The 57671-nt window shown below is 42.4% G+C and carries 51 protein-coding genes (2 of these 51 running past the window's edge); 23 read left to right on the forward strand and 28 right to left on the reverse strand.

The annotated features are described in order from the left end of the window. Positions 1-132, forward strand: the final stretch of a protein-coding gene (locus tag CEX98_RS13925) for an EAL domain-containing response regulator (protein WP_099642662.1). It extends 1101 nt beyond the left edge of the window; the window shows 132 of its 1233 coding nt (coding positions 1102-1233); its start codon lies beyond the left edge, outside the window; its stop codon occupies positions 130-132. A gap of 234 nt (positions 133-366) precedes the next feature. On the opposite strand, the gene CEX98_RS13930 is transcribed toward CEX98_RS13925, so the two are convergent. Further along, entirely contained in the window at positions 367-861 is a 495-nt protein-coding gene (locus CEX98_RS13930; RefSeq protein WP_099642736.1) for a GNAT family N-acetyltransferase, read from the reverse strand. A 375-nt stretch (positions 862-1236) separates the two neighbouring features. Then, complete coding sequence (locus CEX98_RS13935; protein ID WP_099642663.1) at positions 1237-1770, reverse strand: dihydrofolate reductase family protein; 534 nt, start codon at positions 1768-1770, stop codon at positions 1237-1239. An 85-nt stretch (positions 1771-1855) separates the two neighbouring features. On the opposite strand from CEX98_RS13935, the gene CEX98_RS13940 reads away from it, so the two are divergent. Then, positions 1856-2413, forward strand: coding sequence for a TetR/AcrR family transcriptional regulator (locus CEX98_RS13940; protein WP_099642664.1), 558 nt, complete (start codon positions 1856-1858; stop codon positions 2411-2413). A 59-nt stretch (positions 2414-2472) separates the two neighbouring features. On the opposite strand, the gene CEX98_RS13945 is transcribed toward CEX98_RS13940, so the two are convergent. Beyond that, positions 2473-3267, reverse strand: a complete 795-nt coding sequence (locus CEX98_RS13945) for a helix-turn-helix domain-containing protein (RefSeq protein WP_242441704.1) — start codon at positions 3265-3267, stop codon at positions 2473-2475. 144 nt (positions 3268-3411) lie between these two features. Between CEX98_RS13945 and CEX98_RS13950 the strand changes: the two genes are divergently transcribed. Next, on the forward strand, positions 3412-3795 hold the full coding sequence (locus CEX98_RS13950) for a DUF3224 domain-containing protein (protein WP_099642666.1): 384 nt from the start codon (positions 3412-3414) through the stop codon (positions 3793-3795). 14 nt (positions 3796-3809) lie between these two features. Here the strand turns inward: CEX98_RS13950 and CEX98_RS13955 are convergent, their stop codons facing one another. From CEX98_RS13955 to CEX98_RS13970, 3 genes are all read right to left on the reverse strand, one after another. Further along, positions 3810-4427 carry an HAD family hydrolase gene (locus CEX98_RS13955; RefSeq protein ID WP_099642667.1) on the reverse strand — a complete coding sequence of 206 codons (618 nt, stop codon included), beginning with the start codon at positions 4425-4427 and terminating at the stop codon, positions 3810-3812. A 149-nt stretch (positions 4428-4576) separates the two neighbouring features. Beyond that, the gene (locus CEX98_RS13965; protein WP_099642669.1) at positions 4577-7078 is read right to left on the reverse strand and encodes an ABC transporter permease; all 2502 of its coding nucleotides are present in this window, start codon (positions 7076-7078) and stop codon (positions 4577-4579) included. After that, entirely contained in the window at positions 7068-7781 is a 714-nt protein-coding gene (locus CEX98_RS13970) for an ABC transporter ATP-binding protein (RefSeq protein WP_099642670.1), read from the reverse strand. The genes CEX98_RS13965 and CEX98_RS13970 overlap by 11 nt, the downstream gene beginning before the upstream one ends. Between CEX98_RS13970 and CEX98_RS13975 the strand changes: the two genes are divergently transcribed. Then, positions 7780-8400 carry an arylesterase gene (locus CEX98_RS13975; RefSeq protein WP_099642671.1) on the forward strand — a complete coding sequence of 207 codons (621 nt, stop codon included), beginning with the start codon at positions 7780-7782 and terminating at the stop codon, positions 8398-8400. The genes CEX98_RS13970 and CEX98_RS13975 overlap by 2 nt on opposite strands. 129 nt (positions 8401-8529) lie before the next feature. On the opposite strand, the gene CEX98_RS13980 is transcribed toward CEX98_RS13975, so the two are convergent. The 6 genes from CEX98_RS13980 to CEX98_RS14005 all read right to left on the reverse strand — a co-directional run bounded on the left by CEX98_RS13980 (position 8530) and on the right by CEX98_RS14005 (position 14954). Then, a complete protein-coding gene (locus tag CEX98_RS13980) occupies positions 8530-9270 on the reverse strand; it encodes a reprolysin-like metallopeptidase (RefSeq protein ID WP_099642672.1) in 741 nt (246 codons plus the stop codon). A 16-nt stretch (positions 9271-9286) separates the two neighbouring features. Then, positions 9287-9988: a hypothetical protein gene (locus CEX98_RS13985; RefSeq protein ID WP_099642673.1), complete on the reverse strand. Its 702-nt coding sequence runs from the start codon at positions 9986-9988 to the stop codon at positions 9287-9289. Between the two features lie 333 nt (positions 9989-10321). Further along, a complete protein-coding gene (locus tag CEX98_RS13990) occupies positions 10322-10915 on the reverse strand; it encodes a 1-acyl-sn-glycerol-3-phosphate acyltransferase (protein WP_099642674.1) in 594 nt (197 codons plus the stop codon). Positions 10916-11005: 90 nt separating this feature from the next. Next, on the reverse strand, positions 11006-11881 hold the full coding sequence (locus CEX98_RS13995; RefSeq protein WP_242441705.1) for a hypothetical protein: 876 nt from the start codon (positions 11879-11881) through the stop codon (positions 11006-11008). A gap of 161 nt (positions 11882-12042) precedes the next feature. Continuing rightward, on the reverse strand, positions 12043-12531 hold the full coding sequence (locus tag CEX98_RS14000; RefSeq protein ID WP_099642676.1) for a DUF6702 family protein: 489 nt from the start codon (positions 12529-12531) through the stop codon (positions 12043-12045). After that, positions 12531-14954 (reverse strand): M1 family metallopeptidase, encoded by a 2424-nt coding sequence (locus CEX98_RS14005; protein ID WP_099642677.1) that lies wholly within the window; start codon positions 14952-14954, stop codon positions 12531-12533. The genes CEX98_RS14000 and CEX98_RS14005 overlap by 1 nt, the downstream gene beginning before the upstream one ends. Positions 14955-15413: 459 nt before the next feature. Here CEX98_RS14005 and CEX98_RS14010 point away from each other — a divergent pair, with 459 nt between their 5' ends. The 4 genes from CEX98_RS14010 (at position 15414) to CEX98_RS14025 (ending at position 21268) form a co-directional block, all read left to right on the forward strand. After that, the gene (locus tag CEX98_RS14010; protein ID WP_099642678.1) at positions 15414-15653 is read left to right on the forward strand and encodes a hypothetical protein; all 240 of its coding nucleotides are present in this window, start codon (positions 15414-15416) and stop codon (positions 15651-15653) included. An 81-nt stretch (positions 15654-15734) separates the two neighbouring features. Continuing rightward, positions 15735-16934: an exonuclease SbcCD subunit D gene (locus tag CEX98_RS14015; RefSeq protein WP_099642679.1), complete on the forward strand. Its 1200-nt coding sequence runs from the start codon at positions 15735-15737 to the stop codon at positions 16932-16934. A 4-nt stretch (positions 16935-16938) separates the two neighbouring features. Continuing rightward, on the forward strand, positions 16939-20592 hold the full coding sequence (locus tag CEX98_RS14020; RefSeq protein ID WP_099642680.1) for an AAA family ATPase: 3654 nt from the start codon (positions 16939-16941) through the stop codon (positions 20590-20592). A 10-nt stretch (positions 20593-20602) separates the two neighbouring features. After that, positions 20603-21268 carry a class I SAM-dependent methyltransferase gene (locus CEX98_RS14025; RefSeq protein ID WP_099642681.1) on the forward strand — a complete coding sequence of 222 codons (666 nt, stop codon included), beginning with the start codon at positions 20603-20605 and terminating at the stop codon, positions 21266-21268. A 559-nt stretch (positions 21269-21827) separates the two neighbouring features. Here CEX98_RS14025 and CEX98_RS14030 read toward each other — a convergent pair. Continuing rightward, positions 21828-22370, reverse strand: a complete 543-nt coding sequence (locus CEX98_RS14030; protein ID WP_099642682.1) for a DUF6942 family protein — start codon at positions 22368-22370, stop codon at positions 21828-21830. Positions 22371-22524: 154 nt separating this feature from the next. Here CEX98_RS14030 and CEX98_RS14035 point away from each other — a divergent pair, with 154 nt between their 5' ends. The 4 genes from CEX98_RS14035 to CEX98_RS14050 all read left to right on the forward strand — a co-directional run bounded on the left by CEX98_RS14035 (position 22525) and on the right by CEX98_RS14050 (position 28273). Next, positions 22525-23058 carry a lipocalin family protein gene (locus tag CEX98_RS14035; RefSeq protein ID WP_099642683.1) on the forward strand — a complete coding sequence of 178 codons (534 nt, stop codon included), beginning with the start codon at positions 22525-22527 and terminating at the stop codon, positions 23056-23058. Between the two features lie 393 nt (positions 23059-23451). Continuing rightward, entirely contained in the window at positions 23452-25362 is a 1911-nt protein-coding gene (locus CEX98_RS14040; RefSeq protein WP_099642684.1) for an alkaline phosphatase PhoX, read from the forward strand. Positions 25363-25428: 66 nt separating this feature from the next. Then, entirely contained in the window at positions 25429-27087 is a 1659-nt protein-coding gene (locus CEX98_RS14045) for a hypothetical protein (protein WP_099642685.1), read from the forward strand. A 211-nt stretch (positions 27088-27298) separates the two neighbouring features. After that, complete coding sequence (locus tag CEX98_RS14050) at positions 27299-28273, forward strand: transposase (RefSeq protein WP_099642686.1); 975 nt, start codon at positions 27299-27301, stop codon at positions 28271-28273. 151 nt (positions 28274-28424) lie between these two features. On the opposite strand, the gene CEX98_RS14055 is transcribed toward CEX98_RS14050, so the two are convergent. The 4 genes from CEX98_RS14055 to CEX98_RS14070 all read right to left on the reverse strand — a co-directional run bounded on the left by CEX98_RS14055 (position 28425) and on the right by CEX98_RS14070 (position 32044). Next, positions 28425-28685 (reverse strand): hypothetical protein, encoded by a 261-nt coding sequence (locus CEX98_RS14055; RefSeq protein WP_099642687.1) that lies wholly within the window; start codon positions 28683-28685, stop codon positions 28425-28427. A gap of 1135 nt (positions 28686-29820) precedes the next feature. Continuing rightward, entirely contained in the window at positions 29821-30153 is a 333-nt protein-coding gene (locus CEX98_RS14060; protein WP_099642688.1) for a DUF3325 domain-containing protein, read from the reverse strand. Further along, positions 30153-31742: a PepSY-associated TM helix domain-containing protein gene (locus CEX98_RS14065; protein WP_099642689.1), complete on the reverse strand. Its 1590-nt coding sequence runs from the start codon at positions 31740-31742 to the stop codon at positions 30153-30155. Before CEX98_RS14065 ends, CEX98_RS14060 begins: the two co-directional genes overlap by 1 nt. Then, the gene (locus tag CEX98_RS14070) at positions 31739-32044 is read right to left on the reverse strand and encodes a hypothetical protein (protein WP_099642737.1); all 306 of its coding nucleotides are present in this window, start codon (positions 32042-32044) and stop codon (positions 31739-31741) included. The genes CEX98_RS14065 and CEX98_RS14070 overlap by 4 nt, the downstream gene beginning before the upstream one ends. A 190-nt stretch (positions 32045-32234) precedes the next feature. On the opposite strand from CEX98_RS14070, the gene CEX98_RS14075 reads away from it, so the two are divergent. Together CEX98_RS14075 and CEX98_RS14080 are read left to right on the forward strand one after the other, a co-directional pair. Continuing rightward, positions 32235-32801 (forward strand): uracil-DNA glycosylase family protein, encoded by a 567-nt coding sequence (locus CEX98_RS14075; protein WP_099642690.1) that lies wholly within the window; start codon positions 32235-32237, stop codon positions 32799-32801. A 199-nt stretch (positions 32802-33000) separates the two neighbouring features. Then, on the forward strand, positions 33001-33363 hold the full coding sequence (locus CEX98_RS14080) for a hypothetical protein (protein ID WP_099642691.1): 363 nt from the start codon (positions 33001-33003) through the stop codon (positions 33361-33363). Positions 33364-33414: 51 nt separating this feature from the next. Here CEX98_RS14080 and CEX98_RS14085 read toward each other — a convergent pair whose 3' ends face one another. Then, the gene (locus CEX98_RS14085; RefSeq protein ID WP_099642692.1) at positions 33415-34260 is read right to left on the reverse strand and encodes an SDR family oxidoreductase; all 846 of its coding nucleotides are present in this window, start codon (positions 34258-34260) and stop codon (positions 33415-33417) included. A 103-nt stretch (positions 34261-34363) separates the two neighbouring features. Here CEX98_RS14085 and CEX98_RS14090 point away from each other — a divergent pair, with 103 nt between their 5' ends. Together CEX98_RS14090 and CEX98_RS14095 are read left to right on the forward strand one after the other, a co-directional pair. Then, the gene (locus CEX98_RS14090; protein ID WP_099642693.1) at positions 34364-35260 is read left to right on the forward strand and encodes a LysR family transcriptional regulator; all 897 of its coding nucleotides are present in this window, start codon (positions 34364-34366) and stop codon (positions 35258-35260) included. Positions 35261-35399: 139 nt separating this feature from the next. Continuing rightward, positions 35400-35822 (forward strand): DoxX family protein, encoded by a 423-nt coding sequence (locus CEX98_RS14095; protein ID WP_099642694.1) that lies wholly within the window; start codon positions 35400-35402, stop codon positions 35820-35822. 56 nt (positions 35823-35878) lie between these two features. Here the strand turns inward: CEX98_RS14095 and CEX98_RS14100 are convergent, their stop codons facing one another. From CEX98_RS14100 to CEX98_RS14110, 3 genes are all read right to left on the reverse strand, one after another. Beyond that, complete coding sequence (locus CEX98_RS14100; RefSeq protein ID WP_099642695.1) at positions 35879-36604, reverse strand: ABC transporter permease; 726 nt, start codon at positions 36602-36604, stop codon at positions 35879-35881. Positions 36605-36608: 4 nt separating this feature from the next. Beyond that, positions 36609-37496 (reverse strand): ABC transporter ATP-binding protein, encoded by an 888-nt coding sequence (locus CEX98_RS14105; protein WP_099642696.1) that lies wholly within the window; start codon positions 37494-37496, stop codon positions 36609-36611. Between the two features lie 204 nt (positions 37497-37700). Next, positions 37701-38210 carry a DUF2141 domain-containing protein gene (locus CEX98_RS14110; protein ID WP_099642697.1) on the reverse strand — a complete coding sequence of 170 codons (510 nt, stop codon included), beginning with the start codon at positions 38208-38210 and terminating at the stop codon, positions 37701-37703. Between the two features lie 241 nt (positions 38211-38451). Between CEX98_RS14110 and CEX98_RS14115 the strand changes: the two genes are divergently transcribed. From CEX98_RS14115 to CEX98_RS14125, 3 genes are all read left to right on the forward strand, one after another. After that, complete coding sequence (locus tag CEX98_RS14115) at positions 38452-39279, forward strand: pirin family protein (RefSeq protein ID WP_099642698.1); 828 nt, start codon at positions 38452-38454, stop codon at positions 39277-39279. Between the two features lie 9 nt (positions 39280-39288). Continuing rightward, positions 39289-40272 (forward strand): glutathione S-transferase family protein, encoded by a 984-nt coding sequence (locus tag CEX98_RS14120; protein WP_099642699.1) that lies wholly within the window; start codon positions 39289-39291, stop codon positions 40270-40272. Between the two features lie 140 nt (positions 40273-40412). Beyond that, positions 40413-43811, forward strand: a complete 3399-nt coding sequence (locus tag CEX98_RS14125; RefSeq protein WP_099642700.1) for an ATP-binding protein — start codon at positions 40413-40415, stop codon at positions 43809-43811. A 112-nt stretch (positions 43812-43923) separates the two neighbouring features. Here the strand turns inward: CEX98_RS14125 and CEX98_RS14130 are convergent, their stop codons facing one another. Beyond that, a complete protein-coding gene (locus tag CEX98_RS14130) occupies positions 43924-44496 on the reverse strand; it encodes a DJ-1/PfpI family protein (RefSeq protein WP_099642701.1) in 573 nt (190 codons plus the stop codon). A 240-nt stretch (positions 44497-44736) separates the two neighbouring features. On the opposite strand from CEX98_RS14130, the gene CEX98_RS14135 reads away from it, so the two are divergent. Beyond that, complete coding sequence (locus tag CEX98_RS14135) at positions 44737-46902, forward strand: M3 family metallopeptidase (RefSeq protein ID WP_099642738.1); 2166 nt, start codon at positions 44737-44739, stop codon at positions 46900-46902. 169 nt (positions 46903-47071) lie between these two features. Here CEX98_RS14135 and CEX98_RS14140 read toward each other — a convergent pair whose 3' ends face one another. From CEX98_RS14140 to CEX98_RS14165, 6 genes are all read right to left on the reverse strand, one after another. After that, on the reverse strand, positions 47072-47758 hold the full coding sequence (locus CEX98_RS14140) for a LiaF domain-containing protein (RefSeq protein ID WP_099642702.1): 687 nt from the start codon (positions 47756-47758) through the stop codon (positions 47072-47074). Between the two features lie 727 nt (positions 47759-48485). Continuing rightward, positions 48486-49046 (reverse strand): manganese efflux pump MntP, encoded by a 561-nt coding sequence (locus tag CEX98_RS14145; protein ID WP_099642703.1) that lies wholly within the window; start codon positions 49044-49046, stop codon positions 48486-48488. A 221-nt stretch (positions 49047-49267) separates the two neighbouring features. Next, on the reverse strand, positions 49268-50005 hold the full coding sequence (locus CEX98_RS14150; RefSeq protein ID WP_099642704.1) for a nitrilase-related carbon-nitrogen hydrolase: 738 nt from the start codon (positions 50003-50005) through the stop codon (positions 49268-49270). A 4-nt stretch (positions 50006-50009) separates the two neighbouring features. Further along, positions 50010-50624 carry an alpha-ketoglutarate-dependent dioxygenase AlkB gene (locus CEX98_RS14155; RefSeq protein ID WP_099642705.1) on the reverse strand — a complete coding sequence of 205 codons (615 nt, stop codon included), beginning with the start codon at positions 50622-50624 and terminating at the stop codon, positions 50010-50012. A 68-nt stretch (positions 50625-50692) separates the two neighbouring features. Further along, the gene (locus CEX98_RS14160) at positions 50693-52000 is read right to left on the reverse strand and encodes a sensor histidine kinase (RefSeq protein ID WP_242441706.1); all 1308 of its coding nucleotides are present in this window, start codon (positions 51998-52000) and stop codon (positions 50693-50695) included. Continuing rightward, positions 51987-53360 carry a sigma-54-dependent transcriptional regulator gene (locus tag CEX98_RS14165; protein ID WP_099642707.1) on the reverse strand — a complete coding sequence of 458 codons (1374 nt, stop codon included), beginning with the start codon at positions 53358-53360 and terminating at the stop codon, positions 51987-51989. The genes CEX98_RS14160 and CEX98_RS14165 overlap by 14 nt, the downstream gene beginning before the upstream one ends. Before the next feature lie 175 nt (positions 53361-53535). Between CEX98_RS14165 and CEX98_RS14170 the strand changes: the two genes are divergently transcribed. The 3 genes in view from CEX98_RS14170 to CEX98_RS14180 are tightly spaced (at most 46 nt apart) and all read left to right on the forward strand, a layout consistent with a single transcriptional unit that may run on beyond the window. Next, complete coding sequence (locus CEX98_RS14170) at positions 53536-54783, forward strand: efflux RND transporter periplasmic adaptor subunit (RefSeq protein ID WP_099642708.1); 1248 nt, start codon at positions 53536-53538, stop codon at positions 54781-54783. Between the two features lie 46 nt (positions 54784-54829). Further along, complete coding sequence (locus CEX98_RS14175) at positions 54830-55519, forward strand: ABC transporter ATP-binding protein (protein ID WP_099642709.1); 690 nt, start codon at positions 54830-54832, stop codon at positions 55517-55519. Continuing rightward, on the forward strand, positions 55512-57671 hold the 5' portion of the coding sequence (locus CEX98_RS14180; protein ID WP_099642710.1) for an ABC transporter permease. Its footprint extends 267 nt past the window's final position; only the first 2160 of its 2427 coding nucleotides appear in the window; the start codon lies at positions 55512-55514; its stop codon lies beyond the right edge, outside the window. Before CEX98_RS14175 ends, CEX98_RS14180 begins: the two co-directional genes overlap by 8 nt.

Consider the following 57671-nt stretch of genomic DNA (forward strand, 5'->3'; position numbering starts at 1 on the left):
AATGGCTGTCATATAGGACAAGGATTCGCGATGGCGCCACCTATGGCTGCTGATGATCTTTTAACTTGGATTAAAAATGGTATGCATCCATTCAACAATGAGCTTGAAGGTAAAGTGCTAATACAAGCTTAAAACTGTAAAGCCCCTTGCCATTTTTTCTGAGGGGCTAATTAACCTGAACTTTGCTTAGCAATCTGTTCTCTAGCAGCTGTTATTCCTTATTACTGCGTTAGATTTGCCTGCAATAAGTTAGCGATTGACGCACAAATTTGTCTTGTATTAAGCAATAGCTTCTGGCTAGAGTGATACTAAGCTTTTGAGTTTAGATATTTTAATTGGTTAACTAAGCTCTTATCTCGAGCCTGGTTAATTATTTTTTAAAATCGCGAATAGGTGATTGTCGTAGAAAATACCTTGCTTAAAAATGGCTCGTTTTAAAACCGCTTCTTGTTCAAAGCCTGACTTTTGCAACAGCTTCATTGACGCCACATTGCCATCAAACACAGAAGCAAAAATCCGCTCAATTTTTGATTCAGAAAATACGACTTTGATCAGTTTTTGAATGGCAAAGTGTGCAACTCCCCTGCGCCAATGACTTTTTTCCAGCCAGTAACCTATTTCACCTGAGCGTTCATATTCAAACTCTCCGGGCGTAACACCAATACACCCAATCAGCAGATCTCCCTCACAAATTGCACGAATATAACCTAGTTTGCTCCCTTCATTAATCCACCAAAGAGCGTCTTGCTCTGTATAAGGCTGCGGGATTTTAGTCGACAGATATCTAGTAATGTCAGGGTCGTTCAGAATTGCTATGAGGCGAGCTTTATCACTGAGCTGAAATGACCGTAATGTATACAAGCTACTTTCCTTAATAATGGGGTTAAGTAAAAAACCTGAGCTTCGGATAATTAATGCCTTTCTAGCAGCCAGTTTTAGCGCTAACTGTGTTGAATTCACTTCCAGCTATTGGTGCGTAAATTCGCCTTGCCTACAAGGGGGTAGGTACCAGGGCGGTAGCAGAACGCGAGGGCGAGATTATCCCAAAACTTTCTGGCTGGATAAGAAAATAATTTTATGTGATTTTAAAAACAATGAGTTAACGCATGCCTTATCCAAACCTTAGGTTAAAAAGCTATCAATAACTTAGCACGCACTTTTGCTGCGTACAATACATCTTGTTTTGTGGTTAAGTTGGTGAAACGAAACGGTGTTTATATTTAGCACCCTAAGGTGTTACCTTTCACGTATATAATGATTTTTCACTACGTAGTCTAAGTACCTAATGGCATTTACGTGTTTAAATTTAAGCGGTGCGTTTAATTCAGTAAATAAAGGTACACCACCGCCAAGCAAGATTGGAATAGTAGTAATAATAAGCTCATCGATAAGGTCTTGTTGCAAAAAGCTCTGAATGGTTTTGCCGCCATCAATGTAAAGGTTTTGATAGCCAAGCTGAGCCAGTTGTTCGACGATGTCAGTGAGCTCACCTCGCACAAGCGATACTTTATCAGCAATACTTTTAGGCACCGTTTTCAAGGTGTTACTCAATACAAAAACGGGCTTCTTGTATGGCCATTCGCAATCAAACCCTTGGATGGTTTCAAAGGTATTGCGTCCCATAATGATAGCATCAATTCGTGCCATAAAGTCGGCAAACCCTAAATCTAGTCCTGCTGGGTTGGGGATCTCATGTAGCCAGTCAATACGATTATTTTTATCCGCGATAAAGCCGTCTAGACTTGCCCCGATATAGACAATGTTTGCCATGTTTTACTCCAATTGAACTGATGACCATTTCAAGATAAAATAAATTCTACTGTGTAGATTTATTTTATCTTAGCGAGCACAAAGAATGAGTGTCAAGGAAAAAAGGCGTGGCCGCCCTCTGGCTGATAGTGAAACATTGAGCCAAGCACGGATCATAACAGCGGCTAAATTACTGATGAAAGAAAGTAAAAAAGTTCCCAGTATCAGGGCTTTGGCTAGCAACCTTGATGTCGATGCGATGGCGATTTATCACTACTTTAAAAACAAACAGGCTTTGCTCGAAGCTTTGACCTGCTCTTTAGTTGATGAAATATATGAACCTAGCTGCGATGAACAGTGGCAAATAGAACTACAAAAGCTCAGTGCAAGTTATTTACAGCTACTCGACGACTATCCAGGGTTGTTAACTGTGCTGCTGTCAATAGAATCAGTAGGTCCAGCTCAAGTATTTCAAACTCGATTTGAAGAAGTGACTCAAACGCTTAAATTACAGGGACAGGCACAACAAGATGCGATTTGCTTACTCGTTGATTATTTACATGGCGTAGCACTTGCAATGGAGTGTAACCCAGATAGAGAAGCGTTAAATGTCTCGATGACAAGCGGTGCAATTGCACTAATTTGTAAAGCGATTGAGGCTTAAGTGTCATTGCGTTGTGGCGTTGTAAAGGGGCATTACAAAGTGTTTAGGCGAAGTAGCAGTTAGGGGCGCTTGAGATAACGGTTTGGAGTGGTGCCGATTATTTCTTTAAAATCTCTTATAAGGTGGGACTGATCGGTATAGTCCAACTGAGCAACAATGTCTGCCATTGTAATCGCATCAGATTCAAGCAGTGCAAGCGCTTGGTGCAGGCGATACTTTCGAATTAGCCATTTGGGACTAAAACCTATGTAGTGTTGGCAGAGCCTTTGTATTTTTCGTATTGGCATATCGCAGTGTTCGGCCAGTTGCTCAACCGTAAAAATATCGCTGTGATCTTGCAAAGTGTTGAGAATATCTTCAGCCATAGCTGCACCTGTGCTTAAGGGGAGTGCAAACGGCATTAAAAATTGTGATAGCACTGTTACCCGCTCTGCATCATCACTTGCCGTCGTTAATGAAGAAATCAGCGAACTTGACGGCACATCGCAAAGATGCTCCAAAGAAAAGGTTTTATCGACACATGCCAAAGGGGTGATATCAAATTGCTCTACTAGGGCACCTACCCTAAATTTAACCCCCAAGATCTGCCCTTTTCCATGCATTGTGTAATCGTATACTTTGCTTACAGGACCAATAATTTTTATTTCATCGGTACTTAGCAGTAAATGAAAGTTGGGATCTGGTAAGTTTCTTTGTGTATGGGCTTTATTATCCGGCAAACACCAGTCGACAAACCAAAATTGCTCAACAAGACCTTTTAACTCTGTGCATGGGAAATACCGTCTAAGTTGGTAGTTTGGAGCGCTTTGTTGTTGGTGGAGTACACCGTTGACTGGGCTAAGGTTAGATTTCATCGCTGCCTTGTTATGGATAGAGCTTATTGTTTGTTGTCGCGTTTTTACAATACCAATTTTAAATTGCGTGCTAGATTTAAAACAAGCTGCATGAAACTGCAGAGCAAGGTCAAACTCTTCTACTATAAAATTAAGGGAAATGCGATGCAACTAACAGGTGTGTACGAAATTATCAATTGGCAAGAAACCACAGAAAAACAATTTGATGATGGTGCTAAACTCTCCAAAGCTGTGGTTAATCTTGATTATATTGGTGATATTCAAGGTAGTAGTGAAGTGTACTACCAGCTTCATTATACAGAAGAAGGTGATGTTGAGTTTAATGGATTTGAAGCTGTCACAGGGCAGTTTTTGGGACAGCAAGGTAAAGTTGTGCTGATGCATGATGGACGCTTTAAACAAGGGAAAGCGATCAGTAACTTTACTGTAGTGCAAAGTGATGTCACATCAGTCACTGTGGGTGACAAGGGCTCATTTGAGTCCACTGAAGGAAAGAATGCGAACTATCAGATAGTGTCAGCGCAATAGTGCAAAACCCAGCGCTAGGCTAGGTATCGATATCTTCTAATGTCTAGCGTATGGAGTGCATCTACCAACTCAGCGAAATGGCTAATCACCACATCGGCCTGCTTTGCATAGTCAGGGATACCATTTGGTGCATATAAACATGACGGCATATTAGCATTACGTGCCGCCTCTATGTCGTATCGATAGTCGCCAACATACACGCACTGGTAAGGCGGCACTTGCCATGTTTGGGTTACTTGCAGTAATGCCGTTGGATCTGGCTTTGCTGGAGCGTCATCCCGAGTTAAAAGCATCGGGATCGGGAGTTCTGCTAGCTTGAGCTTTAAGCGAGCCGCCTTTGCGAAGTTCCTAGTGACGACCGCAAGCGGTATGCCCATTCTCGACAGCTGTGCAATCGAAGCTCGCACTCCTGGCAGCACTTCACAGTGTTGCGCATCGCATAGTTCATGCTGATGCACAATATTCATGGCCTCTTCACGCATGTACGGTGATGGTAATTCGGCAATAAAGCTAAGCAAATCTTGTCCAGCAGGACAGCCTATTTGTGCTCGGATAATCGAAAAGTCGAGTTCAGATGTCACTAAGGTGCCGTCTAAATCAAAAATGATGCCTTGAACCGGTATCCTATCCATTTTTATATCCTTTGGTTTCGCATGTGTACTGCGCAGCCCTAATTAAAGGTAGATACGTAATTCAGGTTTGTAAAGATCAAGTCGATGGAGTTTTGCTTTTGCAAGGTGAGAGGCTCACTACAAGTGCAGCGAGCCTAAGTTTACATACATTATGCGAGTTTTCGAAGCAATCCTTGGGTATTTTGCTTCATCGTATTTGCTACCATAAAGTAGCCTATAGTAGCGACGAATGTCGCGCCCGTTGCTGGTCCTAAAAGCCAAATATAAGGGTGTAATCGGCCATCGACATCGAATACTTGCATTTGGATCACCAACAGGGCAATGTCACTGACGACGGCTGCAACCAATCCAGCTAATGCGCCAAGTAATAAAAACTCATAGAGCGTAGCAAGTTTGATTAAGCGACCTTTAGCGCCCAGCGTACGTAAGATAACGATTTCTTGCATACGTTCAGCAAGGCTTGCCTGAACCTGTGAAATCAGTACCAAAGAGCCACTAATTAGCACAATACTCAATACAAAGCTTATTGCCAATGAGACCTGAGAAATCATCGACTGCGCCTGTTTGAGTCTACTTTGAATGTCAATCATGCTGATGGTGGGATAGTCTTTTAGGAACTGGCTGATCACTTTAGTGTCTGTCGCTTCAAGCTTAGCTGCAGTAAAATAAGTCACAGGAAATTGACCTGCAACCTTATCGTTAAAGATCATCACGAAGTTAGGCTTTAATGAGCCCCAGTTGACACTGCGTAAACTGGTTACTTTTGCCTCAATCGTTTGGCTATTGATTAAGAAGCTGAGTGTATCTCCCACTTCTATCCCTACTCGCTCAGCAAGCCCTTGCGACACTGAAACCTGAAGGTGATCTGAGTCGTCAAACCATTCACCCTTCACAATTTCATTGCCCTCAGGCAGCTCGTCAAGCCAGGTAAGATTAAGCTCTCGCCCTACCCCTTCTCTAGCATCTTCATCTTTTTCTTCACCTTCTTGCAACGAAACTCGTCGGGCAAACGCTTCACCATTGAGTGCATTTACACGCCCTAAAAAGACTGGGTAAAAGTGCTCATGAATAATACCCTGTTCATCAAGTTTACTTTGCATGGGCTGGATCTCTTGCTCAGCGATATTGATAAAAAAAGCATTGGGGGCATCTGGTGGCACTTGCATCTGCCAGTCAGAGATCATGTCGTTTTTTAATACCACCAAAAACAGCATCAGTTTTATCGCTAAAGCAAAGCTAATAAGTTGTACCGCGTTTGCATTTGCCCGTTTTTGCAGTGTAGCAATAGCAAGTGACCAACTAGAACCTGGGCTTAAGCCAAGTTTCCGGCCTGCTGAAAAGAACAGGCGTGAAATAACATAAAGCACCGCCATAAGCAGTAAGGTTGCCCCGAATAAAATCGCTGTGATCTTAATGTCGCGGCTGAATAACCACATCAATCCAAAAATGGTCAATACGGAGAATGACAGGTGGATCCGGCTAATGGCAAGCGTATCTCCTAAATTACGTCTTAGGACACGAAGGGGGGGAATATCAAACAAATCTAGCAGCGGCTTGAGTGAGAACATCATGGCACAGATCACGCCGACAGCGATACTGAGTAACCAAGGTCTAGCCCCTGCTTCCGGTAAGGTGGTATCCATAAAGGAAACCAAATAAGACGCGCCAACACTTTGCAAACCATATCCTATGGCTAACCCTACTATGACCGAAAAGCAGGTCACGAGTGAGAGGTGCAACAGATAAATGCGACGGATAGTTGTTCGGCTGCCACCCAAGGTTTTCATCATCGCCACAGGGTCATATTGACGTTCACAATAACGCTTGGCCGATACCGCCATTGCAACTGCTGCGAGCATAATGCCAAATAATCCCGCAAGGAGCAAAAAGCTTTCCGAGCGTGCCAAGTTTTCGCCCAGCGGTGATTGCCTATCCTTTATTCCTTGCCAAGACTGGTTGCTCTTTAATTGCGGCTTGAGCCATGTGTAGTATTCGCCCAACTGCTGCTCTGAACCGGAAAATAGTAATCGATAAAACACTCGGCTACCGGGCTGAATTGCTTTTGTGACGGGAATATCATCAAAGTTAATGAGTACGCGTTTATTTCCTGCAAGAGAGAAAAACGGTGCATCAGGCTCGTTCATAAGCACTTTACTTACGTTAAACTGCCCTGCCCCAATTTCAACTGTATCGCCCACTTTCAGGCCAAGTGAATAAAATAGCCCTTCACTAAGCCATACATTGCCTTTTTTGGGTGCGGCTTGTATCTGATAGCTCTCTCCTTCGAGGGTGTCCTTTAAGGTGAGTTGGCCCCTAAGTGGATAACTGTCTGTGACCGCTTTTAACGAGCCAAGGACCAATTCATCGTTGGCAAACAACATGGAATCAAAGTAAACCTGCTTGGCGGTGCTTAAGCCAAACTCTTGAGCCGTGGTCAGTAGCCTGTCATCGAAATCATGGTTACTTGAGAGCCTTCTATCGGCGGCAATAAAATCGGCGGATTTTTGTTCGATATTTAATCGGATACGTTCAGTGATGGAAGACAAGCTAAACACAGTCAGCACTGCAAGAGCAATTGCTGCTAAGATGATGGTAAGCTCGCCTCGCCTAAACTCTCTAGAGAATAAAGTGAGTGCTAACTTAAACCACATTTGCTGTTGCTCCTTGTTTGATTACTTCCAGTTTGCCAGCTTCAATATGAATAATGCGATCACATTGTTGAGCGAGCTGTTCATCATGGGTGACCAATACTAAGGTTGTGCCATTTTCTTTGTTTAGATCGAATAATAATCGCTCAATTAGGTGGCCATTTTTACTGTCTAGATTGGCCGAGGGTTCGTCGGCAAAGAGGATTTTTGGTTTGCCGATAAACGCTCTGGCTATGGCAACACGCTGCTGTTCTCCCCCTGAAAGCTGTGATGGATAATGCGTTAATCGGTGTGACAAGCCAACCTTTTCTAATAATTCTGTTGCTTGATTTTTAGCGCCTTTATCCCCAGCTAGTTCTGCAGGGAGCATAACATTTTCAAGTGCTGTCAAGCTTTGCACCAGCATAAATGATTGAAAGACAAAGCCGACCTTTTCAGCCCTTAGCTGAGCTCGAGCTTCTTCATTCATTTTTTGTAAAGACTCGCCATCTAAATGAACTTCGCCTTTCGAGGCGATATCTAGGCCAGCAAGCAGGCTAAGTAAGGTTGACTTACCAGAGCCTGACGCACCGACAATGGCGACAGACTCTCCTGACTTGACAGTGAAATCGATATCACTAAGGATAGTAAGGTTACCTTCGACGGTAGAGACCTGTTTAGTAAGGCCTTTTACTTGGATCATATTTAACTGAGAAAGCACTGACATGAAGTACTATTTCCTAAAGTTGTTGTTCATACTTGTTATTGTCATGGCGCCATTAAGCGCAAATGCCAAGCAAAAACTCATGATAGTTGGTGATAGCTTAAGCGCCGCTTATGGCCTGAAACAAGACGATGGTTGGGTTAAATTGTTACAAAATAAATACGAAACAGAACAAATTCCGATCGAAATTATCAATGTTAGCGTCAGCGGTCAAACTACAGGTAACGCTGTGGCAAAGATTGCGCAGCAATTAGAGCGCATTAAGCCTTCTCATGTGTTAATAGAGTTAGGCGGTAACGACGGGTTGCGAGGCTTCCCTATCAAAAGGCTAAAATCGAATCTAACGCAACTAGTTGAATCCAGCCAAAATTCAGGTGCTAAGGTTGCAGTTATGGAAATCCATATTCCACCTAATTTGGGTCCTCGTTACACCGGTATGTTTACCCAAAGCTATCAACAAGTCACAGCAAAAACAAATAGTTACCTCATGCCCTACTTTATGTTGGAAATTGCTAACAAGCCAGAATTAATGCAAGACGATAATCTACACCCTAACAAAGCCGCTCAGCCTCTGATCCGAGATTTTATGTATCAAGCAATCGATAAGTGGATAGAAAAGTAAATAGAGATTATACGTTGCTTGTCTTCGAGCACCTGGCTGCGCACAAAAGTAAAAAACCCGCACATAGTACGGGTTTGGGTGTGTTTTAGTTTGAAATTTGCAGGTATAACCTAGCTAAGTAAATCGTGATTACTTAAAGTTTGCGATGCTGGTTTTGGTCGCATTCACCGTTTTCCAAGCATATGATTGGCCTACGACACCGTAAGGTACGCCACTGACGTTCCAATTTGGATTTGCAAAGTAATCGTATTGCGTTGCATTACCAAATACATGTGGATAAGCCATGATACTTGCGAAGTTATCTTGTACGCCATGACCCATACCGTCTACGTATACACCACCGCGTGTGTCACCTTGTTTGCGCGAGTGCGCTAAACCTTGGTTATGGCCAAGTTCATGAACAAAAGTGGTCGCACCACAGTCGATACCTGTGATACTAAACATACGGTTACTCATGCTTGAATAAAGATTACCGTTAGTGCCTTGACCAACCCATGCTAAACCACATGTAATGTAGTTGCCATTACGCTCCCCTGTACCGAGTACCGCAACCATGTCTGCACGCCAAGTGTTGCGAAGATTAGCTACATAGTTGCTGTTTGTGACAGAGTCTAACCAAGCACTTGTTGGCGTGATATTATGGTTACCTAGGTTTTGGGTACCCGCAAGGCGCAACTGCAAGTCGATGCCATTTTGGCTGTAAACTTGGTTTGTAAATGCAATCAGTTGATTGATTTTTGTATTAATGTTTGATGTTGCAGCCGCTGATTGGTCAGTATAAAGAATACCAATATCAACGGTTACTGCAGATGCGCTTGCGGATAGAGCGAGTGCTGTTGCCAGCGATGCTACCTTTACAGTTGTTTTCATGTTATTTCCTTTCTTTTTAGTTAACGTTACTTTTGGGTTTAAAAATATCTTTCTGTACAGACACTGAGTTGTGTTGTGTTTCGTCGTGATTATCGTGCGGGTGTAGCTCTTCTTCTTGGTGCGAGCGGTATAAATCTCGCTTGGCCGCAATCCAACCGTACTGATCTTTAGATTCAAACACATAGTTGCCACTAGGTGCTGTGAGCTGACCATATACCGCATCTTTCCCCACAGTTAGTACCGTGGTGTGAAAACGCCCATCGGCGCCTGTGACTTTACCAAATACACTTTTATCGCCATTTTCAGCCAGTGATATCCCCGTCACTTCTGCAACGAAGGACTCTTGAGTTTGAGGGATAAGCAGCTCAAAATTGTCACCGCCCTCTAGGTTTCTCAGCGAAGTAAGATCAAACTCAATATAGGCTTCGTTACTTAAATCTTTTGGTAACACCTTAGCTGCTGTAAGCACAGCCTTAGCCTTATTTGATATTTTATTGACCGCATAAAAGTCATTATTGCCCGCGACCTTTGTTGTATTTGCACTTTGCTGAGGTGCTACTTCTATTTCCTCTTCAATAGAAATAGGCTTAGTGTCGATGTTAGGAGTATCTGTTGTTGTCTCGACTATGTGTGTTGAAGAAGGTGTTGTTTGCGGCATCATTTTCCAAAAGGCGATACCAATAAAACCGACCAGCAGAGCGACAATAAATAAGCGCATAGTTCACCATGAAGACGTTAAAAGTTGGTAAAATAATATTCATGGAGTTGTTTTTTTATCAACTTTTAATTTACCTTTGTTTTTCTAATCACTCGAGCATTATTAAATATCTGCATGATATGTATGCATAAATTTCATTAACAAATCTTTACAAAGTGAGGCGCTGTAATATGATAAAAGGTACGATTGTCAAACTTTTGTAACTTTATTGTGCTTTGTGGAAGTGTTTGATTAATTTGGCTTTATTTTGGAAGGTAATGAGAGGCTTAATGTTAAACTACGTATGTTCTTGATTTATAAATCTAACAATTTACCAAGGAATAGAAATTTTATTCATAGTCCAGAGGCTTGATCTGGGTATTTAGCCATCTGTTTTACAAAGTGAAGCTTAACTTGGTTTAGCAGCTTTTCAGGATCCGTCTTTGTGGTTTTTTCAATGGCGGGCATGACTACAAAGGTTTTTGTACGATAGTCTATGGCCATTGGTACGATAGGCACTTGGGCTGATTGTGCGATGTAAACAAACCCTTTTTTCCACTCAGGCGTGTATTTGCGAGTTCCTTCTGGCGCCAACCCTAAGATGAGCTTGTCACTATTAGCAAAAATATCGCGCACTTGTGCAACCATGCCATGGGGAGTATCGCGCCTAACAGGAATACCTCCCCACTTTTTTAACAGCCAGCTGAAAGGAGGTATAAAGATAGTATGTTTACCCAAAAAGCGAATTTCAACGTCGAGCGCAAGCTTTACTGCAATACCGATAATAAAATCCCAATTTGAGGTATGTGGTGCAACCGCAGCAATAAACTTGTCTGCGTTTGGGAAGTTTCCCTCAATTTTCCATCCCATCAGTTTGAGTATAGTTTTGCCTACCTTTTGTCCAATAGCACTCTTTGAGCGGGGAGTATTGGGGGGAAGTATGATCACAGTAATGCCCTTAACGATTGTTGTTATCAAGTTATGAAGGAGTGAGCTGGTATTTTAATAAAACCTTATTATGGTGCTTCAAGTCAATGATTAGTTTGGTGATATGCATTGATGGATTGGCTGCCACGTGTAATTTGGGTTAAATAAAATATCTCTCGTGTGGCCGCTCAGGTTGGGATTCTGCAGCTTTAATATCTGTCTTTCTTCAAATTTTGCTTTGGCAATCGCTTCTCTGGTAACTGGATGGCTAAAAAATAGTTTATCAAACGAACCATCCTCAATGGCCTTTTTTAATCCATAGGTTAAACGGGCCTTTAGGCGTTCGTTATCTTTATTGACGAAAAAGAACATTGCGGTGGGATAACAAAATGCAAACCTCGACTCTACCACTGCATTGTCAATGGTATGCAGTTCGGTCCAAGGTTCGTGTAACGCTCTTGGGAATAAGTCGAATCGCTTTTCTTCAAGCATTCTGGGCAGTGAGGTCGCGATACTTGTCACGACGCTAAAACCGTTTTTCTCGTATATTGCAGTGTCAGGCCAGTCAACTCCACTGCCAATGGTGAGGTTTACTAGCTGCGCTGGTGAGTCTATTGAAGCGAGCTTGTTGACCATATCTTTATGGATCAGTAATAAACGAGCTCCCATCATCCCCTTTAGTAGCGGTATGTAGACGGTTGCTAAACGCTTCTCTCTTTGAATTGATGTCATACTCCAATGGACATCAAGTAGCTCGCCTTGTTCTAAGATTTCAAGCGTTCGTCCTTGTGGTGTTTGATCGAAAGAATTTTCAACCAGTTGATAAGCACCATATTGGTCCCTGCTCTTGTTCAACGCGAGTCGGAGTAGCGCAATGTAATAGTCTTGTTTAGGATCCGAAAACTCTTTTGAAATATTATAACGGACTAAATCGCTTGCAAACACGGGAGTTGAAATGAATAAAATGAAGAGTAAAAATTTTATCATTGAGGTGATCATTCCTTTTCCTCATTTTATGTACTCAATCTGTGCCTTTGTTGTTGAGTAAAAGCTGAGTGTTATTGGTACTATTAAGGTCATAATCTAACTTTAGCTCAGCTTAGTGAACAAAAAAGGTGCCGAAGCACCTTTTTACTAAAATTCTTGTTTTAGAATGTAATGCTAAGCCAGTCGTCGCTGCCATCGAAGTGAAGAGATCTGACCTTTCCCTTACCCTCAAAGTTAACTAGGTTTACTTGGTCCTGCCACAAATCTCGAAGCGCCGTGTGGCGCATTGTGATCCCTGCTATCGGTGAGAACAGCGGGGTTTCTTGATAAACCCAAAAGAATTGACCATCAATTTCAGAGCCGACGAGGTGTAAAGGGAGCACTTTGCCTTCGTTTGTTTTCATCGCAAAGCGCCTATCGACATATTCTGCAAAACGCGCTCTGTCGGAGGCGTTATTAAATATATCAGCATTTTGGCTAAACAAGCTTTCTACCGCATGCTCGGTATCATGAAGGTAAAAACGATGCATGATTTCGATGTTGCCACTACGTTCGTTGAATAACACAGTGGTAACAGCCGCTTTAAGCTGGTGTGCCTGACAAAGCGGTGAAATTAGTACCAATAAAACGGCAAAGAGCCATACTTTCATTAGTTATCCTTGTTCTTTTCAAGTGGTTTCAGTTCAGCTTTCACATCTTGCATGATATCGCGGTACACTTTACCTTCTCGTGCTTTCTTTTTATAGAGCTCAAGGCGAGATTCTATAATGCGTCTTGGGTAGTGGTTGTTTTCGATATCGACATCGGCGGTTTCCCACCTAGGATCAACGGTCACAGATGCTAGTGGCTTATCTTTGTCAGTAATAATAAGCTTGCTGACGTTACGGGCATTGCGGCGCCAAATCTCGGCAGGGATTACGTGCTCTTCTTTGGAACCATCTTGGTAAGTGAGCTCAAGTAAGATTGGCATCACGAGTCCGCCAATATTGCTAAACTTAAGTACGTAATAGTTTTTGTCTTCTTTTACTGCCCGCTCAAGGGTACGCTTTTCCCAAGGCTTAAGCTCGGCTAAAAACTCTCGATACTCATTTCGTTCTTCATTAGTGACTGTGAATTGGTCGTTGTGATCGTAAAAGTCCGTTATGTCTTTGTTTTTATCAATCCAGAGAGCCCGTCCCTCTTCTTGATTACGCTTGACGAATAACGACATCGGCTTGCTCTTTTCAAACTCACGGAGACGACCAAAGTCGATATCGGGGTTTTTGGTGTCTAGCCTTAATTGGTAGATTTTATCGAGCGAGATGTCAACATGGTCTGTGGTGTAAAACCAGCCACGCCAAAACCAATCTAAATCGACACCAGACGCTTCTTCCATGGTCCTAAAAAAGTCAGCAGGTGTTGGGCGTTTATATTTCCAGCGCAGAGCATATTCTTTAAATGCAAAGTCGAATAGTTCACGACCTAAGATCACTTCACGCAGAATATTCAGGGCTGCTGCTGGTTTGGTATAGGCATTTGGGCCTAAGTGCAATACGCTGTCAGATTGTGTCATTATTGGGGATTGATCTTCGGACTTCATGTATGCGGTGATATCCCTTGGCTCTACTCCCCATGGAATCGTAGGGTCCCATTCACGGCCAGCGACACCATCTAAAAAGCTATTGAGGCCCTCATCCATCCATGTCCACTGGCGCTCGTCTGAATTGACAATCATCGGGAAGTAGATATGCCCTATTTCATGAATGACTACCCCAATTAAAAAGCGCTTTTCGGCTAGGGAGTATGTGCGTGTGCCATCATCTTGTAGTTTTGTGCGAGGACCGTTGAAGGTGATCATGGGATACTCCATGCCGCCTACGGGGCCATTCACTGATTGTGCGGTTGGGTATGGGTAATCAAAAGAGAAGCGGGAATAAACTTCCATAGTATGAATAACAGCTTCGGTGGAATATTTTTTCCATAGCTCTCCACCCTCTTTGGGGAAAAATGACATCGCCATTACCAGTGGCTGCTCGTCGCCGCCTTGCTGATAGCCTTTAGCATCCCACATGAACTTGCGTGAAGAAGCCCAAGCAAAGTCACGCACATTTTTGGCTTTAAAACGCCATGTTTTGGTGTCGTCGGTGCCTGCTTTTTCGTTTTCTAGTGCTTCTTCTTCGGTGACCACGAATACAGGACGTTGCGCTGTTTTAGCTTGCTCGAGCCTGTCTCGCTGAGTTTTGCTCAGCACTTGTGTTGGGTTGTCTAGTTCACCTGTTGCTGCAACGATATGATCGGCAGGCACTGTGATCTCAACATCGTAGTCGCCAAACTCTAAAGTGAACTCTCCACTGCCAAGAAATGCCTTGTTAGTCCAAGCTTCGTAATCGGTGTAAGCCGTTAGACGAGGAAACCATTGTGCGAGTAAAAAGATGTCGTTCCCGTCTTTCTCAAAGTGTTCATAGCCAGAACGTGCACCAACCGCATCCTCCTCAACGATATTAAAGGCAAAGTCCATACTAAACTGTACGTCTTTGCCTGGTTTTAGTGGCTGGTTTAGATCTATGCGCATCATTGTATCGACGATGGTCATTTTGAGCGGCTTACCACGACCATCTTTGATATGACTAATTACAAAACCAAGCTCAGTGTCATCCATAAATTGCTGACGCCTAAGTTGGTTTAGTGAAATTTTTGCATGTTTTGCAACTGGATTACTCTGTAATTCCTTCCCAAACGTTGCCGAACGCTCAGCTATCGAGTCGTTTTTAAAGATATTTTGGTCTAGTTGCAGCCATAAATATTTGAGCGTATGAGGTGAGTTGTTTTTATAGTGTATGGTCTGCGTAGCCGTTACCCTTTTGGCTTTTTCATCCAAGTTTACGTCAATATCATAATCCACTTTTTGTTGCCAATAGCGCTCTCCGGGTTCACCGGCTGCGCTGCGGTAGATATTTGGGGTAGGTAGGGTTTCGTCTAACTGGCGAAATTTATCTTCAAAGTTGCCTTTGGTTTGTGAAATGGCACTGGCGTTTGCAAGGTTGGATAAAGCAATAGCGACCAGTAGCGGTATGGCACGTGTTGATGTTGTCATTATAATATCCTGTTTTATCTTGCCAACGTGTTGACCGATAAAGCTTTTTAATTCAATTTGATACTGGGCGTAAACCCAAGCAGCCTGATTCTCCAGCTTTGGGATAAATAAAGCCTTCCGAGTGTCAATAAAATGACAAATAAAAATGTAGAAATCAAAGTTTTGAGATAAAGTAACAATTAATGCCTGTGACTGATTTTTGTCAATTTTGCATATTTTTTACACTTTTGTTTTTTATAGAGAAAATGACATATTCAGAAAAATTAATTTGTATGCCAAAAAGGTATTTTGCAGGGTTATTGTCTACATTTTATAAATAAATAAAGAAATCAAAATTAGTTGTTGATATTGACCTAACTTTGTCTTTAAAATCGCGCACTTTACAATCTCTGGGTAAAACTGGCGTTAGTTTTGCTCTGTACTAAATACCCGTTTAGCGAATCGAATGTGGTGGGCAGTATGGATTTCTACATACTAAAAAAACAAGAGAAGTTTGTTGCAATTCCTGCAGACGAACAAAACTGTAAAGATTATTTAGATGACGGCTATTTTTATATTGATAAAGTAGCTGCCTGTAACGAGAAGTCGGCGATTAAGCGTGTGCAAGATAAGCATAGTCGTGTTTTTAAGTTACCCGCTAAATTCTTTTTACTTGCATTACCAGTGATCATGTTTGCTTGGTGGCAATTAACCCATTAAGCGAGCAAAGCTTTAATATTCGCAAGACGAATATTGCTTGTCGATGTTATATTAGCGTTTCTTTAGGAAAAGGAACGCTAAATGAAGGTTTTACATACATCTGACTGGCACTTGGGGCAATCGTTTTACGAACATGATCGTAGCGAAGAACATCAACTTTTTTTGAATTGGCTAATAGATGTATTAGTCCAACAACAAATTGATGTATTACTCATCAGCGGAGATATTTTCCACACCGCTACGCCGCCTGCTAGCGCAGAGAAACAACTGTATACCTTTATTCAAAGCGCCTCATTCAAATGTCCTGACCTGCATATCGTGCTAATTGCAGGTAATCACGATTCTGCAAATAGAATAGAAACTGCCAAGCCACTCCTTACTTCATTTAACACTCATGTTATTGGTCGTTTTGATAAGTTAGCGCCTGAACAAGTAGTACTCGACTTGATGGTTGGCAAACAGCACATGCATGTTGTGGCGATGCCGTTTTTGCGCAGTGCTGATCTACCAAAGCCAGAGGACGATGCATTCGATTATCAAATTGGTGTGCAATTGGCTTATCAAAAAGCAAAAGAAACCATAAAAGAGGTACAGGGGCCAATCATTCTAATGGGTCACCTCCATGCTAAAGGAGGGAGTATTTCTGAAGACTCAGAGCGCAATCTCAATATTGGTGGTTTTGATGCCGTATCGGCCACAGTATTTGGTGAACAGTTTGATTATGTTGCTTTGGGTCATCTCCACAAAGCGCAGAGCGTCGCAAAGCAGACTGCAATTAGATACAGTGGTACGCCTTTGCCTATGTCGTTTTCAGAGCGTAACTATAAGCACCAAGTGCTTCTATGCGATTTTAATGAGCAAGGCCTAGTGGATGTAAAGCCCCTTTACGTCCCACGCTTTAAAGATGTGCTTTATATTCCTGAGTTAGGTGCTAAACGTCTGGCTGAGCTGTGTGAAGAAATCGCATCCCATGATTTTAGTCAGTTCGACAATGCGCCTTACATCCGTCTTAAATTATCCGCAGCAGAAACAAGCAGCCGTTTTCGTGTTGAGGTCGATGAGGCTTTGAAAGGAAAAAATGTTAAATTCTGCGGAATAGAGCGAGTATCTGAAGGCATTACTACGTGTGAAAATGTATTTGAGGATTTAGGCAAGGTAGAGTCATTGTCGCCCAACACGCTGTTAGATATTGCCTATCGAGAGATAGAGCCAGAGCAAGATACGGCCCCAGCTTCCCTACACGACAAACTAGCGGAAGTGATCGCGAGCATGGAGGAATAGAGCGATGAAACTCGAAAAAATAGTCATTTCAAACTTGGCGTCAATTGAAGCGGCTGAGGTTGATTTTACTGCGGCACCTCTGAAGGATACTGGACTCTATGCTATCACGGGTGATACCGGTGCAGGTAAAAGTACTTTGCTAGATGCTGTATGTCTGGCACTTTACGGAAAAACAGCGAGATTAAAGTCCGACGATAAAGAGAAGGTGGCGTTCAATGGTGACAATATCAAACTCAATGACCCTCGCAACTTGCTTCGCAGAGGATGTGTGTCAGCCAGTGCTACCGTGGTGTTCATTGCTCAGGATGGCAAACGTTATCAAGCCGTATGGTCTGTTGAGCGAGCGAGAAAAAGCCCTAAAGGCAACTTAAAGACCGCCTCCATTGAGTTATATAGCGTACCGGCGATGACTTTGGTCTGTGAAAAGAAAAAAGAGACTGAGCAGAAAATTGAGCAATTGGTTGGGCTTAACTTTGAGCAGTTCACTCGCGCGGTATTGCTTGCACAGCATGAGTTTTCTGCATTTTTAAAAGCGGGTGGGGATGAGCGAGCGCAGTTACTAGAGTGCCTTACTGGGACAGAAAAGTTTAGCAATATAGGCAAAGCGGTTTTTGAAGCGCACAAGCAAAAGAAACTGGAACTGCAATCTTTGCAAGATAGATTAGGTCAAATCGTGCTCTTGTCACCAGAGCAGCAAGCTGAACTCGAAACACAAAAATCGCAGCAGATTAATGCGAGAAACCAGTTACAAGATACAAGCACAAAATTGCAATCTCAGCTGCAGTGGTTAGCCGATGTTGAGTCAAGAAAGCAGAAAATCGCAGCGATAAAGCAAGACTTAGTTGTACTTGAAGAAAGGTTGAAAGATAAGGAAGCTGAACAACAACATGCTGAACAAGTATTAAAAGCGAATGAAGTGCGCGATAACCGAGAGCAGCATGAGTTTGCCAAGAGTCGCAAGGCACAGTTTATCCATGAGCTAAGTGCCCTGAAACAACAAGACTTTGAGTCTGATTTAGCTCGCTTGAATACACAAATACAAGAATTAGAACAGCAAGTTATTAAGCAGCAAAATGATTTTACTGCGTTAGAGCCGAGCTTTAATGCCGTTCGACTGCTGGACGAAAAACTAAGTCTGCATAAGGCACAAGAACAAGAAACCAAACCATATTTGGAAAAGCACACAGGCTTAGTTCAGCAACGTGAAGCTGAGCTCACCGAGCTGACAGCGAAGCAAGCCAAGGTGGATAATGAACTTAGACAACTGGATCAAGACTTAGCCAACCTTAACTCTGTAGCAAGTATAGCTAAACAGTGGGATGCGGTTCAGCCTCAATTTGATGATCTACAGCGGTATATGCAGCAGCTTGAGACACATACCACACAGCTAGATGCCTTACCGGCTAAGCAACAGCAACTCACTACAGAGCTTGTGCAACAACAAGGACAGGCACAACAATTAGATACGGTCTATCAAGCGGAAGCGAAAAAACTCGAGCAACTACAAAGCAGACTTGCACCATTAACAGAGCAAGATCTTAATCAGGAGGTGCAAAACTGGTCGTTGTGCGTTCAAGCTTACCGTAGCATTGAGGAGGGTGACGCCTTATTACACCAGCTGCGAGCACAGCAAACGCAGCATCATATAGGCTTAGAAAGATTAGAGTTACAGATCAAAGATACCAAACGGCAAGATGAATTGTCTAAACAGCGTCTGGCGCTAACCAGAGACAATCTAGAGCAAGTTCAATTGAGGGCAAGTGAGCGGATCAGCGACTTACGCTCGCAGTTGAGAGCTGGCCAAGAATGTATGGTATGCGGTTCAAAAGAACATCCTTATGGTGTTGAGCACATTGATGCTCACTGGGAGCAGTTATTGTCTGATTTCCGTTCACAATATCAAGCCGCTGAGCAGGCTCGTGAGCAGGTTTTACAGCGTTATAATCAGCAAGTTGGTGAAAAAGAGCGAGAGAATGCACTTTGGCAATCTGTCTCACAAGAAATAGCCCATTGCACCAAGCAACTCAATGACAATCATGAACGGCTAAACAGGATGCCTGAAACGTATCTGGTTGGGAGTGCAGAGCAAGCCGAATTAACACTCGAGCGTGTACAGTCACAGCTTGCGCAGCTATCTCAGTTAAGAAGCGAGATAGACGGCCAATGGCAAGTTGTGCAAGAGGCGCAGCAACATCTTGACCGAGCCAAACAAAAAGGACAGGCACTGCAGCAACAGCATCATGATTTGAATAATCACATTACTTTTTTACAAACCGAGCATAAGCAGCTAGCACAAGCGGTCAGTGCATTAAGGGACAGGCTAACTTTATTGGTTCCTGATACTACTTGGTGGCAACGCTTTGATGAGTCTGCAAGCTCTGCGTTTAAAGAACTGAAAGAGCGGGTACAGCATTGGTTAGCCGTGTCTGAGCGTCATGGTGCATTACAAACGAATAAAGCACAGTTGGAAAACCAACTACGTTTGGTGAGCCAACAAAAAGAAGATGAAATTTCGCGTGTAACCGAGCTTGAGCAGACACTAAAACAACATCATCACAGCATGGAGACTATAGAGCGTGAAAGGGCGGAATACCTACCTCAACAATATAAGAGGCTGGATGATTGGATTGCAGATCTGAAACAGCAAGCGCATTCTTGCAAAGAGCGGCTCGTTAACACTCAACAGCAACTCACTCAGACTGAGGCAAAGCGAGATAAAGCTTTGCATAGTATAACTCAACTAGAGAAGCAGATAGCAGAATATACCGAACGTCTTGCTCAGCTTGATGAGCGCTTTACTAGTTGGTTAAAGCAAAATGAGCTCACCAAGGAGCAAGTGCTGGCTCTATTGGGTGCGAGTGTTGAACAAGCCCATGAGCATCTAGAAAAATACAAACAAGCTCAACAGGAACATCAAAATACCAAGAGTCTGCAATTACATCAGCAACAGGAACTTGCACATTTGATGCAAAAGTTCCCAGATGGTATCGATAAAGAATCAGTTAAACAAGAGCTTAATACGACCAATCAAACGCTTGAACAAACGCAAAACCAGTTATTACAAATACAAAGTGCATTAGAGGTTGATGCGCAAAATAAGCTACAGTTTTCGCAGCAAGCTACAAAGTTAGCTCAATTACAGGAAGACTACGAGCACTGGCACTTATTAGATAAGCTGCTCGGTGACGCCACAGGTAAAAAGTTACGTAATTGGGCGCAAACGCAAACCTTAAAAATCTTATTACAGTATGCTAACCAGCAATTGCATACGCTATCAAGACGCTATGTACTTACAACAATTGAGCAGTCTTTAGAGATAGCGGTTATAGACAAAGACATGGCAGATGAACAGCGCAGTGTAAATACGCTTTCAGGAGGAGAGTCATTTTTAGTGTCACTCTCACTTGCGCTTGGACTTGCCGCGCTATCATCGAATAAAGTACAAATACAATCGCTGTTTATAGATGAAGGGTTTGGTACATTAGATCCCGATACTCTGGGTGTTGCCATTGATGCGCTGGATGCCTTGCAGTCACAAGGGCGTAAAGTCGGGGTGATCTCGCATGTGGCTCAGATGAGTGAGCGAATAGCTACGCGGATCCACGTTAATAAGCAACCCGGAGGTTATTCATCACTAAGTTTAGTCCCACAACCATAAGGAAATTTGGATGCCGACATTTACGGGCGAAGAAGCCCAAAACTATGACTTAAGAATCACTAAGCTAGTGCCTGGCTATGAGTTGCTTCATCAGCTCACAGGAGCACAATTACTTGCACTTTACCCAAAGCAAGCCTCCATTTTAGTAATAGGTGCAGGGACAGGTAAAGAGATTGTTGAACTGTCAAAGCTCAACCCTTCGTGGCAATTTATCGCCCAAGATGTATCTTCAGATATGTTAGAGATTGCAGATCAGAATTTTACTAAGTTGGGATTAAAAGAGCGCGTGCAAATCCACTATGGCGCTATTTCGCCTAAGGTTTATCAAGCTGATGCGGTGTTATGTTTACTCGTGATGCATTTTGTTAAGGATAATGGCGACAAGGCCAGCTTGTTTAAGCAAATGCATGAACAGCTAAAGCCCAATGGCAAGTTGTTTATTGCCGACTTAGAAAGACCTGCAACGGGTTTTGAGCGGGATGCTCAGCTGATAGCCTGTAAGCAGCTTGGCCTCTCAGAGGTTGGCGAACAGCGCATGCGAGTTAATTTGGAACACGAATTTTATCCAGTTGATAAGATTCGGTTGGCCGAACTCTTAAATACCGCAGGCTTCGATGTTGCAAAGCCCTTTTTTAAAGTGTTGGGCTTTTCGGGCTATGTTGTTAGCGTGAAATAGAACAAAATTTTACCAAGTCGTTATGCGCGGCTTGGTTTTCTCTCATTTGAGTCACACCGGTACTTATGCCGCTCCCTCTGGTTTAACCACGTTCAATAGTTTCAATTTTTCTTAACGCTTACCCAATTTGAAGGGTCTAATCAGACGTTAACTGCTTTAAAAATTTTCATTTAGAACAAATAAATAGACAAAATTTTTGTTTTGCTTACATGGACGTCGGTACCTTGGCGTGAGCAGGGGGCGGAAGCGGTGTTGTCGACAAAACTGCCTCGCTTCAAATAGATCACTTGATAATGTAAATAGGTACAGTGCCAATGGGTGCAAGAGGCAAAGGTCTTAGGGCTTGTCGAGTAATAAAGAAATCTATTCTTAATAGAATTGGATGGGCATGAGCTTGATTCGAAGTTAGTAAAATACTGATCTTATGGCTATAGCTTGGTAAAACTCTGATCTGGATTTGGGCTAATGATCCAATAGATCACTATTTTACTAAGTAAAAACATGATCTGTAAGTGTGCCTGTCCTTCTTATTTTTTGTTCTACTATAAATCTTAGAGATTTACCTTTGTGTGATGATGTTTACTAACTTATTGATTTTTATATTACTAAGCTGTCGATAGTCTAGAAATGGTGAAATAATAAGACGTAAGTGATAGTCAACGGCAAACTCGTCGTCTAACCACATTAGGTTGTTAGTAAAAATCTGATCTCTGAGTAATGATTTTGCGTAAGTACGCCCCGAAATTATATGCCAATCATATGTTTTTATTGAAAAATCAGGAGCTGAGAATAACAGCGCCTCTTGACTTGAGTGTTGCAGTAACTGGTTATCCCGATATGCCTGCCAAGTTGGGTAGTTAGTAATATCGTGATCTGTGAGCTTTGCAGTAAACAAAAATTTAGCGAATACATTAAAGATCTTACGCCAGCCATTACCACAGTGCTGGTTGATATGATCGATTTCTCCGGGGGCTAGCGGAGTGACTTGCGTTAGGTTCTGGTAAGGCTCTAGCTTTGGTGGGTGTTCGATGTAAAAAGCGACCCTGCCTGTTTTGGCTCCTAGGCCTTGAGTTAGTATTTTTTTGCTCTGTACTGTGATCATGGTACTTGGCTTTGAACTATAGATGCATAAATTGAGTAACTATACCACGATATCGTTCAGAAGATGAAAGTAACAAGCAAGTAAAAAACCATTGAAAATTAAACTAAAATAAAAGCATTTACGTATTAGACCCAATACAAATTGGAGAAATAATATGAAACTACGTCACTTTCTCGTTGGTGTATTTGCAAGTATAGCTGTTATGGCTTGTACCGGGCTGCCTAACGGAATTAAGCCGGTGAGTAATTTTAATGTAGAACGATACACTGGCACATGGTATGAAATTGCTCGGTTAGATCACGCTTTTGAGAGAGGCATGCAAAATGTCACCGCGACCTATAGTGAAAATAGTGATGGTTCAATTAAAGTTGTGAATAGAGGTTATGTGACAGATGATAGTCAATGGAAAGAAGCGATTGGTAAAGCTAAGTTTGTTGCAAATGATGAAATAGCGCATCTGAAAGTTTCATTTTTTGGTCCTTTTTATGGCAGTTATGTGGTGTTTGAGCTAGACGAAGATTATCAGTATGCCTTTGTGACTAGTTACAACCGAGACTATCTTTGGTTACTTTCACGAACGCCTCAAGTATCAAAAGGCATTATTAAGCGTTTTGTGACTACTGCAGAAGAATATGGATTCAACACCGATGAACTTATATTCATGAAACACGATCCGATTTCTGAGTAAATAATCTGGACTTCGAATAATTAGTGCTTTTTTAGCAGCCAGTTTTAGCGCTAACTGTGTTGAATTGACCTTCAATAGCCAGCTTATGGTGAATCAGTTCGTCTTACTTACAGTATGTAGCTATCTTAGCAAGAGCTGGGTGCGAAGCAGTGCTATCCCCACCCCCTGTGGTTAGATAAAGAAATAAAAAAAACAATGAAGTAGCTCATTCTTTATTCAGACCTCAGGTTAAAAAACGTAAACCCCCTTTACAACGATGTTCCTATTATAGTGTTTTGAATTTGTCTTATTCCTGTAGGAAAGGGTTAATAAATCAGTCAGTCAACTGTAACAGGAACACTTCACACTGTTGCACGCTTTACAAAAAACAATACTTAGGAACTGGAGTAACTCATGAAGCGTGTAGCATATTCTTTAATTGCAGCGGCAGTTGCAATGGCACTTACAGCCTGTGATGGCGATGATGGTGAACAAGGCCCAGCTGGTCCACAGGGTGAGCAAGGTACAGCAGGCCAAGATGGCACCAATGGAACGGATGGTGCAGACGGCTCTAACGGTACGGACGGACAAGATGGCAGCGATGGTCAAGACGGTGCAGACGGTCAAACAGGTCGCGATGGAAGTTACAGTGTACCCGGACTTGTTCGCATCGCGACAGTACCGGCCGGTGCAGAAGTAACAGGCTTGTTTTTGTCTGAAGGTGGTGATTTATTCTTTAATGTTCAGCACCCAAATGATGCCAACACAGAAACTGATAAATTTAATAAAAAACCTTTCAATACAGGTACTGTGGGTGTGTTAACAGGCGTTAACTTTAATAATCTTCCTGCTAATATCCCGAGTGCACCTATCCCTGCATCGACCATGGAGCAGCAAACGGTTATTTCTGCAATTGGTCAATATCAAATCTTAGGTCAAACTGGTGATACTTTTGCAAGCTTGGGTGAAAATGGACTAGCTGGCGGTCTTGGTGTGCACTACAGCATTTCAACGGGTGAAGAAATCATTAAAAATGATAACCCAGATTTCAACGGCTTCATTCCTGTGGATGCAGATACCGGTTACTTATTCACTAACTGGGAAGCATACCCTGGCGGCGTAAGTCGTTTGAAAATGAGCAAAGCGACAACGGGTAAATGGTCAATCGAAGAGGCAATGATGGTTGACTTTGATGGTGTTAAAGGCACCGCGGCAAACTGTTTTGGCTCAGTATCTCCTTGGGGCACGCCACTGACTTCAGAAGAATGGATTGTTTGGTCAGAAGTTGACTCAACACAAGATCCTGACTGGAATAACCCTGCTGAAACTGGTAATGACACAATGGAAGCGTTAACAGCACCAGATTTCCCTAATCCTTATCGTTACGGCTATATCGCTGAAATTCAAAATCCAACAACAGATACTCCAGATGTAGTTAAGCATTTCACTATTGGTCGTTATGAGCATGAAAACTCAGTCGTGATGCCAGACCGTCGCACGGTTTATTCATCACAAGATGATACTGGCGGTGTATTGTTTAAGTTTGTTGCTGATCAGCCTGAAGATCTGAGCGCTGGTACTTTATATGCAGCCAAACTAACTCAGGATGCTGGCCTGACTGATCCTGCCGTTACTGGGTTCGATGTATCTTGGGTTGAGTTAGGTAGCGGTAGTAATGCGCAGATAGAAACTTGGATTGCTGAGTATGACGGTATTAACGAGTCTGACTATGTGGCAGATCAGACAAGCTACCTATCTGTTGCCGACGTTAAAGCATGGGCTGAAGGAGCTGCAACGTATCCTACCATTGAGAATGGTGGTGGCAAGGTAACAGCTGGAAAGCCTATGGATAACCGCGCGATTTTCCTTGAGTCTCGTCAGGCTGCACGTCAAAAAGGCGCAACTGCGGAGTGGCGTAAACTGGAAGGGATCAGCATCAACCATAATCGCGTGCTAGAAGCGGTAACTGGTCAAGATGTCGTACCTGGCGAAGTGGTAGACAAAGCTTATATGTATATCGGTATCGCTGATTTAGATAACACGATGATTGATGATAAGGGTGACATTCAACTTTCTGCCCGTGTGAAAGATTGTGGTGGTGTATACCGAGCACATATCGATAACAGCTATAACCTCACTCGTATTGAGCCGGTTGTAATGGGTGGCACTTACCGCTCTTCACTAACTGGTGCAGAACGTTGTGACGTTAACCAGTTGTCACAGCCAGACAATGTTATTGTGATGGAAGATGGTCGTATCATCATCGGTGAAGATGGTTTCCAAGAAAACAACACGCTTTGGCTTTATGACCCTAAAGCAAAATAACTGAGTGTATTGCAGTGCATCTAATGATGCGCTGCATTTTTTTATCAAAATTTTGGAGTCATAAAAATGAAATACGTTAGCCTAACTCTAGTGGCATTAACGAGCGTAGCTTTGCTTGGTTGTAATGATGAACCAGCCACAGGGCTAACCAATACAGCATTTATTGCCACCGCACAAGCTGCAGCACCGTATAAGCGGGGAGATGACATTCCTGCTACCGCATTTATGCTGCATGATGAAGTGTATAACCCGGAATCGGTGATCCCGCCTCAGTGCTATACCAAAACGGATGGGGTAAACAACCCATGTTATGCCTGTCACCAATCTTATGATGAGAAAAGTCGACCTAATATAATGCGTGATGCGAATCTGCAAGGGGCTTATGAGTTTTCTGATCTTGGGTTTAAAAATCACTGGAAGAATCTGTTTAAAGATCGCTCAGAGCTTATCAAAGATATTTCAGATCAAGATATTACTAACTGGGTTAACCAAGATAACTACACACCATTTATCGAAAAATTAAAAAATAATCCTGATTGGAAAGGTGAGATCACACCTATTGAAAACTTAGCCTACCCTGAAAAGGCGTTTAACGAGCTAGGTATAGCTAACGATGGGAGTGGTTGGGTGGCATTCAATTACAAGCCTTTCCCTAGTACATTTTGGCCTACAAATGGTTCAACAGGGGATGTCATGATCCGTCTTGCTGACAATTTCAGAGAAAAGGGCGATACATATAATCAAGATGTCTATTTGGCGAATCTTAGCCTAGTTGAAATGGCTGTAAAGGGGCTTGACGAAATATCAACACCGATAATTTCCGAGCCACGAGTTGGTGTGGATTTAAATGGCGATGGTAAGCTCACAAACATTACCAATATAAAACGTAAAGTGCACTATGTTGGCGATGCGAACAAAGTAGAGCTTGCTCATCAGCTATATCCAGAGGATACAGAGTTTTTACATACTGTTCGTTATATTGGAGTTGATGAAAATGGACAGGTATTTAATGCACCACGAATGAAAGAAGTGCGGTATATGAAAAAGCACAACTTTAAATCTAAACAATCTCTAGGTGCAGCCTATTATCGCGAAGCAAAAGAAAAATCTTTTGAGAACTATCCTCAAACCCTCTACTTAGGAGATCAAGGGATAAACAATAACTTTGGTTGGACTATCAATGGTTATATTGAAGACAAATCTGGTGAACTGCGTCCACAGCATAAGCAAGAGCTTGCATTTTGTAATGGCTGTCATAAAACCATAGGAGCAACGTATGACCAAACATTTTCGTTTGCACGCAAGGTTGAAGGCGAGCTTGGGTGGGGTTATATCAACCTAAAGGAGATGCAAGATGTACCTAATAAAGGTGAAATACAGGGCGAGTTTTTAACCTATATGATGCGTGTTGGCGGCGGAGATGAGTTTAGACAGAACCAGGAAATGCTAATGCGTTGGTTTAATAAAGATGGCACGGTGAATACTGAAAAGGTTAAATCTGCGGAAAATTTGTATGAGTTGATCACCCCTTCAAAATCCCGCGCTCTTGCGCTAAATAAGGCATATTTAACCATAGTAAAGGAGCAAAGTTATCTGTTTGGCCGCGATGCTACTATCGTAAAAGCGCGCAATGTGCTGGAGCAAGTAGACGATTCACAGCAGCCATTAGAACCTCAACACCGCTATGTATGGGACATGCAGCTAGATTGGAGTACAGCGAAATAAAAACCTGAGAGAGGGGGTTTTCCCCCCTCAAAAAATACTGTGGACAGGCATACAACAAATACTGTGGACAGGCATACAACAAAGACCTTCAACAATACCGTGGACAGACACCTGTAGTTTCTTTTTTCACCCAGAATGTACTGGAAACTCCTGTAACTTCAGCTACGCTTTAGATTCTTTAATTAACATTTCAAAGTTCAAGGAGTGAACGATGGGATTGCCACGGAAGTGCCAAATCAGCTTGTCGGATACCCAATATTACCACTGTGTGTCACGTTGTGTACGCCGAGCGTTTTTGTGTGGAGAGGATGAAGTAACGGGTAAGTCTTACGAACATCGGCGTGGATGGGTCGAGGAGCGACTTCATCTTCTTGCTAAGTCGTTCTGTATTGATGTTTGTGCTTATGCGATCATGACAAATCACACCCATCTTGTGTTGTATGTCGATGATAATAAAGCACAAAGAATAAGTGATAAATCGGTGTTGACTCGCTGGTATACGCTATACAAAGGTTCTTCGTTGGGTCAGCGCTTCTTGCAAGGGGAAGTATTAAATAAAAGTGAGCAGATGATCTTACAAGAAGAAGTCGAAGAATATCGAAGTAGGCTTGCAAATATTAGCTGGTTTATGCGGGGGTTGAATGAGTTTATAGCTCGAAAAGCCAATAAAGAGGATGAGTGCACAGGGCACTTTTGGGAAGGGCGTTTCAAATCTCAAGCTCTGTTAGATGAATCAGCGCTGTTGGCATGCATGGTCTATGTCGACTTAAACCCCATCCGAGCAAAAATAGCTGATATCCCGGAAGGGTCGGAGCATACCAGCATCAAATTAAGGTGTCACGCTGCAAGAAAAGGAGAGCAACCAAAGTCTCTCATGCGATTTGTAGGTAATAGCAAAAAGAAGATGTCAAAAGGGATCGCATTTGAACTAAGCTCATATCTAGATTTAGTTGATGTAACTGGCAGGAGTATTCGTTCTGACAAGCCTGGGTATATAGATGGCAGCCAGCATCCCATTCTCGATAGGCTCAATATTTGTTCTCAAAATTGGTTGAAGCTTACGACTAAGTTCGAAGAGAGTTTTCATGGAGCTGTAGGTAAAGCAAATTCAATAATATGTTTCTGCGAACATCAAAACTTTAAACGACGAAGTAATATCTCAGCGAGCAAGCAGTTGTTTGCATAGTATTAAGTTTAGTTGAATTAGTGTAATTAGCTCATTCTTAAAAGTGCCAAGTGCCCGTTCCTTCTGCCACGAGCTACTAGAAGTTACGCATTACACATTCATAAAAATCAGTTAATTCAAAAGTAACCAAGCCTCTAGTTGAATCATTATGTTATTGGTCAAAAGGTAGTTTTGCATTCAGCTTGGCTTCTATCATTTTTTGAGTGCCTGTCCATTTAAAACCGTCCTTTAGAATGCCGCCCCTAGCTTGTATAGAACCGAACCTATTGTTTTTACGTTCAACTTTCGCTCTGTTTGGCTCGATAGTGAGTAAAATGAACACGAAAAAGACATTAACTATCTTAAGCCCGAGCGTTACAGCTAAACTTAATTGCGCTATCAATGCCTGTAATGTAATCAAGTGCCTGTCCATGGAAACTCCTTTTCATACAGGTAGTTTTAAGTAAAATAACTTACTATAGCACCTTTTAACTATTTTTCATGAGGTTACGGCTTTATTGTACTTCACAAAATAGGAGTCAGTAAGTTTGAAAGGCACTGTTTTGGGTAACTATATTTATTGCGGTGGCTGTCACTACATGGTTGCTTATAATCTAGAATAAAGCTCAATCACCTTCATTACAGGAGCCAAGTTCTTTGTCCTCGCAGGTGGTGCTACAACAGAACCTGATTAGTAGTGGGAGATTATGAAAACTGGCATAAACGTAGGCAAGTATTTATGGCCACTAAGTATCAATTATCTCAACAGGTGGCACTAACAGGGGAAAATCAATCCTTTCACAGAGCTGCCAGTATCAGTATCTAGATACTGGCAGCTCTGAATTATGTTAAATTCCTTGCCTTTGCTTTTTATTGACGTAATAACAGTATAGAGATGTATGGCAAAGTTGAGTGGACGATAAGAGAGCTGGAATCAAAAATATCCCAGCGAGAAATTGCCGAGCCCAATGAATTAACGAGTCATTTTTTACTTCAACATCAGAAGCTAGCGCTTTAAACAGATAGCCTGCGTTTTAGATTATTAATCTATTGATACAAAGCGCAAAACCAAAAGAGAACAACATAATCGAAATCCTAGCTAGCGCGATTAAATAGAAGTTTTGTTTCGAATAAGACCTGCGACCAGAAGAAGGCTGTGTTCCCGATAGTGTTTTGTGGGTGCAAAGCGGCTAGCCAGCTCGTATGGATTAGTCAGAGTTTGCCCGGAGATTAGGTTTCTCGGTTTTATTTAAGGAATGAAGAGCAGTTTTAAAGCCACTGAGATCAGGATTTGACTAACTGGTGTGTACTTAGGGAAATTAAGATCAGATTTTTACTAAGTAGAAGCTGAAAAGTAAGCTCTAGATCACTTTTTTACTAACATGTCTTGCAAACGAAGCTTCATAGATCATTATTTTACTAACTTTGCAGACGTTGAGTTGGTAAATTTGCGGTGTGTAGGGAAGTCGTTGCTGATATTTTATGCTAAATGTTGTAGTTTCAAAGAGTTAATTAAGCAATGTTAGTAAGATTGTGATCTAAGAAAGGCGCCATAAGCGGCGCCTTAGTTAAAATATGATCCAATAAAGCGTACTAAGCAATACACCGGTAATGACTAGGTAAAATAATGATCTAAAGCACTTAGGTTTAGTTGCAAAGATAGTAACAAGAAGCAATACCGCCAGGGTCATATAGCCGATAAACTCCAAGCTACCATAGGCACCTCGAGTTATAACTGCAAGTGCAAAGCTAATGGAGAGGCAAAGCCAACTAATAATGGTTAATTGGTTTGTCACGTTCCCTTTCGGACGTGCACCATATACTTCTTTAAAGTGATTGGGCTTTGCGACAGCAAAACCCATAAACGCTAACAAGCAAAGTAAAAATGTCAGCCATTCCATTAGGCATTTACCTCGTGTTTTGCTTGGCGACGTGGAATCGCTGGAGTTGTCGCCTTACCATTTGTTTGGAGTTTTTTAGCTTGAAGCATGAAACCCGCCGCGATACTAATAGCCAAGGCATCAAAACCAAACAATACCCACTGACCATTAAATAAATAGCTCACAAGATTGCCATCTGTAGTTAGCATGTTTACTAGTGGCAGTAAGCCCCATAATATAGCGTTTAGCCTTGCCGACTGTAGCCAAGCTAGTTTATCCGACTTACATAGAGCGCATACAATGACTACTCCCCAAGTGACGAAAAACGCTAAAACTTCTTTATCTGCGCGTCCTGCCAATTCAGTGGGCAGCATGCGATTAGCATGAAAAAATATCGCTGTTGCAGCGGGTAGCCCCATGATTGTACCTAGGTTCAAGGACTCCACCAATTTAAGTCCTATACTCGGTTTTTTATCACCCTTTAACTTCTGACGTAACCTCTTTGCCCACATGACAGCACCTGTGGCTATCATTACACAGCCAGCCAACCCTGCAATAAAGTATAGCCAGCGTAGGACTGGCGCTGCTAATCGCCCTGTATGTAGCGCTATCATGCCGCCAAACATATTCTCAGCTCCAGACAAATTTACATTGTGTGTCCTCAGTAATTCCCCTGTTTCAGCACTATACATCCAGCTTGGTGGATCGTCCTGTACAGCTCGTTGAGCATTAGCATAGAGCTTAATGGTTGCGTTAGTGTCTCCAGGGGAAGAAATGACAATACGGCGAAGCGGTGCGTTATGTGAGCTAGTAAAATAATGATCTAGTGCCTGTCCTAGAGCGAGTGCTTGCAGTGGCTGTCCTGTTTCAGGGAGCTTTGCTAGTAATGGGTAGCGTTCGCTTCTTAGCGTTTGTTTATCTTCATAGCGTTGCTCGCCAGGCTGTGGTAGTAGCATAAAAATGAGGGTTACTAAGCCTGTGTAAGTGATCATAATATGAAATGGTAAAGCAACCACTGAGGATACGTTATGTGCATCTAACCAGCTTCTTAGCCCTTTTCCATTTCTAAATTGGAATAAGTCTTTAAAAATACGTTTATGGATCACCACCCCAGAAATAAGCGCGATCAACATAAACAAAGTTGCAAAACAAACAATCCAGCGTGCTGTGATTGCATTCATATAATGCAAGTCAAAATGCAAGCGGTAGAAAAAGTTCCCGCCTTTCGTTTCCCTAAATTCGGGCAATGGCTCCAGTGTTATAGGGTTTAAATATTCTGCATGACGCTTTCCTCGTCGCTCTCCTTCAGCTGGTTTGTCTGAATACATAAGCAACAAGCTTGGGCGCCGCTCTGTCGGCATCTCTATTCGCCATGAATCAGCTTGAGGCGCTTGCAACTGAAATCGCTCTATACTTTTTGTGATTGTTTCGTTTTGTAAAGCACGATCGTAATGAGGAAGATTGTGGGTTGCTGGTTGAGCCCATAGGCTAATTTCGTGCCTAAAAAAGCTGGCGGTTCCCGCAAAAAAGATTAAAAACAGCAGCCAGCAAACGAGTAGGCCAACCCATGTATGAAGCCAGGTCATACTGCGAAAAAAAGAGTCTCTCACAGCGAGCCTCCAAAATGCGTCAATGCGCCATAAAGAATACAAAGTATTCCGATCATGCCAAGAAATACCTTTCTAAAAGATCGGCACCCAAACACCCAAATAAAAACAATGGCGTAAAATACGATGCCTGTGGTTAATGCATATAAAAGCGCATCAAGGCGCTTAAGTGGTAGAGTGAGAGCTAACAAAGATGAAGCTAAGGCCGTTACGTAGTAGCCACCAACGATAGCAATAAAAAAGCGCGCTAGCACTTCTGCTCTATATAAAGCAGCCTGTTTACTTGTGTTATCCCAACTAGGCATAGCAACCTTCATAAAGCGTTTAAGAGTAATAGATTATTATCCAATAATTTGCATATAAATGATAGTGATTCGTACTTGTTTTAAGTTGAGTGTAATGATTCTGGAGACTAAATATAAGCCTGTGTGGGTGTGATGTCAGTTGTGACATAATGTTGGGCGTAGCAATAAAGTAAAAGCGAAGCACATATAGATGGATATTTTTGAACAAGTAAGAAAGTGTCGGCTTTGTGAAGGGACTTTATCGATGGGGGCTAACCCTATCATTCAAGGAACTACGCAAGCTAAAATACTAATCATAGGACAGGCACCTGGTCTTAAAGCACATCAAAGCAATAAAGCGTTTAATGATCCGAGTGGCGATAGGCTACGAGCTTGGCTGTCTGTCAATCACGAACAGTTTTATAACCCAGATTTATTTGCTATCGTGCCAATGGCTTTTTGCTATCCAGGTAAAGGGAAGTCAGGTGACTTACCTCCACCTAAAATATGCGCACCCACTTGGCATAAACCAGTATTAAAAACGCTCAATCAGGTTTCTTTGACCTTACTTGTGGGTCAATACGCGCAAAAGTGCTATTTATCGCATTATTCAACCGTCACAGAAGCGGTGAAAGCTGCCGATTTCGCCAACCAAAACCCATTGCCTTTGCCTCACCCAAGTCCAAGGAATCAAATATGGTTAAAAAAACACAGTTGGTTTGAAACTTGTGCAGTACCGCAATTACAGGCTCGTGTTAAAGCTGCAATAGCGCACTGATATTCAGAGGAAAGAAGAAATATATAATACTTTATTCCTTCTTCTTGTTTGCTACCCAATCCAAACCTCTTAAAACTAGGGAATAAAGGTCATATTCACGATTATTTATCATCATTTAGTTGCGTAATTAAGTGTATTACCTCATACTTCAGCTTGTTTACATAACGAACACTTTTTAACATTTTCAAAGGACTTGATAATGATATACAAGACTACCGGTTGGGCTGCTGTGCTCCTCTCTTTAGTTGCATTTTATCCGAGTATGCAACCTGGTGCGTTTTCTGTAATTGGTTTTTACCTTTGCCTGTTTTCCCTCATTATTGCGGCATTTGCGAGTCATATGGACAAGCCGATTTACTTCCGTAGTGTAATAACTTTATCACTAATCAATATTTTATTAGTGAATGACGGAACTCGAGCTAGTTTATTGATGGGGCAAAGTGACTGGGTCTATATTGGTTCTATGTATGGCATTTTTTTGGTGGTTGTGAGCATATGTGGGTTTTTGGTAAGCCGTGATTTGCTGACTGCTACGTTAGAAAGTAAGCCTTTCAGCAAGTAGTTTTATATTAGTGCACAAGGCCTTGCTTGTGCACAAGCACTCCTACAAAAATCAACTTGTCGCCAATGTTTGCGCTATAGTTGTGGTGGGTCTTCCTATTAGCTGACTAAGTGCTTTACTGTTTGAGGCTAAGTGGCCTTTTTGTGCTTGAGTTTCAGCATCAACCAGTAATAGCGCAAAGTTTTCTGGCACACCGAGTGCCACAAGATATGCTAAATATTCGCGACTTGATACAAAATTGGGCTTTACCTCTGCTTGGGTGTGCGAAGACACGGCTTGTGCCAAGCTATCAATTGTAAAGGCTGTGTCGCCTGCGAGCTCATGAATACGATTTTCATGACCAGTCTCACTCAATACTGTTGCAGCCGCGAGAGCATAGTCTCTGCGTGAAGCACTGTTGATTCTTGCTTGTGGCGCGATAGAAGTAATCGCTTGCTTAGCGTTAAATACAGGCGCTAAATCCGTATAGTTTTCGTTATACCAGCCATTTCTCAATATGCTGTACGCTATACCACTTCTCTTTAAATATGCTTCTGTTTCTTTATGCTCTTTGGCGAGTTCAAGCGTCGAACTATCTGCATTTAAGATACTTGTATAGGCGATAAAGCTGACTTGATTTTCTTTTGCTGCATCGATCACCGCCTTGTGTTGCTGTGTGCGACTCCCTATTTGATTGCTCGATACTAGTAGCAGTTTTTGCACGCCTGCAAGCGCAGTTTTTAGTGTGTTTGGGTTGTTGTAATCCGCTTCCCTTACCTTCACACCAAGTTGAATTAGTGCCTGTCCTTTATCTTTATCTCTAACCAGAGCAACAATATTGGATGCTGGTATTTTTTGAGTTAGAAACTCAACGGTGAGTTGACCTAATTTACCGGTTGCGCCAGTGACTGCGATCATTATGTATTCCTCTTTAAAGACTTGAATGTATTGGTTGATGAGTATTATGCGCGGTAATTTTTGTTATCATAAGATGAGTAAATCAGTATGGTGAGTTCGGTAAATGAGTACAATCAATCTAAATGCACTGAAACTCTTAGCAATATTTGCGACCGTGGTGGATACGGGGAGTTTTTCGCAAGCTGCGCGTAAGCTAGCTACAAGTCGCTCTAGGGTGAGTGAACAGATCTCTCACTTGGAAGAAATGTTGGGTGTCCGTTTATTGCAGCGCAGTACTAGGCAGCTCACACTTACTCGTGAAGGGCGAGATATTCTGGCACAAGCTCATTCCTTGCATGCTATTTTAGATGATATTGAGGTGGTATTAGATAACAAAGATCCCCATGGGATGGTGTCAATCACCATGACGCACGACATTGCACATAAGTTTCTTTTGCCAAAACTTGCAGAGTTGACTGCTCGCTACCCGAAGATCCAGCTTAATATCATCGTTGACGATGACAAGCGCGATATTATCAATGATCAAATAGACTTGGCGCTTAGAGTTGGCTTTCCCAAAGACAGTTCGCTTGTTGCTCGGCAGCTGCATCAAGAGCGCTTTAAATTGTATGCCAGCCCTAGGTTGATCAACCAATATGGGTTACCTGCGGGTGAAGCCCAGTTAAATCAATTACCTTGGTTGTTACTCGAGCAAGCTAAGGTAACAGGCATGACTCAGCTTTATCGTGATGGTATAGCGGTAAACCTGGCACCTAATCAAGTACACTGGTGTAATTCTCCTATGCTGTTACAACAAATGGCTGTGGCGGGATTAGGGGTAGCACAATTACTGCCATCAACGGTAAAGCAAGAAGTAGGGCGAGGTGAGTTACAAATGATTTGTCCTACGCTAAGTAGCGAACAACTAGTCTTTTCTTTGGTTTATCCGTCGAGAAAACAAATCCCTCCAAGGACTAGAGCCGTTATAGACTTTTTACTTGAGGCTGAGTTATTTAATTAAATGAGCTATTGATTTTCTTAAAAATAGAATGGTTGGTGTTATTTTTACAAATTTAATTATTTCAAATCGAACGTATACTTTTCTCCAACGGCTCGCGAAGAGCTCCCTAATATCGATTGAATTTATAGAGGAAAGTATCATGAACTTAATTAACATCATCAAACCCAATAGCACACTAGCTTCACTAGCATCGCTATTTGGTCGAATTGGCTTATCAGCAATTTTCATTTTGGCAGCGATAAATAAAATTCAATTTTATGAGGGGAATGCCGCTTATATGACATCGAGTGGTTTGCCTGGAGAGTTGCTACCATTGGTGATCGCATTTGAGCTGATCGGTGGTCTATTTATTTTGGTTGGGGCATTCACTCAACTTACTGCAATAGCATTTGCAGGGTTTAGCGTTATCAGTGCACTGCTATTTCACTTTGAACTGGCCGATCAAATGCAGTTTTTAATGTTCTTTAAAAATATTGCAATGGCTGGTGGCTTTCTGGCGCTAGCCGCCGCAGGTGCTGGCCAATTCAGCATAGATAGCAAATTCATGGTAAATAAATCATAACAGTACAAATTAAAAAGCGGCGCACAGCGTATTGTCTGTGCGCTAGCGCGAAGCCATCAAGCTCTTTTGAACTTGGCTTTTGCTATCAAAAAGAGCAATAAGGTTTGTCCTGTTAACACAACAAGGTGCCAGTACAGCGGAAAACCCAAAGCACCGTCAATTATGGTCAGCGCTAATTGAGAGATATGAAAAGTAGGTAATAACCAAGCAAACCATTGCATCCCTTCTGGAAACACTGTGATAGGTAACCAAAGTCCAGACAACAGCGATAAGGGAAGATAAATTAAATTGACAACCGCAGGTGCAGCCTTTGCCGACACAGAAAGCCCCACAATTAAGCCAAGCATACACAAAGGAAAAGTACCGACCAGAGCCAGTATGACCACTAACACCCACTGTGCGAGGGTTAATGACACCCCTGAAAACAGCGCCAATAGGCTCATTAAGCATGCAACAAGTAATGAAAATGCTGTGGCACTCACGCATTTAGCAAGTAAGTATTGATAAGGGGAAACCGGCGACAGTTGCTTGAGTACAAGCCAGCCATTTTGTTTTTCCAGCGCAACATTCACGCCAAAGGAAAATAGCGCAGGACCAATCATGGCGAATATCAAGTAATTGATAAACATATAATTGTGAGAGTCGTGATGGCTAAAAACGATACCAAAAAAGAGATAAAACAAGCAGGGAAACAAAGTCGCAGGGATGACAAAACCTTTGCTTCTAAAGGTGCTAAGTAGCTCTGTTTTGCTTTCAAGAATAAAAGAGGTGGCATTGATCATAGTGTTAAGCCTTCTGTATGTTCATTGAAGCTAAATAAGCTTCTTCTAGATTCATTGGTGCGACATGGAGATTGCAAATGCTGAACTGGTTTAATAGACGTTGCAGGATCTGGTTAGGTTCGTCAGTCAAAATAGTGAATTCGCTTCCTTGCACTGTTAGGTCAACCAGAGGTAAAGCGTCGACTAAAGCGGCCACAGGCTGCGCACAACTAAAGCGGATTTTTGAACGTTGGAAGTTATTAGCAATTTCTGGAATGTCGTTTAACTTTTGGCATTGCCCCTCTTTGAGTATCAATAGCTCATCAGCTAATGCTTCTGCTTCATGAAGATAATGTGTGGTCAAAAGTACCGTCTTATTTTGTTGTTTTAGTCTTTTAATGGACAGCCACAATTGCTGTCTAGACTCCACATCCATACCAGCGCTAGGTTCATCTAAAAAAACAATATCTGGGTTTCCTACGAGTGCAATCGCCATAAACAAACGCTGTTTTTGTCCTCCAGACAAGGTATCAAATGTTTGCTCTAAACATGTTTCTAGTTGGCATATTGATATTAACTGCGCCAGTAAAATGGGGTCTTGGTGGTAGCTAGAAAATAACCTTAAAAACTCGATGACCTTGGTGTGTAATGGTAATCCTGCTAACTGCATCATAGCGCCGACTCGCTCGCGGCAATGAGCTGAGTCTGGGTTGTGTCCAAGTACAGAAATGTGGCCTGAGGTTGGCGTTAACCGGCCGAGCATTATATTGATTAAAGTGGTTTTTCCGGCACCATTTGGGCCTAAAATGGCATATACCTTACCTTGCTCAAGCGTTAGATTGAGTCGCTCAAGAATTGGCATATTATCGTTGTATGAAAAGCGAATATTGGTTAGCTCAATTGCATTGCTCACTGTATTTACTCCCGAGTTTTGACTATCGAGCAGTATGCAGTGCATCAACGAGAGAGGTGAGTGAGGGTTGTCAGGAAATGAAATGACAATTGTCAGACACAATACCAATCTAGTTAATTAAGAGAGCTATGTTTCGTCCTCAAATGAACCTGTTAGTTTAATAAGTCGCAATAACAGGTGCAGCGCTAACTGCACCATTGTATTTTACAATCCAGTCATTTTTGATAAGTGTGTAGAGAGGGCTAGCTGGATCTTAGTGTTAGGGGCTTTTACCGTAAACAATGCTTCTTCAAAATCTCCCTTTGAGAAGCTGTCGTGAATATTATTTGATAAGGCATAAGGTTCGCTGGGCATACCAGTAAATGGGAAAATCATCCGATCCATACCGCCGTCACCGTCTTCGTCATGAATAACGTGAATGGCGTATTGTCCAGCGGGTACATCTTCAAAAGTAACCGAAGTGACGGGTGTCTGTGGTGAAACAATGAGCTTGCGAAAAAAGTGTGCGTCAGGATCATTCACATTCTTATCGCTATGGTAGTCGGCACTATTGTCAAATAGCAATACTAGCATCTGACCATCAGTGTTGGTAACGTCGGTGATTTCAACGGTAAGGTTAGTTGGCGGACCTGCAACCGTATTCACACTGACTGGACTTGTTGAACTGCACGCTGCAAGTAATGTCAGCGCAAATAAAATAATTAGAGACCTCATCCTTTGCTCCTATCAAGCGTTAAACTATAGCCCCACAAGCTTGTCATATAATTGTGTGATTACTGTTAAAAATTGTTAGATCTAGATGCAGGAGAACACTGTTCTGACCACTATGACATGAATATGCAAAAACTTGTGTCTTTCATTCTTTTTAAACGAACGTATTACCCAATTTTAGCTAATTTTAATCTCTCATCACTTTGATAATCTAAACACATAACGAAACAGTAATGGAGTTTCCATGAAAATTATCAGAGTCAATAAAGCACACGCGACTCAAGACGGCGGCGGTGTCAATATTAACCGGATCTCTGGCTTTGACGGAAAAAGCCTTGATCCATACCTTATGATTGACGAGCTGAAGTCAGACGACCCGAATGACTTTATTGCGGGTTTCCCGCCGCACCCACATCGTGGTATTGAAACCTTTACGTACATCCGCAAAGGCGGGTTTGAACATAAAGATCAAATGGGCAATGTTAAAGCAATCCGCAGTGGAGACGTGCAATGGATGAGCACAGGCCGAGGCGTCGTACACAGCGAAATGCCGCTGAGCGATACCGAAGGCATGCACGGCTTTCAAATCTGGCTGAACATGCCTGCAAAAGAGAAAATGCGGGCACCTAAGTATCAAGACACAACTGAACAGCCAGCTCCTAAAATCACCATAGGTGAAGCGGGATATTTTAAGGCGTTAGCAGGGACTTGGCATGTTGAAGGCCAACAGCTAGCTTCACCACTACAAGGTTTAGCGGGGAATGGCGCCCTTGCAGATGTGGAGTTGGAGCAAGGTACTCAGTTGCAATTAGATCTCACTCAGTTTGCTAAAGTGATGATTTATATCCACTCTGGTCGGTTTGAAAACTACGGCGAACAAACGCTTTTGGAGTTAGACCCAGAACATCAAATGAGTTTAATTGCAACGGATAAAGTAGGCTTTGTTATTCTTGCGGGACAGCCAATCAACGAGAAAATCGCACATATGGGGCCGTTTGTAATGAACACACAAGAAGAGTTGCATCAGGCGGTGAGAGATTATCAACAAGGTCGCTTCGGCGATATTGTATAGGGGGTTTACATGGGATTATTAATCGATGGTCAATGGCACGATAAATGGTATGACACCAAAAGTAGCCAAGGTAAATTCGAGCGCGAGTCTTCAAAATTAAGAAACTGGGTAACTCAAGATGGTAGTGCAGGGCCTTCTGGAAAAGCTGGCTTTAAAGCGGAGTCTGGTCGCTATCACCTGTATGTGTCGTTGGCATGTCCTTGGGCGCATCGCACGCTTATTTTCAGAAAGCTCAAGCGACTTGAGGGGCATATCGATGTCTCTATTGTAGACCCTGATATGCTTAATCAAGGTTGGACTTTTAGCAGCCAACGTCCAGAGGTCGGGGATAACCTGCATCAACAAAGCTTTATGCACCAATTGTATACAAAAAATGACCCAAATTATTCGGGTAGAGTAACCGTGCCTGTCCTTTGGGATAAACAAACCAACCAGATAGTGAGTAATGAGTCGAGCGAGATCATTCGCATGTTCAATAGTGCGTTTAACCATATCACTGGCGAGCAGGCAGACTACTACCCAGAGGCATTAAGAAACGAAATCGATGCAGTCAATGAATTTGTCTACCATCATATTAATAATGGCGTATACAAAGCCGGTTTTGCTACGACCCAAGAGGCATATAACGACGCGGTAAAGGCATTATTTAAGGCCTTGGATAAACTAGAAACTCAACTCGCAGCACAGCGTTATTTGGTGAAAGGCCAGCTTACGGAAGCTGACTGGCGCTTGTTTACAACCTTGATACGCTTCGATAGCGTCTATCATGGCCACTTTAAATGTAATATTAGGCAAATTGAAGACTACCCGAATCTTTCAGGGTATGTTCGAGACTTGTACCAGCATGCTGGAATAGCTGAGACAGTCGACTTTGCACATATCAAGCGGCATTACTACTTTAGCCACACTATGATAAACCCAACCCAAGTGGTGCCAGAAGGACCCGCAATAGATTACCTTGGTTATCATAATCGTCAGGGGATTTCTTTGTAGGCAAGTATAAACAATTGCCTTTAGTTAGATTTGGACTAAATTTAAAAGTGCGTTTGGGCTCTGTGCTAAACCTGTCGTCAGAGGCAAACGCGCTTTGGGTTTTATTACCTAATAGCTAGGCTACTGTCCAAGGAGAAAATGTGTCTTCTTCCCAAATTGCTAAAGGCGCTATCATACTTTTGCTGGCTGTGATGTTGAGTGCTATTTTATATTTTGAAAACAGTATTCAAGATGATCTGAACGAAAGTTTTTATCAGCGCTTAGAGCAGGTGCATTCGGCGCAAAACAACATTTATCTAGGAGAAATTGACGCAAGCCGCCGGTTTCTTTATTTTTTACTCGATACTCCGCCAATCCAAGGTATTGCCAGAGCGCAAAAAAATAATGGGATAGACCCACAAGAGAACACTGAGCTTGATGTATGGCGTGCGCGACTAAGCACCATATTTAGGTCGATGTTGTATTCTTATGATGGTCTTAATCAGATCCGCCTACTTGATGCAAAGACAGGGTTAGAGCTTGTTAGAGCAGAGCGCCAGCTTGGAAAAGTTATTTCGGTATCTGACAGTAAATTGCAAAACAAGAGCCAGCATGACTATTTCACACACTCCTTACAACTGCCGGAACGTACTATCTATTCAACGCCTATCAATCTAAATAGAGAGCATGGTCGAATTGTTACTCCCATCCAACCAACAAAACGTTTTACTCTGCCAACTTACGATATTGATAATGAGTTATTTGGCATTTTAATTATTAATGTCAATGCTGAAAAAATGATAGAAAAACTGAGCGCACAAGTACCTAGTATGCAAAAGGTTATATTACTTGGTGAGGATGATTCATTTATCTACCACCCAGAGTTTGCGCTTCGCTACAGTAAGGATCTTAACCCGGAGCTGAATTTTCAAAAATTATATAATGTTCAGCCATGGTCAAATCAGCTGCAACTGGTAGAAGACAAAAAAACGGCTGAAAGCTTTCTCGCCTTAATTAATGATGTGGAAGGAGCAAACTTCCATAACTTAAAAGTGCAATTAGTGAACCTCATCCCCTTTACTATTTACCAACAAAACTTAAATGAAAAGCGCTTGACTACATACACGTTATTGGCTGTTGCATGTAGTGTATTTGCATTAATCTTCTTTGCTTTTTGGCAATACACCCAAAGTTTACGCACATTGGATTCCACTCGAGCTGAATTTAAGGCTATTTTAGACGGAGCGTCAGATGGGGTACTTGGGTTTGATATGGGTTTAAAGCTTACCAGCTTCAATGAATCTGCTAAACACTTTTTCAGGCAACTCAACAAAAGTAAGGTAGGCCATGATTCTCGGTTTTTACCCGAGCCTGTGCATCAGTTTGTTGAACGTAATGCAAGTAAAGTGCTGTTAGGCGAAGAGGTGGGAGCAACATCGCTGGAGTTAAATCAAAGCGCGCAAGAAAACAAGTGGCTGTCACTGAGTTTGTCGCCGATCTATGGCGGCAAACAAGGGATACAGGGGGTGGCCTTATTTGTGGAAGATATTACTGATAAGAAAGAAGCTGAAGCGCAGTTGCTAGGAGCAAATGAACGACTTGAACAAGAAGTGAAGGAGCGTACCAAAGAGTTGGTAGATGCGCGTGACAAAGCGGCCAAAGCGTCTGAGGTGAAAAGTGCGTTTATTTCGACAATTAGCCATGAAATGAGAACGCCACTTAACGGCATATTGGGCTCACTCAATTTGGTAAGAAAAGAGCCGGTAACAAAACACCAACGCAAGTATTTAGAAATGATGGAGACCAGTTCAACTACTTTACTATCGCTTATCAACGATGTACTGGACCTCTCCAAAATTGAAGCTGGCAAGCTAGATATTGATAACGAGCCTTTCAATCCACTTTCAATCATTGAGCATGTTGCTTTATCTATGTCGGCAAAAGCAAAAGAGCAAGGTCTTACTTATGTTTTAGATCAGAGCGGCCTTGAACATATTGAATTATGTGGTGATGCTGCACGTGTTAAGCAAGTGGTGTATAACCTGCTCAGTAACGCCATTAAGTTTACGAAAAAAGGACATGTAAAGCTCACGGTGAGTTCAGAGCAGTTAGATGATACGGTTTGGCTCAAAGTGATGGTTGAAGATACAGGTGTTGGTATCGAGAAATCAAATCATAACAAGCTATTTCAATCGTTTAGTCAAGAGTCTAGCAATACCTCAAATGAGTTCGGTGGCACTGGTCTGGGGCTGTCTATCTGTAAACAGCTTATAGAAAAAATGCTAGGTCACATTCGCTTTGAAAGTGAAAAATTTAAAGGGAGTAAATTTTGGTTTGAATTGCCGTTTTCTAGTGTTCAAACCAAGCCCATTAATGTACCTAAGGTTCTAACGGGCAAAAAAGTATCGGTATCATGCAGCAGTGATTTGGAAAGAGATTATATCGCAAAACTCATAGGTAAACTGGGTGGAGAGTATATTGAGGATCAATTAAATAGCCAACTGTGTATCGTGACCGATGAAACAGCCTTTGCGCAATTGCCCAAAGCGAAAAGCGAGTTCGAGAAATTAATTCTAGTGGGTGATGAGCTGCAACACATCAATGATAGCGATAATCTTTTGCACCTTTCAGATCCTATTCGACTTGGCGAGATTGTCTCACTATTCGATTTAACCAAAGCAATTAGGTTACAGCCCAGCCTAAAATCATCGGGCGAAGTGACGGCACTTACTGGTAACTTGGTTGCTGGGTGCCATTTCTTGGTGGTTGACGATAACCAAATTAATCGCATCGTGGCCAAGGGGATTTTAGAGGGGCAAGGTGCCAAGGTGAGTTTTGCTGTCGATGGTCAAGATGCGGTAAATAAACTACTGTTATTTGAGCATCAGGAAGTCGACTTTGATGCCATCTTTATGGATTGTAATATGCCTGGGATGGATGGTTATCAAGCAACGAGAGCGATTAGACAAGGTCAAGGTGGAGATAGATACAAAGACAGCCCAATTATTGCCATGACAGCAAGTGCATTATCGGGGGAAAGGGAGCGTTGTTTAAGTGCAGGCATGGATGAATTTGTTACAAAACCTGTGGTGGTAGAGCAGCTCTTTGAGGTGTTAGAGACCTTAAATATTCATGCAAAAGAAGATGACTCGATATTAATACACCCTTTTGAGACAAGTGATACGGTGCCAGAAACTGTGCCGATAAGAGAAGGTGATTTACTTGAGCGTTTATCAGGTGATCACGGACTGCTTAGCAAGGTATATAGCTTATTTTTAGACGACTCTAATAACCAGATGCAGCAGCTGACCATGAGTATAAAAAACAGCAACTGCGAAGCATCTGCAAGGTACAGTCATGCACTTAAAGGGCAAGCAGGAGATTTGTCCGCCGAATCCTTATTCAATGTCTTAGATAAGATTGAATCACACGCCCAATCGCACCAGCCGGGGCAATGTAAAGCACTCCTTGAGGAAGTGCAAGGTGAATACGAAAAAGTCGTTATGTTTGCCAAAACTCGCATTATTGAGCTAGAGCATAGTAGTGTTCAACATGGCTAATAGCAGATACTAGGAGACGAGTGAGAGCTAACGGCGAGTAACCCGCCACTTTATCTCTGGCCTCTGTATAAAATACCTGAACTCACAAGCGTAAAATCACGCCAGCCAGAAGTTATTTAGGCCAATCGTAGTCCATTTGTGTCGCTGTTTTTCTGGCTATAGATTGTCCAAAGCGTTTTTTTACTAGCTCTAAGCTCATATCAATACCAGCGGAAATACCGGCTGAGCTAGTAAAATTTTGATCCATAATAAATCTAACATCCTCGATAACGTCTAATGTTGGGTATTGCTCTCTCAAGTCATCAATATCTTGCCAGTGTGTAGTGACCCGCTTACCATCGATCAGTCCGGCTTCTGCATATAAGAATACGCCAGTACACACAGAGGCACACTGAGAGGTATGATTGGCAGTTTCTGCAAGCCAGTTTAGGACGTTATGATCGCTGCAAATTGTGTGATGTAACCCACCAACAACGATTAATAGATCAAACTTTGGGTGCGAGTAAATGCTGTAATGGGGGTTTACACTCATGCCGCCGCGAGAGGTAACTGGTACGTGACTAGGTGCCACAAGGCTGACATTGATCGGTGTATCGATAAATCGCTTCGCTGTATTGAATACTTCAAACGGGCCGCAAAAGTCTAAACACTCTGCACCATCGTATATGAAAATACCTACTTCCATTACTTATTCTCACAGATCAGTTTTTTACTAACTTGGCTGATTTTGGTTAATTTTTCAAGGTAAATTGTAACAACCCATGAAAAAAAACTATTTTTTTACATAAAATATGGCACCAGCCCTGATGAACCCTGTATTTGCCACTCTATCGCAGAGAATCTCGCATTTCCCGCAAAGCGATTGCACTTTTATCTGCTATCCGTAATATCTTATGCACGATAACAACAAGCGATGAAACAATATATGTTCAAACCTTCAATCACATTATTAAGTGCCTCAATCTGTTTAGCCTTAGCTGGTTGTGCAGGCACTGCAAACAAGACACAAGAGCCAGCAAAGCTAGTTCAAGATAAACAATATGACAATGTGCTTCTGCAGGAGTTCTCAGGGCCTTATCAAGGCGTTCCTCAGTTCAATAAAATGAAGTTGAGTGACTTAGAGGCCGCACTAGAAATCGGTATGGCTGATAACCTAAAAGAAATTGAAGCAATAGCTAATAACCCTGCTAAGCCGACTTTTGAGAATACAATTGTGGCACTAGAGCGCACTGGTGACGCCTTGGATCGTGTTTTTACCTACTATGGTTTATGGAGCTCTAATATATCGAGCCCAGAGTTTAGAGAGATCCAGTCACGAGTGGTTCCTAAGTTTTCTGAGTTCAGCTCTAAAATCACGCAAAATCAAAAGCTTTTTGAGCGTGTTAAAGCGGTATACGAGAGTGCAGAATACAAAAAGCTAACGGCTGAAGAGCAACGTATTACTTGGATGCGCTACAATGGCTTTGCGCGTAACGGCGCAACGTTAAAAGGTGACGAAGCTAAGCGTTATGCAGACATTAACCTTGAGCTATCGAAACTACACACTAAATTTGCAAATAACGTATTGGCCGACGAAGAAAACTATGTCGTGTATCTTACCAAGGCGCAACTATCAGGGTTGCCTGAATCGTTTGTGGCCTCTGCTGCTGCCGCTGCGAAAGCGCGTGGAAAGGCGGATATGTACGCTATCACGAATTCTCGTTCTTCGATGGATCCGTTTTTAACTTACTCAACAGAGCGTGAGCTGCGTGAAAAAGTATGGAATAACTACTATAACCGTGGCAACAATGGCGATGAGTTTGATAATAAAGCCATTATCTCTGAAATTCTAAAGCTAAGACACGAGCGTGTTAACTTACTAGGTTATGAAAACTATGCTCAGTGGCGTCTTGAAGACCGCATGGCTAAGAAACCGGAAAACGCTATGGCGTTGATGAAGAAAGTCTGGCCAGCTGCTATTGCTCGAGTGAAAGAAGAAGTTGCCGATATGCAAGCAATTGCAGACAAAGAAGGCGCTGACATCACCATTAAACCTTGGGACTATCGTTTTTACGCTGAAAAAGTACGTCAAGCCAAGTATCAGTTAGACTCAAATGAAGTCAAAGCGTATCTCCAGTTGGACAACTTGCGTGAAGCCATGTTCTATGTCGCAGGTCGCCTGTTCAACTTTGAGTTTACTGAAATTAAAGATGGTTCTGTGCCTGTATTCCACCCTGATGTGCGAGTGTGGGAAGTTACTGATAAAACATCGGGCGAAAATATTGGTCTGTGGTATTTAGACCCATTTGCGCGTAAAGGTAAACGTTCAGGTGCATGGGCGTTATCGTACCGTAGTCACACAACATTTGATGGTAAAACCAATGTGTTGAGTTCTAACAACTCAAACTTTGTAAAAGCACCTGATGGTGAAGTAACGTTAATCTCTTGGTCAGACGCTGAAACTTACTTCCATGAGTTCGGCCATGCACTTCACGCACTATCATCAAATGTTAAGTATCCAAGCTCTAACTCTGGTGTTCGTGACTATACAGAGTTTCAGTCACAATTATTGGAGCGCTGGCTTGCGACTGATGAAGTTATCAACCGTTACTTAGTACATTATAAAACTGGCAAGCCTATGCCTAAAGCGCTCATCGAGAAAATCAAAAAGTCAGCAACCTTTAATCAAGGTTTTGCAACGACTGAGTACTTAGGCTCGGCGATCATGGATATGCTGTTCCACACTACAGATCCAGATAAGATTGGTGATCCGGTTGCATTTGAAAAGTCTCAATTAGATGCGCTTGGTATGCCTGATGAGGTGGTTATGCGTCACCGCACCACTCATTTTGGTCACGTTTTCTCTGGAGAGGGCTACTCTGCGGGCTATTATGGTTACCTATGGGCTGAAGTATTGACGTCTGATGCGGCTGAAGCCTTTGCTGAATCTCCAGGTGGCTTTTACGATAAAGACGTTGCACAGCGCCTAGTGGACTACCTATTCTCGGTTCGTAACTCAATGGATCCAGCAGAAGCCTATCGCAAGTTTAGAGGTCGCGATGCTAACGTTGAAGCATTGATGCGTGATAGAGGCTTTCCTGTAGAGAAGTAATGTCACATTGATATCATTGAAAAAGCCCCTTAGTTAAACGCCTAGGGGCTTTTTGTTGTGTGCGTTATCCATAAGGCCTTCTTGCCTGAAAAATTTAAGTTATACCAAATGTATTAAGTAAATGAGCTATTTCATCCTTCAAATTGATGGAGAATTAATTCAAATGGTATTAATTAGTATGATGCTTAGCGTTTGATTGTTCACTGAACAAGGATTTTAGTCCGTCTGCAAACTGTTTTAATTGCGCTTTCATTGACCGTTTGACACTGACTTCAAGGCTACCCAGAATAGTTCTGCCCTTAATATAGATGCGAGGTCGCTGTTTTATTTGGCTATTCGTGGCTAAGGTATTACGTGTATTTTCTACCGACCCCATAATATTGTTAATGTCGGTGATCACATCGACTGAGTCGGGAATATAGATTTCACCACTGCCTAATATACAGTCCAAATGTATATGCACTTCAGAGTGGCTGAAAATCGCGTTAGTAAAGTCTAACTCTATGCTGCCAACATAATTCTTTAAGTGAATTTCTTTGGGGACAACCCATTCGCCACTGCGGTAGTTAGAGCCTAGCATGGACGTAATCTGGATTTTTTCAGCGTCATCGGCCGATGCGGTAAATTTGGGTCCTAATCGAGCGGCTTTTTCACTGTGATATCTAGGATCTGACTTGAGTGGTAAATCTGCGCTCAAAGCTGCAATATGTTCTTGATCTGTTAGATTGTAGGCTTCATCTAATCTTCTTTCGAATGCGTCAGCTGATAATTCACCATGGCTATAATTGAGTATTAGCTGATCAATGACTTCTTCCCTAACCGATTCGAGCGGTCTATCTTGTAGTGGTACTGGCATAACTGAGGCTCCATTCTGTTGAGGTACTAACTAACCTGAACTAGGCATAGCAACTTGTTGATGAGCAGCTGTTACCCCTTGCTACTGCGTTAAATTTGCTTTTTATTAAGAAGTAACTTCTTATCCCGAGCTCAGATTAACTAAGATAGCAATAATTAAGCCATTAATAATTAATATAAAAAACAATAAGTTAGATTTTTTAAAACGACACTTAGTTTAAAGCATCGCGAAAAAGTAGTGACAACCCTCACAAGTTGGTCAAAATAGCGAACTATTTCTTCATATAAAGAACATACAACCGTAAACAAGTTGAAATCAAAGCTATATTTGCTAAGGTAATAAATGTCCGCTCAATAATCAAACAAGGAGATTTATCGTGGCGAAAAAAGACGATGTGAAAAAGCTTAAAAAAGAAGTAAAAGCGCGCAAAGCAAAGATCGAAAAGCACGAAGCAAAGATTAAAAAGCTGAAAAAGGCAATTAAAAAAGCGTAGTACTGCAGAGTATGAGCTTTAATTTTGAAGGGAGCGATATTCTATGCTCCCTCAGTTATTCCTACTACTAAGATGTAACGCTGATCAGGTTTGCAGCTCAAAAATTATAGCTACGTTAATCACGTATAGCTTAGCCCTCCATACGTTAATTGCGTATACTTTTAGTACGAAAAGTGTATTTGTCGAATCAACCATATTTGATTAAGCCCTAGCAATCAAACCTGTGTTATTCAACTAAGATAAGTGACTGAACAGTAACCAAGTACCAACGCTGATGAGTACCACGCCGCCAAATGTTTCAGCCCTGCTACCAAGTAGTTTTCCTGTTGAATGGCCAATCATGATCCCTAGGGTAACCATGGTGGTTGTTGCAAGCCCTATAAGTGCTGCGGCTAGCCAAATATTCACCTTAACAAATGCGAGGCTGACACCAACAGCCATGGCATCTATACTTGTGCCGAACGCGGTGATGATGGTTTTGAACAGCGGTTGTTTGGCTTGTGACTCTGTTGTAGCTTCTTTATTGCTGAGGCTATCATAAATCATATGAGTACCAAGTCCTAGAAGCAAAAAGAAGGCTATCCAATGATCCCAAGCGGCAACGTAATCAGCTGCTGACTGTCCAATGAACCAGCCAATGATAGGGGTGGTTGCTTCGATAATACCAAAAATAAGGCCTATCTTAATCGCTTCGGTTATGCGCGGAGATCTTAGGCTGGCGCCTTTACCTATCGCAGCTGCAAAGGCATCGGTAGACATAGCAAGCGCTAGCAATAGCAGGGTGACGAAATTCATTTACACAGCTCCGGTCGGGCGGTTTGAGTCCAAGATATAGCCAGAGACCCGACCACAGATATGGATATATCGTTGGTCTCGCCAACCTAAGTGGTGTTCGCACCATGGTATGTGGCCAGTTATGCTGACACGAACGCTTCCAAGTTCTGGAAGCCGGCTACTCTCCAACAGATTGCAATTATATCAAGAATCGAAGTGATAAAGCACTATCTTTTGCTTGTTCAGTTATGCTTATTATTAAAGTGTATTTCTGTCGTAAACAGTTGTTCTGTTGTGCCTCCTAAAGCTAGCACCTCACCTTGAGGGCTTACTAAAATGCTCTTGCCGATAAACTGTATGCCTGTTTCCGTATCGTGATCCATGCCCAAGCGGTTGGCTGAAATAATATACACTTGGTATTTTTGAGCTTGTTTAATGATGGTTTCCAAACTGTCTTCACCGCAATAGTTTGATGGATTCACAATAAGCTGAACGCCTTGTTTTGCTAGTTGGCATATTCCTTCTTCAAACCAAATGTCGTAACACATCAAAACACCCACTTTTACTCCCTTTATTTCATGCACTTTAAATTCATTACCAGCGGCAAAAAAACGTTTATCGGGAGGTGCGAGAAAGACCTTGCGATGTACTCCGAGGTAGCCCTCAGGGCCAACAATGAGTGCACTGTTAAAGTGACTGTCCTGTGCTTTTTCACGCTTTACTTTTTCAATAATGCCCGCGATGATGACTCCTTGCTTTTGGTTGGCGATTGGTTGCAGCAACTCAAGCGTACGACTATGTGTTAGCGCTTCGGCCATTTCATCTACGTGAGCATGAGAAAGGAAAATGCTGCCAGAGGTACACAGTTCAGGCAGCAGGATTAGGTCAAAGTCACTGGTAGATAGCGCGTTTACTATTGAGCTAAGGTTGTAGTTTGGTTTGCCATACTTGACATCAAACTGATAAAAGCCGATTTTCATACATCTACCTGCACTCGTTTTTGTTAGTGTGGGTTGGCCAATTAAACTGTCTAAATGTTAGATTGAATCGGGCGCTCAGCGTTTCAGGCGCGCGCGGTACGGCATGTTGGTATAACGCCTGAAAGCCTTTCCCCATAATAAGCAGCGAGCCACTCTCTAGGGTTAATGTGAGTTGCTCTTCATGATTTTGCTCCCGACGGATTTGAAATGTGCGTTCAGCACCAATGCTCAGTGACGCAATCACATCGGTTGGTCCAAAAGCGGGTAAGTCACTATGAAAGTCCATGTACTCTTCGCCATTTGGGTAGTAAATACAAACACATACATCAAACTCGATACCGCTTTTTTGCTGTAGTTGCTGTTGAATTGACTCAATAACTGGTGGCCAAGCTTGTCGTCTACCATGGCATTGTGGAAAGATATCTGGATCTATCAATCGAGGTTCAACAAACATCATTTTCCAAGGTAAAATCTCAACCTGTTCACCATTGGCAAGTGTTATCGCTTCTGGCTTATCGAGGTCACAGTGACGGTTGAGCCAGTCGAACAAGGTTTGCTCATCTTTATCAGAGAGAAAAGCCTGAATGTACTGTGCTTCACACTGTAATGGCAGTTTCATTACGGGTTCCTTGAATTCACAGCGACTTATTTGCCGCCTCAACAGTTAAAAATCTAAAAAGTAGTGCTCTAAAGTAATACGCTAAAACAAGTGCCTGTTTCGGTGTCTGAGATCACGTTTATTCTTCCCTTATGACGATGGACGATCTGTTGACTAAGCGCAAGTCCAATTCCTGAGCCGCAGGGTTTTGTGGTAAAAAACGGCACGAAAATTTTATCAACAGCACTGGGCTCTATTCCTTCACCATTGTCTGTGACTTTAATCTCACACTTGCCATAGCGATTAATGCCCGCAGTTACCTGAACACGTTTATCTTGTTTGTCGGCTGTTGTATTGAGTGCATCTCTGGCGTTGCTAAGGAGGTTCAGTAGTACCTGCTCTATCATCTTCTTATCGACATTGATGCGCAGTGTCGAAGGGGAAACCTCAAAGGATAAGAAGATTTTTGCTTCATTAAAGTCGTTTTGAACAAGTGGGGCAATATCATCAAATAGCGTTTGTACCGTAATAGGCTTTAGATCGAGTTCTGGTATATGGGTGAGCTTTCTATAGTTATCGATGAAGCCGAGTAACGATTGGCTGCGTATGCCAATCGCTTGTAAGCTTTGAAGATAGTCCTCAACGAGATCTTTGTCTGTTACAGCTGCTGCTAAATGATTGTTCGTCATGTTCACTAGCGTATTAGAAAGTGAATAGATTGGCGCAACTGAGTTGCCAATCTCATGAATTAGTACTCGGATAAGCTTTTGCCAAGATTCAATTTGGGTACTTTCAAGCTGTTCCGAGATAGCGGTAAATAGCCAAAACTCATATTGGTTATTGTGATTAGAAAATGTGAAATACTTAAATAGCAGATCGTTGGCAATGTGACTGCCCACTTTAGCTTGTTCAAGCTCTGGGTGTGCTGTTAACAGTGAGTTTCCTGTTTCTGCATTGCGAATGTCCAGTAGCTGCTTCGCACTGTTATTACAGAGCAAAATAGTGTGGTTATTTTTGATAAGGACGAGGCCTGCCTCAATATGTTGCAGCATGGTTTCGTAGGTGGTGATCTGCTCATTTTGCTTGGCTTTATCTTCCTGTGCTTTTTGCATCAACTCGTTGCAAGCGGTGAGTGCCTGCTTGCTAATAGGATGCTTATTATTAATCCGAAAACTACCATCTTGGTACTTGAGCGCTGTAAATACCTCTTCGAACTGTTGTTTTTGGTTTTTTAATGTGGAAATTGATAAAACAGTGAACCCTGCGGCAATACCAACGGCGATGGCACTAAAAAGGTAGGCGTAGCTATGAAGAAAGCCCAACACCCCAAGTGTTGCGAATAAAATGGCACCAAGCTGAAAAACAATCATTCGAGCAAGCGGATTACTCCACATCATACTTCTCCATTTTACGATAAAGTGATGCGCGTGTTATGCCAAGTGCTTTGGCAGCGTGACTGATATTTCCCTTGAAGTCTTTGATCGCGCGTTCGATGGTTTGTCGCTCAATTTCTGCCAGATTGTAGCACTCTGGTGTCGTGCTATTAGATGCATGCGTTTTTGATACAGTAAGCTGAAATTCTAGGTGTGCCGAGTCTGATAAAATAACGGCACGCTCAACTAAGTGCTGCAATTCACGGATGTTACCCGGCCATTGGTACTGCACTAGCTCTGTCATCATTTTATCGGTGACTGTCCTGCGCGTTAATTTGTACTTTTTACTATATAAGTCAGCGTAAAACTCGATAAGAAGCGGAATGTCTTGAGGCCTATCTCTTAGTGCTGGGAGCGTCAGCTCAACCGTATTAATGCGGTATAATAAATCTTGGCGAAAGCTACCTTCACGCACCATGTCGTATAGGTTCATATTGGTTGCCGTGATCAATCTCAGATCGACTTCAATTTGCTTGCTGCCACCGACTGGCGTCACGACTCTATTTTGGATGGCGGTAAGTAGTTTACCCTGTAATTCTAAAGGAATATTCGCGATTTCATCCAAAAATAACGTGCCTGAGTCTGCTAATTCAAAACGCCCTGGCTTGCTGCTTTTTGCATCGGTAAAGGCGCCTTTCACATGACCAAATAGCTCACTTTCAAACAACGAGCTGGCAATTGTCCCCATGTCAACAGACATAAAGTTATGCTCTTTTCGCAATGATTGTTTATGTAGCTCTCTGGCGACGACTTCTTTGCCGGTGCCACTTTCACCTAAGATCAGCACATTGGCATCGGTTTTTGCTGCTTTCTCTATGGTTTGAAAAACTTGCTCCATGGCTGGGCTTGACGCTATTAAGTGCTCAAATGGCTTATTTTGTGCGGCCATTGAAAGTTGTGCGATTTGTGTCAGTTTTTTGGACTTATGGCGTTGCTCGCTCAGCTCAATACAGTTTGCGACTGTTGCCAGTAATTTCTCATTTTGCCAAGGCTTAAGCACGAAATCATTAGCACCAAGTTTTATTGCGTCCACCGCCATTGTTAGGTCACCGTAGGCGGTAAAAAGTACTACCACAGCATCCTCATCTATTGCTTTTATCTGTTTCAGCCAATAAAAGCCTTCAGCACCAGAGGTAGACTCCCGAGTAAAGTTCATATCCAGCAATACCAGCGAAAAATTCTGTTCAGACATTGCTTGTTTAATGTCGTGCGGATTATCTAATGTCACCACTTTTTTATAATATTGTTTGAGCAGCATTCTTGTGGCAACAAGTATTTCGGTATTGTCGTCTACGACTAAAATTGCTTTATCGCGGATCGCCATGGGATCTCCTTACCTTGCAAAACTGTACGATATCGTACACTAGGTGTTTAATTTTTTTACACTCTTTTGTTCCCTTATTTTATTGTATAAACTTATCTTTATGATTTTTATATATTTTTCAGTTTGGCATGTAACTTGAGTTATTTAGCTCACCTAAACTCGAGTGAGTGACAAAATGGATAGAAAAATAACTCCTAACAAAAAGTTCCAGCTTTGGTGGTTGGCTTTACCTGCGATAGTGGTCGCATACTTTGCATTCGGAAGCAGCGCAACAAGTAGTGGCGGCCGTTTTAATGTTGACATAGACAGGGTCAAGATTAGTACCGTAACAGAAGGTGAGTTTCATGATCTTATTCCCCTAAGAGGAAATATCACACCGAGTAAATCCGTGTACTTAGATGCCATTGAAGGCGGACGAGTAGAAGCGCGTTTTGTGGAAGAGGGAGCCATGGTGAAAAAGGGTGACAAACTGCTCGCACTAAGTAACACAAGCTTGCAGCTTGATGTGATTTCTCGTGAGGCACAGATCTCAGAGCAGCTGAATAATTTGCATAATACGCGCTTAGCCATTGACCAAAACCGCTTAAATTTAAAGCGCAATCTATTGGAGTTGGACTTTCAGGTAAGTCAAAGTGAGCGAAAACTAGCGCAGTTTAAGCGGCTCGGTAGTGGCAACCTAGTCTCAAAAGACGAATTACAAGCAGCCGAAGACGAAACTGAGTATTTGAAAAACCGTCGTAAGCTTATTATTGAGCAACAACAGCAAGATGAAAAGATCCGTACAGCACAGATTGCGCAACTAGAAGACAGTGTTGAGCAGTTGAACAAAAATTTAGCGTTTGCACGCAAGAACCTAGAAAACCTGATAATCAAAGCGCCGATGGATGGCCAGTTGACTGCGCTAAACGCAGAGTTAGGCGCATCAAAAGCAAGAGGATCGCGTTTAGGTCAGGTTGATATAGTCTCTCAGTATAAAGTATCGGCACAAATCGATGAGTTTTACCTTGGTCGTGTATATGCAGGACAAACGGCAAGGTTAACGCTACAAGGTCAACAATATGAGCTAACACTAGCAAAGGTCTATGCCGAGGTGTCAAATGGTCGGTTCGAGGTAGATTTAAACTTTAATGGTGCGTTACCAAGCAGTGTCCGTCGAGGGCAAAGTTTGCAGCTTGATTTATTACTGGCGGACGCCAAACCGGCAACGCTGCTACCAAGCGGTGGGTTTTATCAAGATACCGGAGGTAAGTGGGTGTTTGTATTGGAGCAAGGGAGCCAAGTCGCGGTGAAAAAGCCGGTGACGTTTGGTGAGCGGAATAACAAATTTATTGAAGTACTGGATGGGCTGTCAGTTGGTGATCGAGTGATCACTTCAAGTTATAGCAGTTTTAAGGATATGCAGTCAGTAAGTTTGACTCGCTAATTATTATCCAATCCTCAAGTGAACAAAATTCAAAAGGCACAAGAATATGATACAGCTAACAAAAATAAATAAGGTTTTTCGTACTGACTTGGTTGAAACTTACGCCCTAGAGGAAGTCTCGCTGATTGTTGAGCGTGGTGAGTTTGTCGCCATCATGGGACAGTCGGGTTCAGGTAAGTCTACCTTGCTTAATATTATCGGCATGCTAGATCAGCTTGATGGTGGTGAGTATGTTTTTGATGGTAATGACATCAGTCAGTTAAGTGAAGGCCAACTGGCGGATATTCGTAAAGACAATATAGGTTTTATTTTCCAAAGCTTTAACTTGATTGATGAACTGACGGTATACGAAAACGTTGAGTTACCTTTGGTATACCAAGGTATTGCAAAAAAGGAACGCGAGCAGCGTGTGACTGCCGTATTGGAAAAGGTCAATATTGCTCATCGCAAAGATCATTATCCGCAACAGCTATCAGGTGGTCAGCAGCAGCGGGTTGCAGTTGGAAGAGCCATTGTTGCAAAACCAAAAATGATTTTAGCGGATGAACCAACTGGTAACCTAGATTCAAAAAATGGTGAAGAAGTCATGGGGCTGCTTGCACAGCTGAACCAAGAAGGCGTAACTATTGTGATGGTGACGCACTCGGAGCACCACGCAAATTATGCTCACCGGACCATTCATGTTTTGGATGGACATATTGTTTCTAATCAGATGCAGGAAGTGCGTTATGCTTAAAAATTATCTATTGATTGCGTATCGCAGCTTGCTGCAACAAAAGCTTTATTCGACTATTAATATTTTGGGCCTGGCGATTGGCTTGGCCATTTGTATCAGCATGGCCATTTTTGTTGAATCAGAGCTTGGCTACGATCAGTTTATTAAGGACCATGAGCAAGTTTATCGCTCATCGGTAAAGTGGATGCCACCCAGTGCCCCTGAAATTTATTACGCACAAGGGCAGGTGTTTAATGCAGAAAACTACAAAACACATTTTGAAGAAGTAGTAGATGCCACTCGATTTAGACAAGTGAGTGTTGCGCTTGGTGAAGGCAATGAGAGTTTTCTTCACGAGGGAGTGTTGCTTGCTGATGCAAACTTTATCGATTTCTTTTCTTTAGAAGTACTGCACGGTAATAGCCAAACCGCGCTCAATACACCTAATTCCGTGGTATTAACAGAAGCTGCTGCACAACTATACTTTGGCCGCACCTCCGTTGTTGGCGAATCTTTACTTGGTGATGGCAAACTACCGTTAAAGGTCACGGCGGTGATCAAAGATTTACCACAGCGCACCCACTTAAATGTATTTGCACTGATTAGTATGGAAACGGCAACAACTTATTACGGTGATACCCGTTGGCAGCGTGATCCAAGCTTTAATTATTTCACGTACGTAAGGCTTGCTGATGGAGTAACAGGGCAGGATGTTGAAGCGAAAATTCCAAGCTATTTAGAAAACCGCTACGGGCAGGGAGCAAGTGACACTCTTGGCTTTATATTGATGCCTGTCACCGATATTTATCTTCACTCTCACATGTATGGTGAGATGAAAGAAAACGGTGATATTAATACGGTGTACTCGTTTAGTGTGATATCGGCACTTATTCTCTTTATTGCTTGTGTTAACTTTATGAACTTGTCGACAGCGACGGCCACAAAAAGAGCAAAAGAGGTCGGGGTGCGTAAAACGCTGGGTGCCAAACAACAGCATTTAGTTGTTCAGTTTGTGGTTGAAGCGATGATGCTAAGCTACATTGCCTTGATCATTGCTGTGGCACTGGTTGAGGCTTGTTTACCTATGTTCGCCAGTTTTATAGGTAAACCGCTTAGTTTTGCTTTTTATTCAGAGCCTGTCATCTTGGTCACTCTACTGCTACTTGGCGTAGTCGTTGGGTTAGTTTCAGGTGCATATCCCGCTTTTTATCTGAGCCGTTTTAAGCCTGCTAAAGTGCTTAAAGGGGAGATCACACAGGGCAAATCTGGTGCGTTATTACGCAAAGGGCTGGTGGTATTCCAATTCAGCGTTGCTGTGGTGCTTATCATTGCCACCGCGGTATCGAACCAACAATTAAAATACGCTCGAGCCATAGAGTTGGGGTACGACAAAGATAATACTTTTGTGCTGAGCCGCCTATACACGGACATCGCAAGCCAACAGCGCAGCGCACTCAAAACGGAGCTGCTTTCACACCCAAATATTGACAGCGTAACGGCAAGTTCTGCCGTACCAACAGAGAGCATAGTCGATGCTTTCGGTATGATTAACCCCAAAACGCAATTGTCGCAAACCATGCCCACCTTGGCGGTCGATGAAGATTACTTTAGTAGCTACAACATCCAGTTACTCAGTGGCCGTGGGTTTAGTCGTGACTTTCCGGCTGATAAGTTTGTTATGCCAAGTGAGGCAATTCCACACCCTCGCTTTTCGGTTGTGATTAACGATAAGGCGGCACAAAGCCTAGGATTTAGTGCTGATGAGGCCATAGGTAAAACGTTCGAAGTGAGGTTAACTCGGCACTCAAGTGCTACAGCGACCATTATTGGCGTAACGCAGAACTATTATTTCTCATCGCTTAGAACCGAAATAAGTCCGACCTATCACCTACTTAGAGAAAGTGAGGGCAATGCAATGGCGATCAAATTCCATGGCGACACGGCCCTTGTTCGCGACTTTATCGAGGCTACTTGGCGTAAGTTGGTGCCAGAGCAACAAATGGAGCTGACATATCTTCAAACTAAGTTTGAACAGATGTATCAACAAGAAGACAAAGCAATCATCGTGTTTAACTTGTTTTCTGTCCTTGCCATTTTCATTGCGTGCTTAGGATTGTTTGGTCTTGCCTCTTTTACGACTAAGCGTCGCACTAAAGAGATTGGCGTGCGTAAA

Source organism: Pseudoalteromonas piscicida, from assembly GCF_002744175.1.
GTDB classification, from domain to species: domain Bacteria; phylum Pseudomonadota; class Gammaproteobacteria; order Enterobacterales; family Alteromonadaceae; genus Pseudoalteromonas; species Pseudoalteromonas piscicida_B.

Coding starts and splice junctions, on each gene's coding strand:
- CEX98_RS14015 (WP_099642679.1), top strand. CDS start 15,735: ATGAAGGTTTTACATACATCTGACTGGCACTTGGGGCAATCGTTTTAC.
- CEX98_RS14030 (WP_099642682.1), bottom strand. CDS start 22,370: ATGATCACAGTACAGAGCAAAAAAATACTAACTCAAGGCCTAGGAGCC.
- CEX98_RS13935 (WP_099642663.1), bottom strand. CDS start 1,770: ATGGCAAACATTGTCTATATCGGGGCAAGTCTAGACGGCTTTATCGCG.
- CEX98_RS14095 (WP_099642694.1), top strand. CDS start 35,400: ATGAACTTAATTAACATCATCAAACCCAATAGCACACTAGCTTCACTA.
- CEX98_RS14050 (WP_099642686.1), top strand. CDS start 27,299: ATGGGATTGCCACGGAAGTGCCAAATCAGCTTGTCGGATACCCAATAT.
- CEX98_RS13985 (WP_099642673.1), bottom strand. CDS start 9,988: ATGCGCTTATTTATTGTCGCTCTGCTGGTCGGTTTTATTGGTATCGCC.
- CEX98_RS14075 (WP_099642690.1), top strand. CDS start 32,235: ATGGATATTTTTGAACAAGTAAGAAAGTGTCGGCTTTGTGAAGGGACT.
- CEX98_RS13940 (WP_099642664.1), top strand. CDS start 1,856: ATGAGTGTCAAGGAAAAAAGGCGTGGCCGCCCTCTGGCTGATAGTGAA.
- CEX98_RS14160 (WP_242441706.1), bottom strand. CDS start 52,000: ATGATGTGGAGTAATCCGCTTGCTCGAATGATTGTTTTTCAGCTTGGT.
- CEX98_RS14070 (WP_099642737.1), bottom strand. CDS start 32,044: ATGCCTAGTTGGGATAACACAAGTAAACAGGCTGCTTTATATAGAGCA.
- CEX98_RS14005 (WP_099642677.1), bottom strand. CDS start 14,954: ATGACAACATCAACACGTGCCATACCGCTACTGGTCGCTATTGCTTTA.
- CEX98_RS14175 (WP_099642709.1), top strand. CDS start 54,830: ATGATACAGCTAACAAAAATAAATAAGGTTTTTCGTACTGACTTGGTT.
- CEX98_RS14170 (WP_099642708.1), top strand. CDS start 53,536: ATGGATAGAAAAATAACTCCTAACAAAAAGTTCCAGCTTTGGTGGTTG.
- CEX98_RS14045 (WP_099642685.1), top strand. CDS start 25,429: ATGAAATACGTTAGCCTAACTCTAGTGGCATTAACGAGCGTAGCTTTG.
- CEX98_RS14140 (WP_099642702.1), bottom strand. CDS start 47,758: ATGCCAGTACCACTACAAGATAGACCGCTCGAATCGGTTAGGGAAGAA.
- CEX98_RS14145 (WP_099642703.1), bottom strand. CDS start 49,046: ATGAATTTCGTCACCCTGCTATTGCTAGCGCTTGCTATGTCTACCGAT.
- CEX98_RS14110 (WP_099642697.1), bottom strand. CDS start 38,210: ATGAGGTCTCTAATTATTTTATTTGCGCTGACATTACTTGCAGCGTGC.
- CEX98_RS14115 (WP_099642698.1), top strand. CDS start 38,452: ATGAAAATTATCAGAGTCAATAAAGCACACGCGACTCAAGACGGCGGC.
- CEX98_RS14040 (WP_099642684.1), top strand. CDS start 23,452: ATGAAGCGTGTAGCATATTCTTTAATTGCAGCGGCAGTTGCAATGGCA.
- CEX98_RS13955 (WP_099642667.1), bottom strand. CDS start 4,427: ATGGATAGGATACCGGTTCAAGGCATCATTTTTGATTTAGACGGCACC.
- CEX98_RS14085 (WP_099642692.1), bottom strand. CDS start 34,260: ATGATCGCAGTCACTGGCGCAACCGGTAAATTAGGTCAACTCACCGTT.
- CEX98_RS13980 (WP_099642672.1), bottom strand. CDS start 9,270: ATGAAAACAACTGTAAAGGTAGCATCGCTGGCAACAGCACTCGCTCTA.
- CEX98_RS14150 (WP_099642704.1), bottom strand. CDS start 50,005: ATGAAAATCGGCTTTTATCAGTTTGATGTCAAGTATGGCAAACCAAAC.
- CEX98_RS13970 (WP_099642670.1), bottom strand. CDS start 7,781: ATGTCAGTGCTTTCTCAGTTAAATATGATCCAAGTAAAAGGCCTTACT.
- CEX98_RS14120 (WP_099642699.1), top strand. CDS start 39,289: ATGGGATTATTAATCGATGGTCAATGGCACGATAAATGGTATGACACC.
- CEX98_RS14165 (WP_099642707.1), bottom strand. CDS start 53,360: ATGGCGATCCGCGATAAAGCAATTTTAGTCGTAGACGACAATACCGAA.
- CEX98_RS14155 (WP_099642705.1), bottom strand. CDS start 50,624: ATGAAACTGCCATTACAGTGTGAAGCACAGTACATTCAGGCTTTTCTC.
- CEX98_RS14080 (WP_099642691.1), top strand. CDS start 33,001: ATGATATACAAGACTACCGGTTGGGCTGCTGTGCTCCTCTCTTTAGTT.
- CEX98_RS13965 (WP_099642669.1), bottom strand. CDS start 7,078: ATGTGGTTTAAGTTAGCACTCACTTTATTCTCTAGAGAGTTTAGGCGA.
- CEX98_RS13945 (WP_242441704.1), bottom strand. CDS start 3,267: ATGAAATCTAACCTTAGCCCAGTCAACGGTGTACTCCACCAACAACAA.
- CEX98_RS14010 (WP_099642678.1), top strand. CDS start 15,414: ATGGATTTCTACATACTAAAAAAACAAGAGAAGTTTGTTGCAATTCCT.
- CEX98_RS14060 (WP_099642688.1), bottom strand. CDS start 30,153: ATGGAATGGCTGACATTTTTACTTTGCTTGTTAGCGTTTATGGGTTTT.
- CEX98_RS13995 (WP_242441705.1), bottom strand. CDS start 11,881: ATGATAAAATTTTTACTCTTCATTTTATTCATTTCAACTCCCGTGTTT.
- CEX98_RS14020 (WP_099642680.1), top strand. CDS start 16,939: ATGAAACTCGAAAAAATAGTCATTTCAAACTTGGCGTCAATTGAAGCG.
- CEX98_RS14130 (WP_099642701.1), bottom strand. CDS start 44,496: ATGGAAGTAGGTATTTTCATATACGATGGTGCAGAGTGTTTAGACTTT.
- CEX98_RS13975 (WP_099642671.1), top strand. CDS start 7,780: ATGAAGTACTATTTCCTAAAGTTGTTGTTCATACTTGTTATTGTCATG.
- CEX98_RS14000 (WP_099642676.1), bottom strand. CDS start 12,531: ATGAAAGTATGGCTCTTTGCCGTTTTATTGGTACTAATTTCACCGCTT.
- CEX98_RS13950 (WP_099642666.1), top strand. CDS start 3,412: ATGCAACTAACAGGTGTGTACGAAATTATCAATTGGCAAGAAACCACA.
- CEX98_RS14025 (WP_099642681.1), top strand. CDS start 20,603: ATGCCGACATTTACGGGCGAAGAAGCCCAAAACTATGACTTAAGAATC.
- CEX98_RS14100 (WP_099642695.1), bottom strand. CDS start 36,604: ATGATCAATGCCACCTCTTTTATTCTTGAAAGCAAAACAGAGCTACTT.
- CEX98_RS14035 (WP_099642683.1), top strand. CDS start 22,525: ATGAAACTACGTCACTTTCTCGTTGGTGTATTTGCAAGTATAGCTGTT.
- CEX98_RS14055 (WP_099642687.1), bottom strand. CDS start 28,685: ATGGACAGGCACTTGATTACATTACAGGCATTGATAGCGCAATTAAGT.
- CEX98_RS14090 (WP_099642693.1), top strand. CDS start 34,364: ATGAGTACAATCAATCTAAATGCACTGAAACTCTTAGCAATATTTGCG.
- CEX98_RS14135 (WP_099642738.1), top strand. CDS start 44,737: ATGTTCAAACCTTCAATCACATTATTAAGTGCCTCAATCTGTTTAGCC.